Source organism: Streptomyces sp. NPDC006476, from assembly GCF_040612015.1.
Lineage (GTDB): Bacteria > Actinomycetota > Actinomycetes > Streptomycetales > Streptomycetaceae > Streptomyces > Streptomyces griseorubiginosus_B.
In genome coordinates this window covers 1-48,916 of record NZ_JBEXPK010000058.1, presented here as the reverse complement: position 1 = coordinate 48,916, position 48,916 = coordinate 1, and the positions used below count along the sequence as shown (strand labels likewise).

The 48,916-nt window shown below is 67.2% G+C and carries 49 protein-coding genes, 3 tRNA genes and 1 pseudogene; 15 read left to right on the top strand and 38 right to left on the bottom strand.

Going from position 1 to position 48,916, the window contains the following annotated elements; all coding sequences use genetic code 11:
* From rplW to rpsJ, 4 genes are all read right to left on the bottom strand, one after another.
* Positions 1-242: 50S ribosomal protein L23 (gene rplW, locus ABZZ74_RS40455; protein WP_356949142.1), on the bottom strand; the 242-nt coding region annotated here is incomplete at its 3' end.
* Positions 242-898 (bottom strand): 50S ribosomal protein L4, encoded by a 657-nt coding sequence (gene rplD, locus ABZZ74_RS40450; RefSeq protein WP_356949141.1) that lies wholly within the window; start codon positions 896-898, stop codon positions 242-244. The genes rplD and rplW, both read right to left, overlap by 1 nt.
* A gap of 8 nt (positions 899-906) precedes the next feature.
* Positions 907-1,551: a 50S ribosomal protein L3 gene (gene rplC / locus ABZZ74_RS40445; protein ID WP_208777383.1), complete on the bottom strand. Its 645-nt coding sequence runs from the start codon at positions 1,549-1,551 to the stop codon at positions 907-909.
* Between the two features lie 17 nt (positions 1,552-1,568).
* Positions 1,569-1,877 carry a 30S ribosomal protein S10 gene (gene rpsJ / locus ABZZ74_RS40440; RefSeq protein ID WP_003948644.1) on the bottom strand — a complete coding sequence of 103 codons (309 nt, stop codon included), beginning with the start codon at positions 1,875-1,877 and terminating at the stop codon, positions 1,569-1,571.
* A 360-nt stretch (positions 1,878-2,237) separates the two neighbouring features.
* Between rpsJ and ABZZ74_RS40435 the strand changes: the two genes are divergently transcribed.
* Positions 2,238-3,623 carry a S41 family peptidase gene (locus ABZZ74_RS40435; protein WP_356949140.1) on the top strand — a complete coding sequence of 462 codons (1,386 nt, stop codon included), beginning with the start codon at positions 2,238-2,240 and terminating at the stop codon, positions 3,621-3,623.
* Here ABZZ74_RS40435 and ABZZ74_RS40430 read toward each other — a convergent pair.
* The 6 genes from ABZZ74_RS40430 to ABZZ74_RS40405 all read right to left on the bottom strand — a co-directional run bounded on the left by ABZZ74_RS40430 (position 3,620) and on the right by ABZZ74_RS40405 (position 10,251).
* Positions 3,620-4,762: an acyltransferase gene (locus tag ABZZ74_RS40430; protein ID WP_356949139.1), complete on the bottom strand. Its 1,143-nt coding sequence runs from the start codon at positions 4,760-4,762 to the stop codon at positions 3,620-3,622. The two genes, ABZZ74_RS40435 and ABZZ74_RS40430, sit on opposite strands and share 4 nt — an antisense overlap.
* A 244-nt stretch (positions 4,763-5,006) precedes the next feature.
* Positions 5,007-6,200 carry an elongation factor Tu gene (gene tuf / locus ABZZ74_RS40425; RefSeq protein ID WP_133043296.1) on the bottom strand — a complete coding sequence of 398 codons (1,194 nt, stop codon included), beginning with the start codon at positions 6,198-6,200 and terminating at the stop codon, positions 5,007-5,009.
* A 170-nt stretch (positions 6,201-6,370) separates the two neighbouring features.
* Positions 6,371-8,497 (bottom strand): elongation factor G, encoded by a 2,127-nt coding sequence (fusA, locus tag ABZZ74_RS40420; RefSeq protein WP_208777385.1) that lies wholly within the window; start codon positions 8,495-8,497, stop codon positions 6,371-6,373.
* A 39-nt stretch (positions 8,498-8,536) separates the two neighbouring features.
* Positions 8,537-9,007, bottom strand: a complete 471-nt coding sequence (rpsG, locus tag ABZZ74_RS40415) for a 30S ribosomal protein S7 (RefSeq protein WP_003998848.1) — start codon at positions 9,005-9,007, stop codon at positions 8,537-8,539.
* 2 nt (positions 9,008-9,009) lie between these two features.
* On the bottom strand, positions 9,010-9,381 hold the full coding sequence (gene rpsL, locus ABZZ74_RS40410) for a 30S ribosomal protein S12 (protein WP_003948652.1): 372 nt from the start codon (positions 9,379-9,381) through the stop codon (positions 9,010-9,012).
* Between the two features lie 315 nt (positions 9,382-9,696).
* Positions 9,697-10,251, bottom strand: a complete 555-nt coding sequence (locus tag ABZZ74_RS40405; protein WP_356949138.1) for a DUF1707 and DUF4190 domain-containing protein — start codon at positions 10,249-10,251, stop codon at positions 9,697-9,699.
* A 265-nt stretch (positions 10,252-10,516) separates the two neighbouring features.
* Between ABZZ74_RS40405 and ABZZ74_RS40400 the strand changes: the two genes are divergently transcribed.
* The gene (locus ABZZ74_RS40400; protein WP_356949137.1) at positions 10,517-11,581 is read left to right on the top strand and encodes a hypothetical protein; all 1,065 of its coding nucleotides are present in this window, start codon (positions 10,517-10,519) and stop codon (positions 11,579-11,581) included.
* 25 nt (positions 11,582-11,606) lie between these two features.
* On the opposite strand, the gene ABZZ74_RS40395 is transcribed toward ABZZ74_RS40400, so the two are convergent.
* From ABZZ74_RS40395 to ABZZ74_RS40345, 11 genes are all read right to left on the bottom strand, one after another.
* The gene (locus ABZZ74_RS40395; RefSeq protein WP_356949136.1) at positions 11,607-15,506 is read right to left on the bottom strand and encodes a DNA-directed RNA polymerase subunit beta'; all 3,900 of its coding nucleotides are present in this window, start codon (positions 15,504-15,506) and stop codon (positions 11,607-11,609) included.
* Between the two features lie 100 nt (positions 15,507-15,606).
* On the bottom strand, positions 15,607-19,092 hold the full coding sequence (rpoB, locus tag ABZZ74_RS40390) for a DNA-directed RNA polymerase subunit beta (RefSeq protein ID WP_133043300.1): 3,486 nt from the start codon (positions 19,090-19,092) through the stop codon (positions 15,607-15,609).
* 576 nt (positions 19,093-19,668) lie between these two features.
* On the bottom strand, positions 19,669-20,052 hold the full coding sequence (gene rplL / locus ABZZ74_RS40385; protein WP_240863603.1) for a 50S ribosomal protein L7/L12: 384 nt from the start codon (positions 20,050-20,052) through the stop codon (positions 19,669-19,671).
* Positions 20,053-20,174: 122 nt separating this feature from the next.
* A complete protein-coding gene (gene rplJ / locus ABZZ74_RS40380; protein WP_133043302.1) occupies positions 20,175-20,705 on the bottom strand; it encodes a 50S ribosomal protein L10 in 531 nt (176 codons plus the stop codon).
* Between the two features lie 280 nt (positions 20,706-20,985).
* Positions 20,986-21,837: a DUF1396 domain-containing protein gene (locus ABZZ74_RS40375; protein WP_356949135.1), complete on the bottom strand. Its 852-nt coding sequence runs from the start codon at positions 21,835-21,837 to the stop codon at positions 20,986-20,988.
* 104 nt (positions 21,838-21,941) lie between these two features.
* Complete coding sequence (locus tag ABZZ74_RS40370; protein ID WP_356949134.1) at positions 21,942-22,808, bottom strand: hypothetical protein; 867 nt, start codon at positions 22,806-22,808, stop codon at positions 21,942-21,944.
* 131 nt (positions 22,809-22,939) lie between these two features.
* Complete coding sequence (gene rplA, locus ABZZ74_RS40365) at positions 22,940-23,665, bottom strand: 50S ribosomal protein L1 (RefSeq protein ID WP_133043305.1); 726 nt, start codon at positions 23,663-23,665, stop codon at positions 22,940-22,942.
* 79 nt (positions 23,666-23,744) lie between these two features.
* A complete protein-coding gene (gene rplK, locus ABZZ74_RS40360; RefSeq protein WP_037858373.1) occupies positions 23,745-24,179 on the bottom strand; it encodes a 50S ribosomal protein L11 in 435 nt (144 codons plus the stop codon).
* Positions 24,180-24,346: 167 nt separating this feature from the next.
* Positions 24,347-25,186 carry a transcription termination/antitermination protein NusG gene (gene nusG, locus ABZZ74_RS40355; RefSeq protein ID WP_356949133.1) on the bottom strand — a complete coding sequence of 280 codons (840 nt, stop codon included), beginning with the start codon at positions 25,184-25,186 and terminating at the stop codon, positions 24,347-24,349.
* Between the two features lie 80 nt (positions 25,187-25,266).
* Positions 25,267-25,551 carry a preprotein translocase subunit SecE gene (gene secE / locus ABZZ74_RS40350; RefSeq protein WP_133043307.1) on the bottom strand — a complete coding sequence of 95 codons (285 nt, stop codon included), beginning with the start codon at positions 25,549-25,551 and terminating at the stop codon, positions 25,267-25,269.
* Between the two features lie 105 nt (positions 25,552-25,656).
* A tRNA-Trp gene (locus ABZZ74_RS40345) sits at positions 25,657-25,729 on the bottom strand.
* Between the two features lie 282 nt (positions 25,730-26,011).
* Between ABZZ74_RS40345 and ABZZ74_RS40340 the strand changes: the two genes are divergently transcribed.
* On the top strand, positions 26,012-27,238 hold the full coding sequence (locus tag ABZZ74_RS40340; protein WP_356949132.1) for a pyridoxal phosphate-dependent aminotransferase: 1,227 nt from the start codon (positions 26,012-26,014) through the stop codon (positions 27,236-27,238).
* Positions 27,239-27,356: 118 nt separating this feature from the next.
* Positions 27,357-28,397, top strand: coding sequence for an adenosine deaminase (locus tag ABZZ74_RS40335; protein WP_356949131.1), 1,041 nt, complete (start codon positions 27,357-27,359; stop codon positions 28,395-28,397).
* Here the strand turns inward: ABZZ74_RS40335 and ABZZ74_RS40330 are convergent.
* Positions 28,378-29,049, bottom strand: a complete 672-nt coding sequence (locus ABZZ74_RS40330) for a hypothetical protein (RefSeq protein WP_356949130.1) — start codon at positions 29,047-29,049, stop codon at positions 28,378-28,380. The two genes, ABZZ74_RS40335 and ABZZ74_RS40330, sit on opposite strands and share 20 nt — an antisense overlap.
* On the bottom strand, positions 29,040-29,642 hold the full coding sequence (locus ABZZ74_RS40325; protein WP_356949129.1) for a helix-turn-helix domain-containing protein: 603 nt from the start codon (positions 29,640-29,642) through the stop codon (positions 29,040-29,042). Before ABZZ74_RS40325 ends, ABZZ74_RS40330 begins: the two co-directional genes overlap by 10 nt.
* Positions 29,643-29,764: 122 nt before the next feature.
* Here ABZZ74_RS40325 and ABZZ74_RS40320 point away from each other — a divergent pair, with 122 nt between their 5' ends.
* Positions 29,765-30,397 carry an NAD(P)H-binding protein gene (locus tag ABZZ74_RS40320; RefSeq protein ID WP_356949128.1) on the top strand — a complete coding sequence of 211 codons (633 nt, stop codon included), beginning with the start codon at positions 29,765-29,767 and terminating at the stop codon, positions 30,395-30,397.
* Positions 30,398-30,449: 52 nt separating this feature from the next.
* Here the strand turns inward: ABZZ74_RS40320 and ABZZ74_RS40315 are convergent, their stop codons facing one another.
* The 8 genes from ABZZ74_RS40315 to ABZZ74_RS40280 all read right to left on the bottom strand — a co-directional run bounded on the left by ABZZ74_RS40315 (position 30,450) and on the right by ABZZ74_RS40280 (position 35,689).
* On the bottom strand, positions 30,450-31,505 hold the full coding sequence (locus ABZZ74_RS40315) for a UDP-N-acetylmuramate dehydrogenase (protein WP_356949127.1): 1,056 nt from the start codon (positions 31,503-31,505) through the stop codon (positions 30,450-30,452).
* Between the two features lie 286 nt (positions 31,506-31,791).
* On the bottom strand, positions 31,792-33,237 hold the full coding sequence (locus ABZZ74_RS40310) for a DHA2 family efflux MFS transporter permease subunit (protein ID WP_356949126.1): 1,446 nt from the start codon (positions 33,235-33,237) through the stop codon (positions 31,792-31,794).
* A 104-nt stretch (positions 33,238-33,341) separates the two neighbouring features.
* Positions 33,342-33,911: a TetR/AcrR family transcriptional regulator gene (locus ABZZ74_RS40305; protein ID WP_356949125.1), complete on the bottom strand. Its 570-nt coding sequence runs from the start codon at positions 33,909-33,911 to the stop codon at positions 33,342-33,344.
* 216 nt (positions 33,912-34,127) lie between these two features.
* Entirely contained in the window at positions 34,128-34,556 is a 429-nt protein-coding gene (locus tag ABZZ74_RS40300; protein ID WP_356949124.1) for a MaoC family dehydratase, read from the bottom strand.
* A 7-nt stretch (positions 34,557-34,563) separates the two neighbouring features.
* Positions 34,564-35,016, bottom strand: coding sequence for a MaoC family dehydratase N-terminal domain-containing protein (locus ABZZ74_RS40295; RefSeq protein ID WP_356949123.1), 453 nt, complete (start codon positions 35,014-35,016; stop codon positions 34,564-34,566).
* Between the two features lie 226 nt (positions 35,017-35,242).
* Positions 35,243-35,407 (bottom strand): 50S ribosomal protein L33, encoded by a 165-nt coding sequence (gene rpmG, locus ABZZ74_RS40290; protein WP_003948671.1) that lies wholly within the window; start codon positions 35,405-35,407, stop codon positions 35,243-35,245.
* 90 nt (positions 35,408-35,497) lie between these two features.
* A tRNA-Met gene (locus tag ABZZ74_RS40285) sits at positions 35,498-35,570 on the bottom strand.
* Positions 35,571-35,616: 46 nt separating this feature from the next.
* Positions 35,617-35,689 (bottom strand) — tRNA-Thr (locus tag ABZZ74_RS40280).
* A gap of 267 nt (positions 35,690-35,956) precedes the next feature.
* On the opposite strand from ABZZ74_RS40280, the gene ABZZ74_RS40275 reads away from it, so the two are divergent.
* Both ABZZ74_RS40275 and ABZZ74_RS40270 read left to right on the top strand, forming a co-directional pair.
* Positions 35,957-37,285, top strand: a complete 1,329-nt coding sequence (locus ABZZ74_RS40275; protein WP_356949122.1) for an amidohydrolase family protein — start codon at positions 35,957-35,959, stop codon at positions 37,283-37,285.
* A gap of 706 nt (positions 37,286-37,991) precedes the next feature.
* Complete coding sequence (locus tag ABZZ74_RS40270; protein WP_356949121.1) at positions 37,992-38,648, top strand: SDR family oxidoreductase; 657 nt, start codon at positions 37,992-37,994, stop codon at positions 38,646-38,648.
* 82 nt (positions 38,649-38,730) lie between these two features.
* Here the strand turns inward: ABZZ74_RS40270 and ABZZ74_RS40265 are convergent, their stop codons facing one another.
* Both ABZZ74_RS40265 and ABZZ74_RS40260 read right to left on the bottom strand, forming a co-directional pair.
* Positions 38,731-38,943, bottom strand: a complete 213-nt coding sequence (locus ABZZ74_RS40265) for a hypothetical protein (protein ID WP_356949120.1) — start codon at positions 38,941-38,943, stop codon at positions 38,731-38,733.
* Between the two features lie 36 nt (positions 38,944-38,979).
* Positions 38,980-39,453 (bottom strand): NUDIX domain-containing protein, encoded by a 474-nt coding sequence (locus ABZZ74_RS40260; protein ID WP_356949119.1) that lies wholly within the window; start codon positions 39,451-39,453, stop codon positions 38,980-38,982.
* A gap of 393 nt (positions 39,454-39,846) precedes the next feature.
* On the opposite strand from ABZZ74_RS40260, the pseudogene ABZZ74_RS40255 reads away from it, so the two are divergent.
* Positions 39,847-40,353 (top strand): annotated as a pseudogene (locus ABZZ74_RS40255) (carboxypeptidase regulatory-like domain-containing protein); the annotation flags it as partial.
* Between the two features lie 300 nt (positions 40,354-40,653).
* Here ABZZ74_RS40255 and ABZZ74_RS40250 read toward each other — a convergent pair.
* Complete coding sequence (locus ABZZ74_RS40250) at positions 40,654-41,391, bottom strand: HNH endonuclease signature motif containing protein (protein ID WP_356949118.1); 738 nt, start codon at positions 41,389-41,391, stop codon at positions 40,654-40,656.
* A gap of 277 nt (positions 41,392-41,668) precedes the next feature.
* Here ABZZ74_RS40250 and ABZZ74_RS40245 point away from each other — a divergent pair, with 277 nt between their 5' ends.
* Complete coding sequence (locus ABZZ74_RS40245) at positions 41,669-42,244, top strand: hypothetical protein (protein WP_356949117.1); 576 nt, start codon at positions 41,669-41,671, stop codon at positions 42,242-42,244.
* A gap of 94 nt (positions 42,245-42,338) precedes the next feature.
* On the opposite strand, the gene ABZZ74_RS40240 is transcribed toward ABZZ74_RS40245, so the two are convergent.
* Positions 42,339-42,677, bottom strand: coding sequence for a DUF6233 domain-containing protein (locus tag ABZZ74_RS40240; protein ID WP_356949116.1), 339 nt, complete (start codon positions 42,675-42,677; stop codon positions 42,339-42,341).
* 67 nt (positions 42,678-42,744) lie between these two features.
* Here ABZZ74_RS40240 and ABZZ74_RS40235 point away from each other — a divergent pair, with 67 nt between their 5' ends.
* From ABZZ74_RS40235 to ABZZ74_RS40210, 6 genes are all read left to right on the top strand, one after another.
* Entirely contained in the window at positions 42,745-43,092 is a 348-nt protein-coding gene (locus ABZZ74_RS40235; RefSeq protein ID WP_356949115.1) for a hypothetical protein, read from the top strand.
* 4 nt (positions 43,093-43,096) lie between these two features.
* Entirely contained in the window at positions 43,097-43,264 is a 168-nt protein-coding gene (locus ABZZ74_RS40230; RefSeq protein ID WP_356949114.1) for a hypothetical protein, read from the top strand.
* A 153-nt stretch (positions 43,265-43,417) separates the two neighbouring features.
* On the top strand, positions 43,418-44,083 hold the full coding sequence (locus ABZZ74_RS40225) for a hypothetical protein (RefSeq protein WP_356949113.1): 666 nt from the start codon (positions 43,418-43,420) through the stop codon (positions 44,081-44,083).
* A complete protein-coding gene (locus tag ABZZ74_RS40220) occupies positions 44,080-44,553 on the top strand; it encodes a hypothetical protein (RefSeq protein ID WP_356949112.1) in 474 nt (157 codons plus the stop codon). Before ABZZ74_RS40225 ends, ABZZ74_RS40220 begins: the two co-directional genes overlap by 4 nt.
* A 27-nt stretch (positions 44,554-44,580) precedes the next feature.
* Positions 44,581-45,669: an MBL fold metallo-hydrolase gene (locus ABZZ74_RS40215; protein WP_356949143.1), complete on the top strand. Its 1,089-nt coding sequence runs from the start codon at positions 44,581-44,583 to the stop codon at positions 45,667-45,669.
* A gap of 211 nt (positions 45,670-45,880) precedes the next feature.
* Positions 45,881-46,456: a hypothetical protein gene (locus ABZZ74_RS40210; protein ID WP_356949111.1), complete on the top strand. Its 576-nt coding sequence runs from the start codon at positions 45,881-45,883 to the stop codon at positions 46,454-46,456.
* 73 nt (positions 46,457-46,529) lie between these two features.
* Here ABZZ74_RS40210 and ABZZ74_RS40205 read toward each other — a convergent pair whose 3' ends face one another.
* Genes ABZZ74_RS40205 through ABZZ74_RS40195 form a run of 3 tightly spaced genes read right to left on the bottom strand, consistent with a single transcriptional unit; the run spans position 46,530 to position 48,687 of the window.
* Entirely contained in the window at positions 46,530-47,315 is a 786-nt protein-coding gene (locus ABZZ74_RS40205) for an inositol monophosphatase family protein (RefSeq protein WP_356949110.1), read from the bottom strand.
* Complete coding sequence (locus tag ABZZ74_RS40200; protein ID WP_356949109.1) at positions 47,308-48,165, bottom strand: DUF5919 domain-containing protein; 858 nt, start codon at positions 48,163-48,165, stop codon at positions 47,308-47,310. The genes ABZZ74_RS40205 and ABZZ74_RS40200 overlap by 8 nt, the downstream gene beginning before the upstream one ends.
* A 21-nt stretch (positions 48,166-48,186) precedes the next feature.
* Entirely contained in the window at positions 48,187-48,687 is a 501-nt protein-coding gene (locus ABZZ74_RS40195) for a GntR family transcriptional regulator (RefSeq protein WP_356949108.1), read from the bottom strand.
* Positions 48,688-48,916: the final 229 nt, after the last annotated feature.

Sequence of the window (48,916 nt, the reverse complement as noted above, 5' to 3'; positions counted from 1 at the left end):
ATCTGGGTCTTGTTGGCGTTCGGGTCGACGATGAACGTGTACTTGTTCTCGTCCAGGAGCGCGTAGCTCTTCTCCGACACGACCGGCTTGAGCAGCACGTCACGGGGGTCCGTGTACGACTTGCTCAGCGGCGTCTCGACGGTGTTCTTGCCCTCGGCGGCGTGGCGACGCGCCTTGGCGACGCGAGCGGCCTTGGCCTTCTTCGCGGCCTTGGAGGCAATGGCGGGGTGACGGATGGCCATCAGACCTCGCTCCCTTCGGTGTCATTGGCCTTCGGGCCGGACACGAAGGACTCGAAGGCGGCCTGGGTGAAGACCACGTCGTCGGAGACGAGAACGTCGTACGTGTTCAGCTGGCCCGGCTCCAGGATGTGGACCTGGGGCAGGTTGCGGGCGGACAGCCACGCGGCCTCGTCGGCGCGCTCGACGACCAGGAGCAGGTTCTTGCGCTCCGAGATCTTGCCGAACAGCGTCCGGGCGGCCTTCGTCGAGGGGCTGTCGCCCTCGATGACGCCGGAGACGACGTGGATGCGGTTGTGGCGGGCCCGGTCGGTGAGGGCATGACGCAGGGCGGCAGCCTTCATCTTCTTCGGGGTCCGCTGCGAGTAGTCGCGCGGCTGCGGGCCGTGGACGACGCCACCGCCGGCGAACTGCGGCGCACGGGTCGAGCCCTGACGGGCGCGGCCGGTGCCCTTCTGGCGGTACGGCTTCTTGCCGCCACCGCGAACCTCGCCACGGGTCTTGGTCTTGTGCGTGCCCTGACGGGCAGCGGCCAGCTGCGCGACGACGACCTGGTGGATCAGCGGGATGCTGACCTTCTCAACGCCGAAGATCTCCGCGGGGAGCTCGACGGAACCGGCCTTGTCGCCCGCCGGCGAAAGGATGTCAACAGTGCTCATCGGTTACCTCAGGCCCCCTTGGCCGCGGTGCGGACCAGGACGAGGCCGCCGTTCGGACCGGGAACCGCGCCCTTGATGAGCAGCAGACCCTTCTCCGCGTCAACGGCGTGGACGGTCAGGTTCTGGGTGGTGACCCGCTCGTTGCCCATACGACCCGCCATGCGGAGGCCCTTGAACACACGGCCCGGGGTGGCGCAGCCACCGATGGAGCCGGGAGAGCGGTGCTTGCGCTGCGTGCCGTGACCGGCGCCGAGGCCACCGAAGTTGTGGCGCTTCATGACACCGGCGAAGCCCTTGCCCTTGCTCTTGCCGGTGACGTCGACCTTCACGCCGGCCTCGAACACCTCGGCGGTGATCTCCTGGCCGAGGGTGTACTCGGCGGCGTCCGCGGTGCGGATCTCGACGAGGTGGCGGCGCGGGGTGACGTCGGCCTTGGCGAAGTGGCCCTTGAGGGGCTTGTTCACCTTGCGCGGGTCGATCTCGCCGAAGGCGATCTGGACCGACTCGTAGCCGTCGCTGTCGTTCGTACGCACCTGGGTGACGACGTTGGGGCCGGCCTTGACGACGGTGACCGGAACAACACGGTTGTTCTCGTCCCACACCTGCGTCATGCCGAGCTTCTCGCCCAGGATGCCCTTGATCTGCTTGGTCATTCTCAGCTCACCGGCCCTCAGAGCTTGATCTCGATGTCGACACCGGCCGGGAGGTCGAGTCGCATCAGAGAGTCAACGGTCTTGGGCGTCGGGTCGAGGATGTCGATCAGGCGCTTGTGCGTGCGCATCTCGAAGTGCTCGCGCGAGTCCTTGTACTTGTGCGGCGACTTGATGACGCAGTACACGTTCTTCTCAGTGGGCAGCGGCACCGGGCCCGCGACCGACGCACCAGTACGGGTCACCGTCTCGACGATCTTCTTCGCCGAGGAGTCGATGACCTCGTGGTCGTAGGCCTTGAGCCGGATGCGGATCTTCTGTCCCGCCATGGCTACTCAGTAGTCCTGTCTCTCTACAGCTCTGGAACCCGGTGTTCCCTTGACTTCCTCCGACCCACGCGGTCGGGCGTGTCGCGCTTTCACTGACACAGATGTCCCTTGTTCGAACATCCCTTGCCTGGGAAAGAGGTTCACCGGGTGCCTGGCCAGTGCCGCACCACACTTCCCGGAAGATTCCCGTACGTCCGCCCCAGCGCTGCCATCAGGCAGTTAGGACGACGAGTACTGTGGGACTCGCTTCCGGTCCCCCCGGCGGGAGGCGCGCAGCATCAACACTCGACCGAGCAACTCCGACAGTCTGCCATATGGGGCAGGGGCCTGGCCAATCGAGCCGGAGACAATACCCCGAGAGTGACGCAGGTCAAACACGAGGACGAAACGACGTGGTCCTGGCCCGCGGCCACCGGGGGTTCTCCACACCCCAAACCCACCGCCGGAGCCGCACCCACCGCCCATGCCTCCCCGCCCGGCGTCGACGGCCTGTGGCGCATGGACGGTTACGGCACCGTGCTGGCCCTCGGTCACGGTGTCTACCAGGAGTACCAGACCACCTCGATCAGCTGCCTCAAGGGCGACACCGCGCGGCAGACGGGCCCGGGGACCTACACCTCGGACGGCGACGTGCTGACCGTACGGCTCGGGCGGGACCGCGACCACGCCACGGTGCACGCGGACAGCAGCGTGGGCCACCGCCGACTGCGCCGGATCGCGCAACTGCCGAGGGTGTGCGCCCGCCCCACGCCCGATGACCCGCGCACCACCTTCGACGTCTTCTGGCAGTCCTTCGAGGAGAACTACCCCTTCTTCGCCGCCAAGGGCGTCGACTGGCGGGCGGTCAGGGAGCGTTACCGGCCGCTCGTCCACGCCTCCACCACCCGGGACGAGTTGTTCGACATCTTCCGCCGCATGGTGCGGCCGCTCTACGACGCCCATGTGCTCGTGCAGGACGGCGACCGCCTGTTCGCGGAGGGCTGGCCCGGCACCGACATACCGTCCGCGGAACTCAACGACCGGATCAAGGAGTACGTCGTCGACCGGGACCTCAAGGGCGCGGCGGACCGGCAGGACTTCGCGAACGGACGGATCACGTACGCTGCCCTGCCCGACGGCGGCCCGGGCTATCTGCGCATCGCCACCTTCAGCGGCTACACCACCGGCGACGAGACCTACACCGCCGACCTGGCCGAGCTCGACCGCGCCCTGAACGCCGTGCTCACGCACCGTCCGCACGGCCTGATCATCGACCTGCGGATCAACGGCGGCGGTTCCGACGCCCTGGGCATCCACATCGCCGAGCGGCTGACGGACACCCCGTACACCGCCTACTCCAAGCGCGCCCGCAACGACCCCGCCGACGCCACCCGGCACACCCGCCCCGAGCCGATCCCGGTCGTCCCGGCCGCCGGGCCCCGCTACACCGGCCCGGTCGCCGTCCTGACCGGGGGCTCCACGGTGAGCGCCGGCGAGACGTTCACGCAGGCCCTCGTCGACCGGCCGGGCCGGCCGGTACGGATCGGGCAACCCACCCAGGGCGTCTTCTCGGACGTCATGGTCCGCAGGCTGCCCAACGGCATGGCCGTCTGGCTTCCCAACGAGGAGTACCTGACCCGCACCGGCCGCACCTTCGACGGCGTCGGCATCCCGCCCCACCTCACCGAACCGGTCTTCACGAAGGAGGAGTTCGCCCAGCACCGCGATTCGGCGTTCGACCGGGCGGTCGCGCTGCTGCGCCGCTAGGAAGCCGCGTTCCGCAGCCGGGCGAACGACGTCTCCAGGCCCCGTTTCAGCAGCCGGGCCACCGGTGCCTCCACGACGCGGTGGACCAGCCAGCTCAGGAGCAGGAAGCCGGTGATGACGGAGGCGACCAGGAGGCGGGCGTCCATCGTGTCCTTCAGGCGGTTGATCACCGTCGTACCGGCGGCGTAGTGCATCAGGTACAGGGGGTACGTCAGGCTGCCGGCCGTCACCAGCCACTTCCAGCGGATGCGGTCCGTCGCACCGAGCGCGATCGCCACCATGACGAGCAGGAACACGGTGTAGATGAGCAGCGCCCCGCGCCAGCTGGAGACGTGCTCGACGGTGTCGATCCGCTTGCCGAGCTCCCGCTGCCCCATCAGCCAGGACATCGCGAGGATGCCCCACAGCAGCAGGTCCTGGCCGAAGCGGTACATCAGGTACAGGGCGAGGCCGGCGATGAAGTACCAGGCGCCGTCGGGGTTCGCGACCAGGGTGAGGAGCTTGAAGTCCGCCACCGGCGTCAGCATCGCCGCCGCGCCCCAGGCGCAGCAGAAGACGACGACCTTGCGGTACGTCAGCCCGGTCGCGACCACAAGCAGGAAGAGCAGGTAGAAACGGAGCTCGGACCAGAGGGTCCAGTACACGCCGTCGACGTTGCCCACGTGCGAACCGGCCTGCAGCATCGTGAAGTTGAGCAGCACGTCCCGTGCCCGCAACCGGTCCCAGACGCCGGGCAGCAGCACCAGGACGGCGGTGGTGAAGGCTATGGCGAACCAGTACGCGGGGTAGAGCCGTATGACCCGGGAGACGAAGAACTGGCGCGGGCTGCGGCCCCAGCAGGACATGCAGATCACGAAGCCGCTGATGACGAAGAAGATCTCGACGCCGATCCAGCCGTAGGACGCGACACGGAACACCGTCGGCATGATGTCGGACACCGGACGGTCCCAGATGGCGTTGCCCGGCTGGTTCACCCGCCAGGTGCCGGCGTAGTGGTGCGCGGCGACCATCAGCGCGGCCGCCAGCCGGATGCCGTCGATGGCGTACAGCCGCGGGCGTTCCCGGCGCGGCGGGTCGGCAGGACGGGGCACCCGCACCACACGCAGCTGCTGCGTCGGCCGGTCGGCCATCACGGACATGCACGTCCCCCTGTCTGCCTGTTTCTGCCGGTCCACGCTAGGACGTCACAAGAACCCCACAGAGAACAGAGGCGAACAATCGGGGCACCGGCGGCCGGGAGTTGGTCCAACTCTCGACGACATGTCCCGCAAGGTTTGCCGAGACTTCACCGGCCGACCATCGCCCGGGCCGCGCGCCGGGCAAGCGAAAGGGCCCGTACGACCGAAGTCGTACGGGCCCTTCCAGAGGCCTAGCGGCTCAGAGTCACTTGGTGATCTTGGTGACCTGGCCGGCGCCGACCGTCCGGCCACCCTCACGGATGGCGAACTTCAGGCCCTCTTCCATGGCGATGGGCTGGATGAGCTCCACCTTCATCTCGGTGTTGTCACCCGGCATGACCATCTCGGTGCCCTCGGGGAGGGTCACCACGCCGGTCACGTCCGTCGTACGGAAGTAGAACTGCGGACGGTAGTTGTTGAAGAACGGCGTGTGGCGGCCACCCTCGTCCTTGGACAGGATGTAGGCCTGCGCCTCGAACTCGGTGTGCGGGGTGACCGAGCCCGGCTTGATGATGACCTGGCCGCGCTCGACGTCCTCGCGCTTGATGCCGCGGAGCAGCAGACCGACGTTCTCACCGGCCTGGCCCTCGTCGAGCAGCTTGCGGAACATCTCGATGCCGGTGACCGTGGTGGTGGTCTTCTCGTTCTTGATGCCGATGATGTCCACGGTCTCGTTGACCTTCAGGACACCACGCTCGATACGGCCGGTGACGACCGTACCGCGACCGGTGATCGTGAAGACGTCCTCGATCGGCATCAGGAACGGCTTGTCGACGTCGCGCTCCGGCTCCGGGATCGCGGTGTCGACGGCGGCCATCAGGTCCAGGACCGACTGGCCCCACTCCTTGTCGCCCTCGAGCGCCTTGAGCGCGGAGACCTTGACGACCGGAACGTCGTCGCCCGGGAACTCGTACTCGGAGAGCAGCTCACGGACCTCGAGCTCGACGAGCTCCAGGATCTCCTCGTCGTCCACCATGTCGGCCTTGTTCAGGGCGACGACGATGTACGGAACGCCGACCTGGCGGGCCAGGAGCACGTGCTCCTTGGTCTGCGGCATCGGGCCGTCCGTGGCGGCGACAACGAGGATGGCGCCGTCCATCTGCGCCGCACCCGTGATCATGTTCTTGATGTAGTCCGCGTGACCGGGGCAGTCGACGTGGGCGTAGTGACGGGTCTCCGTCTGGTACTCGACGTGCGCGATGGAGATGGTGATACCGCGCTGGCGCTCTTCGGGAGCCTTGTCGATCTGGTCGAACGCCGAGGCCTCGTTCAGGTCCGGGAACGCGTCGTGCAGCACCTTGGTAATGGCGGCCGTGAGGGTCGTCTTACCGTGGTCGATGTGACCGATGGTGCCGATGTTGACGTGCGGCTTAGTCCGCTCGAACTTCGCCTTCGCCACTGGGGTCCTCCTGTGGAGTGGTTCTGTACGCCTTACTTCATCGGCGCCAGGTGATCTTTGCTGTCAGTGCCCGGGCCCCGGGGCATTCCCCCACAATCGGGGAGGAATGCCCCGGCAGGCTCCGGAGTCAAGCCTACGGCGTATGAACGCGGTGCGTTAACGCGGTGCGTTTACTCGCCCTTGGCCTTCGCGATGATCTCCTCGGCGACGTTCCGCGGAACCTCGGCGTAGGAGTCGAACTGCATGGAGTAGCTGGCCCGGCCGGACGTCTTGCTGCGCAGGTCGCCGACGTAACCGAACATCTCCGAGAGGGGCACGAGGCCCTTCACGACGCGGGCACCGGCCCGCTCCTCCATGGCCTGGATCTGGCCACGGCGGGAGTTGATGTCGCCGATGACCTCACCCATGTAGTCCTCGGGCGTGGTGACCTCGACGGCCATCATCGGCTCGAGCAGCACGGGGCTGGCCTTGCGCGCGGCCTCCTTGAAGGCCTGCGAACCGGCGATCTTGAAGGCCAGCTCGGAGGAGTCGACCTCGTGGTAGGCACCGTCGTGCAGGATCACACGGACGCCGGTCATCTCGTAACCGGCGAGGATGCCGAACTGCATGGCCTCCTGCGCACCCGCGTCCACCGAGGGGATGTACTCCTTGGGGATGCGGCCACCGGTCACCTTGTTGATGAACTCGTACGAGGCGTCGCCGCCCTCGATCGGCTCGATGCCGATCTGGACCTTGGCGAACTGACCCGTACCACCGGTCTGCTTCTTGTGCGTGTAGTCGACGCGCTCGACGGCCTTGCGGATCGTCTCGCGGTAGGCCACCTGCGGCTTGCCGACGTTGGCCTCGACCTTGAACTCACGGCGCATACGGTCGACCAGCACCTCGAGGTGCAGCTCGCCCATACCACCGATGATGGTCTGGCCGGTCTCCTCGTCCGAGTGGACCTGGAAGGACGGGTCCTCCTCGGCCAGGCGCTGGATCGCGACGCCCAGCTTCTCCTGGTCGCCCTTCGACTTGGGCTCGATGGCGACCTGGATGACCGGCGCCGGGAAGTCCATGGACTCCAGGATCACCGGGGCCTTGTCGTCGCACAGCGTCTCACCGGTCGTGGTCTGCTTCAGACCCATGACGGCGATGATGTCGCCGGCGCCCACCGAGTCGATCTCCTCACGCTTGTTCGCGTGCATGCGGTAGATCTTGCCGATGCGCTCCTTCTTGCCCTTGACGGAGTTCAGCACCGAGGTGCCGGACTCCAGGCGGCCCGAGTAGACCCGGACGAAGGTGAGCTTGCCGAGGTGCGGGTCGCTCATGATCTTGAACGCCAGCGCCGACAGCGGCTCGTCCTCGGACGGCTTGCGCTTGACCACGACCTCCGGGTCCTTCACGTCGTGGCCCTCGATGGCCTCGACGTCCAGGGGGGAGGGGAGGTAGCGCACGACCGCGTCGAGCAGGGGCTGGACGCCCTTGTTCTTGAACGCGGTGCCGCAGAACACCGGGGTGACCGTGGTGTCCTTGGACTTGCCGGACGCGATGGTGATACGACGGATCGCGGCGTACAGCTGCTCCTCGGTGGGCTCGACGCCCTCGAGGTACAGCTCCATGATCTCCTCGTCGTTCTCGGCCACGGCCTCCAGCAGCTTGCCGCGGTACTCCTCGGCAGCCTCGGCGTGCGTGTCCGGGATGTCGACGACGTCGTACATCTCGCCCTTGGTGGCCTCGGCGGACCAGACGAGCGCCTTCATGCGGACCAGGTCCACGACGCCCTTGAAGTCGGCCTCGGCACCGATCGGGAGCTGCATGACGATCGGCTGAGCGCCCAGGCGGTCCGAGATCATGTCCACGCAGCGGTGGAACTCGGCGCCCGTGCGGTCGAGCTTGTTGACGAAGCAGATACGCGGAACGCCGTAGCGGTCCGCCTGACGCCACACCGTCTCGGACTGGGGCTCGACGCCGGCGACGCCGTCGAACACCGTCACGGCACCGTCGAGCACACGCAGCGAACGCTCCACCTCGACGGTGAAGTCGACGTGGCCCGGCGTGTCGATGATGTTGATGGTGTGGTCGACGTCTTCCAGCGGCCAGTGACAGGTGGTGGCAGCAGAGGTGATCGTGATGCCACGCTCCTGCTCCTGCTCCATCCAGTCCATGGTGGCAGCGCCGTCGTGGACCTCACCGATCTTGTAGGACACACCGGTGTAGAACAGGATCCGCTCGGTGGTGGTCGTCTTGCCCGCGTCGATGTGGGCCATGATCCCGATGTTGCGGACCTTGGCCAGGTCAAGTGAAGTGGTAGCCATAAGGCTTCAGTCTTCTCTCGGTCTCGATGTGGGTAGCGACTACCAGCGGTAGTGCGCGAAGGCCTTGTTGGACTCGGCCATCTTGTGCGTGTCCTCGCGCTTCTTGACGGCCGCACCGAGGCCGTTCGAAGCGTCGAGAAGCTCGTTGAGCAGACGCTCGGTCATGGTCTTCTCGCGACGGGCGCGGGAGTAACCGACCAGCCAGCGCAGCGCCAGGGTGTTGGCGCGGCCGGGCTTGACCTCGACCGGCACCTGGTAGGTGGCGCCACCGACACGGCGGGACTTGACCTCGAGGGTCGGCTTGATGTTCTCGAGAGCGCGCTTGAGGGTGATGACCGGGTCGTTGCCGGTCTTCTCGCGCAGGCCCTCCATGGCGCCGTAAACGATCCGCTCGGCAGTCGAGCGCTTGCCGTTCAGCAGCACCTTGTTGATCAGGGAGGTCACCAGAGGAGAACCGTAGACCGGGTCGATGATGACCGGGCGCTTCGGGGCGGGGCCCTTACGAGGCATTCTTACTTCTCCTTCTTGGCGCCGTAACGGCTGCGAGCCTGCTTGCGGTTCTTGACACCCTGGGTGTCGAGCGAACCGCGGATGATCTTGTAGCGAACACCCGGCAGGTCCTTCACACGGCCGCCGCGCACGAGCACGATGGAGTGCTCCTGCAGGTTGTGTCCCTCACCCGGAATGTAGGCCGTGACCTCGATCCCGCTGGTCAGACGCACACGCGCGACCTTACGCAGGGCCGAGTTCGGCTTCTTCGGGGTGGTCGTGAACACACGCGTGCAGACGCCGCGACGCTGAGGGGAACCCTCGAGTGCGGGCGTCTTGTTCTTCTCGACCTTGTCCTGCCGGCCCTTGCGGACCAGCTGCTGGATCGTAGGCACTACTTCTCCGGTTTCTGTGTGCCGATGGGTACAGCTAACCTGGAACGTCGCCGACCCACGCGGTCGGGTGTGTCGAATCCGGCAGACTCCCGCCGCAAGGCAAAAGGGCACAGATTACGGTGGCCAGTAACGGCTCGCTATGCGGTTGATGGCACGCACAAGAGCCAGGGCACACCCCAGGCACAAGGTCTGAGCGTACCTACCGCATTCGCTGCGGTCAAAACAAATGGGCCCCGCCCGCATCACCATGCGGAACATGTCAAGACCCTACGCCGTACGTGATCTTCGATTTCACGTCCCGGTCACGTGGAGACGCTAGCCGGAAGCGAGCGACACCGCGATGAGAAGGGTCAGCACCAGGGCCCATCCGGCGGTCGACAGCCAGCCCAGCACCAGCCCGGTCATGGCGAGCCCCTCCCCCGCCTCACCGGTCCGCTCGATCTCGGCGCGCGCGGTGTGGCCGAGGATCACCGCCGGGATTCCGGTGAGCCCCAGCGTCGGCACGCACAGCAGCCCGCACACGGCGGCACCGACGGCCTTCCCGTTCGTCTGCGGCCGCGCGGTGGGCAGGAACGTCCGCGGTACGGGCGGTACGGCCATCAGGGGCGCCGGCTGCGGCACGGGGCCCGTGGGCAGGTCGCCGACCAGCAGGGCCAGCTCCCCCACCGTCCGCGCCGCGTAGGCCCGCGCCACCCGCTTCTCGAACTCGGAGTGCTCCAGCCGCCCCTCCCCGTACCCGGCTCTGAGCACGTCGACGGCCCGCTCGCGGTCGGCGTGCGAGGCGAGCATGGAGGAGGTGGTGTGGGACTGCCACGGCTGCGGGACACCTTGCCCCGACTGCCACGGCTGCCATGGAGTCGGTTGAGACACGGGCGCCTCCCCCCAAAAGCGAATGAACGCCTCCATCATCCTCCAACGCCCCGCTTTCGCCACGGGTTCCCACACAGCGGACCGACTTCCGGCCACCACCTGACCCACCGAGCACCACTGACCGGACGGGGGTGTTGCGGGGCCAGGGGCGGGGCGTTGCCGGGGTTCGGCAGTGAGGGGTGGCTCAACGCGGCGTGTTTCCTCCCTGACGGTGGGATGGGTCCGCGTCGGACACTGGGCCGGAGGAGTGAACGGGGGTGGGTCGATGACTGGTGGGGGAGCCTCGTGGGGGAGGTTTCTGGGTCATGGGCTGATCAGTGGGACCGTCGTCTTCGGGCTGATGGTCCTCGTGTTCGGCCTGGTGCCGGTCGGCGACGGCACGGCCACGCTGCTGATCTATCTGGCCCTGGTGGTGCCACCGGCGCTGACCGCCCGCCGGTTCGCCCGGAAGGGCGGCGCGGGCGGAGAGGTCCGGTCACGCCGCACCGCGAAGCCCGCCGTGGCCCGGGCGCCCCGGCGCACCCGACCCACGGCCACCGAGGCGGCAGAGCTGGCCGTCACGTCGTACGGCGAAACGCTGCGCCTGCACCCCTACCGGCCCGGCCCCTCGGCCGACCCCGACGACCTCGCCGACTACCGCACCGCCCTGGAGGCCTACGACGCGGCGAAGACCAGCACACCGCGCCGGGTCCCGGAGCTTCTCGACCGCGGCCGGGAGGCGCTGGAACGGCTGGACGCCGCCCGCCTCGCCGGCACCGACATCGCCTGGATCCACGGCACCGGCGACACCAGGGTGCGCGTGCCCGCGCCGGACGACGGCCCCGTTCTGCTCGTCTTCGAGTCCAGCGACCGGCACGGCGGCTTCTCGGTGTCCGAGGGCGGCGGCCTGAATCCCCGTCCGCGGGAGCTGTTCCGGGTCGCCCACGAGGACTGGCGCCCGGTGTCCGGCCGCGTCCGCGTCCTGCTGCCCGCTCAGCGCGGCACGGAGCGGCTGCTGGACGTCTGGGCCCTGGGCCCGTGGCGGCTGGCGCTGCGCCCGCCCGGCGAGGCCCGGCGACTGGAGACGGATCTGCCGCTCACGGGACAGGGCATCGAGACGGTCCTGAAGGACGACGGATGCCGGGTGGCCGAGTTCGAGCACGACGGCACGGGAGCGTTCACGCTGCACGAGGTCACCCGCACCCACCGCACCGGCCGCCTCCTCGCGAACGGCCACGGCCCGGCCCGCCTGTCCGTCGCCGTGCCGGAATCCCGCCGCGTCCTGCGCGTCGAGTCCACCGGCCGCTGGACCCTGCGCACGCCGAAGGGCGGCCACCCCTCCACGAGGTGACCGCCCTTCAACTCAAGCTGCTCGCTTACTGGTTGTACGGACCGTAGTCGTAGTCCTCCAGCGGAACGGCCTGGCCGGAGCCCGTGCCGAACGGCGAGTAGTCGATGTCGTCGTAGCCGACGGCCGAGTACATCGCGGCCTTGGCCTCCTCGGTCGGCTCGACCCGGATGTTGCGGTAGCGGGACAGACCCGTACCGGCCGGGATGAGCTTACCGATGATGACGTTCTCCTTGAGGCCGATGAGCGAGTCGGACTTGGCGTTGATCGCCGCGTCCGTGAGGACTCGCGTCGTCTCCTGGAAGGACGCCGCCGACAGCCAGGACTCCGTGGCCAGCGAGGCCTTGGTGATACCCATGAGCTGCGGACGACCGGAGGCCGGGTGACCGCCCTCCTGCACCACACGACGGTTCTCGTGCTCGAACTTCGAGCGCTCGACCAGCTCACCGGGCAGCAGCTCGGCGTCGCCGGACTCGATGATCGTCACGCGGCGCAGCATCTGCCGGATGATGATCTCGATGTGCTTGTCGTGGATCGACACACCCTGCGAGTTGTAGACCTTCTGGACCTCGCCGACCAGGTGGACCTGGACGGCACGCTGGCCCAGGATGCGCAGCACGTCGTGCGGGTTGGTGGCACCCACGGTGAGCTTCTGGCCCACCTCGACGTGCTCGCCCTCGCTGACCAGGAGCCGGGCACGCTTCGAGATCGGGTACGCCGTCTCGTCGCTGCCGTCGTCCGGGGTGATGACGATCTTCTTGGTCTTCTCGGTCTCCTCGATCCGGACGCGGCCGGAGGCCTCGGAGATCGGGGCGACACCCTTCGGGGTACGGGCCTCGAAGAGCTCGACGACACGCGGCAGACCCTGGGTGATGTCGTCACCGGCCACACCACCGGTGTGGAAGGTACGCATCGTCAGCTGGGTACCGGGCTCACCGATGGACTGGGCGGCGATGATGCCGACCGCCTCACCGATGTCGACCAGCTTGCCGGTGGCCAGCGAACGGCCGTAGCACATCGCGCAGGTGCCGACGGCGGACTCGCAGGTCAGGACCGAGCGGGTCTTGACCTCGGAGACACCGTGCTTGACCAGCTCGTCGATGAGCACGTCGCCCAGGTCGGTACCGGCCGGAGCCAGCACCCTGCCGTCGACCACGATGTCCTCGGCGAGGCAGCGCGCGTACACGGACGTCTCGACGTTGTCCGCCTTGCGCAGCACGCCGTCCGCGCCGACCTCCGCGATGTGGAGCTTGAGGCCACGGTCGGTGCCGCAGTCCTCCTCGCGGATGATGACGTCCTGGGAGACGTCGACCAGACGACGGGTCAGGTAACCCGAGTCGGCCGTACGCAGAGCGGTGTCCGCCAGACCCTTACGGGCACCGTGCGTGGAGATGAAGTACTCCAGCACGGACAGACCCTCACGGAAGGACGCCTTGATCGGACGCGGGATCGTCTCGTTCTTCGCGTTCGACACCAGACCACGCATACCGGCGATCTGACGCATCTGCATCATGTTGCCTCGTGCACCCGAGTTCACCATCATGAAGATCGGGTTGGTCTTCGGGAAGTTGTCGTTCATCGCCTCGGCGACCTCGTTGGTCGCCTTGGTCCAGATCGCGATGAGCTCCTGCGTGCGCTCGTCCTTGGTGATCAGACCGCGCTCGTACTGCTTCTGGACCTTCTCGTCCTGCGCCTCGTAGCCCTTGACGATCTCCTTCTTCGCCTCGGGAACGACGACGTCGGAGATGGCCACGGTGACACCGGAACGGGTCGCCCAGTAGAAGCCGGCCGCCTTCAGGTTGTCGAGCGTCGCCGCCACGATGACCTTGGGGTAGCGCTCCGCGAGGTCGTTGACGATCTCGGAGAGCTGCTTCTTGCCGACCTCGTAGTCGACGAACGGGTAGTCCTCGGGCAGCAGCTCGTTGAAGAGCGCCCGGCCCAGCGTGGTGTTCAGCCGGAAGCTGTCACCCTGCTGCCACTCCGGCTCGCCCTCCTCCCGCGCCGGCGGGGTCCAGCCGCGCGGCGGGATGGTGCCCACCGGGAAGCGGATGTCCACGCGCGACTGCAGCGAGAGCTCGCCCGCGTCGAACGCCATGATCGCCTCGGCCGCGGAGCCGAAGGAACGGCCCTCGCCCTTGACGTTGCGCATCTCGCCGTCGGTGGTGAGGAAGAACAGACCGAGGACCATGTCCTGGGTCGGCATCGTCACCGGACGGCCGTCGGCGGGCTTGAGGATGTTGTTCGAGGACAGCATCAGGATGCGGGCCTCGGCCTGCGCCTCAGCGGACAGCGGCAGGTGCACGGCCATCTGGTCACCGTCGAAGTCCGCGTTGAACGCGGTGCAGACGAGCGGGTGGATCTGGATGGCCTTGCCCTCGACCAGCTGCGGCTCGAAGGCCTGGATGCCGAGGCGGTGCAGGGTGGGGGCACGGTTGAGCAGCACCGGGTGCTCGGCGATGACCTCTTCGAGGACGTCGTACACGACGGTGCGGCCGCGCTCCACCATGCGCTTGGCGGACTTGATGTTCTGCGCGTGGTTCAGGTCGACCAGGCGCTTCATCACGAACGGCTTGAACAGCTCCAGCGCCATCGCCTTCGGCAGACCGCACTGGTGCAGCTTCAGCTGCGGACCGACGACGATCACGGAACGCGCGGAGTAGTCCACACGCTTGCCGAGCAGGTTCTGACGGAAACGGCCCTGCTTACCCTTCAGCATGTCGCTGAGGGACTTCAGCGGGCGGTTGCCGGGGCCGGTCACCGGACGGCCGCGACGACCGTTGTCGAAGAGGGCGTCAACGGCCTCCTGAAGCATGCGCTTCTCGTTGTTGACGATGATCTCGGGCGCGCCGAGGTCGAGGAGCCTCTTCAGACGGTTGTTGCGGTTGATCACACGGCGGTACAGGTCGTTCAGGTCGGAGGTCGCGAAGCGGCCACCGTCCAGCTGCACCATCGGGCGAAGGTCCGGCGGGATGACCGGGACGCAGTCGAGGACCATGCCCTTGGGGCTGTTGGAGGTCTGCAGGAACGCGGACACGACCTTCAGCCGCTTCAGGGCACGGGTCTTCTTCTGGCCCTTGCCGGTGCGGATGATCTCGCGGAGCCTCTCGGCCTCCTCGTCGAGGTCGAAGGACTCCAGGCGCTTCTGCAGCGCCGCGGCACCCATCGAACCGTCGAAGTACGTGCCGAAGCGGTCCCGCAGCTCGCGGTAGAGCAGCTCGTCGCCCTCGAGGTCCTGGACCTTGAGGTTCTTGAACCGGGTCCACACCTCGTCGAGACGGTCGATCTCGCGCTGCGCACGGTCGCGCAGCTGCTTCATCTCACGCTCGGCGCCCTCGCGCACCTTGCGGCGCACGTCGGCCTTGGCGCCCTCGGCCTCCAGCTCGGCCAGGTCGGACTCGAGCTTCTTGGCGCGGGCCTCCAGGTCGGCGTCCCGGCGGTTCTCGATCTGCTGCCGCTCGACCGAGACGTGCGCCTCCAGGGAGGGCAGGTCGCGGGTACGGCGCTCCTCGTCGACGTACGTGATCATGTACGCCGCGAAGTAGATGACCTTCTCGAGGTCCTTGGGCGCCAGGTCCAGCAGGTAGCCGAGGCGCGATGGGACACCCTTGAAGTACCAGATGTGCGTGACGGGGGCGGCCAGCTCGATGTGGCCCATCCGCTCACGGCGCACCTTGGCGCGAGTGACCTCGACGCCGCAGCGCTCACAGATGATGCCCTTGAAGCGGACACGCTTGTACTTGCCGCAGTAGCACTCCCAGTCCCGGGTCGGACCGAAGATCTTCTCGCAGAAGAGTCCGTCCTTTTCGGGCTTGAGGGTGCGGTAGTTGATGGTCTCGGGCTTCTTGACCTCGCCGTGGCTCCACTGACGGATGTCGTCAGCGGTGGCCAGGCCGATCCGGAGCTCGTCGAAGAAGTTGACGTCGAGCACTATGCGTCAATCCCTCTCAGGGTTGTAAGTCTTGGGGTCTGAAACGGGGGTCCCGGAGCCGGCCGGAGGTTCCTCACCAGGTCCTCCGGCCGGACTCCCGTCAGACCTCTTCGACGCTGCTCGGCTCACGCCGGGACAGGTCGATGCCGAGCTCCTCCGCAGCGCGGAAGACGTCCTCGTCGGTGTCACGCATCTCGATGGACATACCGTCGCTGGACAGCACCTCCACGTTCAGGCAGAGCGACTGCATCTCCTTGATGAGGACCTTGAAGGACTCGGGGATGCCGGGCTCGGGAATGTTCTCGCCCTTGACGATGGCCTCGTAGACCTTCACGCGGCCGGTGACGTCGTCGGACTTGATGGTCAGCAGCTCCTGGAGGGCGTACGCGGCGCCGTAAGCCTCCAGCGCCCACACCTCCATCTCGCCGAACCGCTGGCCACCGAACTGCGCCTTACCACCCAGCGGCTGCTGGGTGATCATCGAGTACGGACCGGTCGAGCGGGCGTGCAGCTTGTCGTCGACCAGGTGGTGCAGCTTCAGGATGTACATGTAGCCGACCGAGATCGGGTCCGGGAACGGCTCACCGCTACGGCCGTCGAACAGCCGCGCCTTACCGGTCGGGAGCACCATGCGCTCGCCGTCCCGGTTGGGGATGGTGTGCTGCAGCAGACCCGCGAGCTCGTCCTCGCGCGCACCGTCGAAGACGGGGGTCGCGACGTTCGTGCCCGGGTCGACCTGGTCGGCGCCGATCGCCTGGAGGCGCTGCGCCCACTCCTCCGCGAGGCCGGAGACGTCCCAGCCGCGGCTGGCGAGCCAGCCGAGGTGGATCTCCAGGACCTGTCCCGGGTTCATTCGGGACGGGACACCCAGCGGGTTGAGGATGATGTCGACCGGGGTGCCGTCCTCCAGGAACGGCATGTCCTCGATCGGCAGGATCTTGGAGATGACACCCTTGTTGCCGTGCCGGCCGGCGAGCTTGTCACCGTCGGTGATCTTGCGCTTCTGCGCGACGTAGACGCGCACCAGCTGGTTCACACCGGGGGGAAGCTCGTCGCCCTCCTCGCGGTCGAAGACGCGCACGCCGATGACCTTGCCGGTCTCGCCGTGCGGCACCTTCAGCGAGGTGTCACGGACCTCACGGGCCTTCTCACCGAAGATCGCGCGCAGCAGGCGCTCCTCCGGCGTCAGCTCGGTCTCACCCTTGGGGGTCACCTTGCCGACGAGGATGTCACCGGCGATGACCTCGGCGCCGATGCGGATGATGCCGCGCTCGTCGAGGTCGGCGAGGACCTCCTCGGAGACGTTCGGGATGTCCCGGGTGATCTCCTCGGGGCCGAGCTTGGTGTCACGGGCGTCGACCTCGTGCTCCTCGATGTGGATCGAGGAGAGGACGTCGTCCTGTACGAGGCGCTGCGACAGGATGATCGCGTCCTCGTAGTTGTGACCCTCCCACGGCATGAACGCCACGAGCAGGTTCTTGCCGAGCGCCATCTCGCCGTTCTGGGTGGCCGGACCGTCGGCCAGGACCTGGCCCTCGATGATCCGGTCGCCCTCGTTGACGATGACCTTCTGGTTGACCGAGGTGCCCTGGTTGGAGCGGGCGAACTTGGCCAGCCGGTAGGTGATGTACGTGCCGTCGTCGTTGGCGGTGGTGATGTAGTCCGCGGAGACCTCCTGGACCACACCGGCCTTCTCGGCCTTGACCACGTCGCCGGCGTCGACCGCGGAGCGGTACTCCATGCCGGTGCCGACGAGCGGGGCTTCGCTCTTGATCAGCGGCACGGCCTGGCGCATCATGTTCGCGCCCATGAGGGCACGGTTGGCGTCGTCGTGCTCGAGGAACGGGATCATGGCGGTCGCGACCGACACCATCTGGCGCGGCGAGACGTCCATGTAGTGCACGTCGTCACCGGCGACGTAGTCGACCTCGCCGCCACGGCGGCGGACGAGCACCCGGGCCTCGGCGAACCGCATGTCGTCGTTGAGCGTGGCGTTGGCCTGCGCGATGACGAAGCGGTCCTCCTCGTCGGCGGTCAGGTAGTCCACCTCGTCGGTGACCTGGCCGTCGACGACCTTGCGGTACGGGGTCTCGACGAAACCGAACGCGTTGACGCGGCCGTAGGAGGCGAGCGAGCCGATCAGACCGATGTTCGGGCCTTCAGGGGTCTCGATCGGGCACATGCGGCCGTAGTGCGAGGGGTGCACGTCACGGACCTCGAAGCCGGCCCGCTCACGGGAGAGACCACCCGGACCAAGGGCCGACAGACGGCGCTTGTGGGTGAGACCCGACAGCGGGTTGTTCTGGTCCATGAACTGCGACAGCTGGCTGGTGCCGAAGAACTCCTTGATGGAGGCGACGACGGGCCGGATGTTGATCAGGGTCTGCGGCGTGATCGCCTCGACGTCCTGGGTCGTCATGCGCTCGCGCACGACGCGCTCCATACGGGCCAGACCCGTGCGGACCTGGTTCTGGATGAGCTCGCCGACGCTGCGCAGACGACGGTTGCCGAAGTGGTCGATGTCGTCGGTCTCGACGACGATCGTGTCGCCGTTGTCCCCGGCGGTCTCGGTCTCGCCGGCGTGCAGCTTCACCAGGTACTTGATCGTCGAGATGATGTCCTCGACGGTCAGGATGCCCGCGTCGAGCGGGGCGTCCGCACCCAGCTTCTTGTTGACCTTGTAGCGGCCGACCTTGGCGAGGTCGTAGCGCTTGGGGTTGAAGTACAGGTTCTCCAGCAGCGTCTGCGCGGCCTCACGCGTGGGGGGCTCGCCCGGACGCAGCTTGCGGTAGATGTCGAGCAGCGCGTCGTCCTGGCCCTGGGTGTGGTCCTTCTCCAGGGTGGCGCGCATCGACTCGTACTCGCCGAACTCCTCGAGGATCTGCTCGGTCGTCCAGCCGAGAGCCTTCAGGAGCACGGTGACGGACTGCTTGCGCTTGCGGTCGATACGGACACCGACCATGTCGCGCTTGTCGATCTCCATCTCCAGCCAGGCACCCCGGGAGGGGATGATCTTGGCGGAGAAGATGTCCTTGTCGGACGTCTTGTCGATGGTGGAGTCGAAGTAGACGCCGGGCGAGCGGACCAGCTGCGACACCACGACACGCTCGGTGCCGTTGATGACGAAGGTGCCCTTGTTGGTCATGAGCGGGAAGTCGCCCATGAAGACCGTCTGGGACTTGATCTCGCCGGTCTCGTTGTTGGTGAACTCGGCCGTGACGAAGAGCGGGGCCGCGTACGTGAAGTCGCGCTCCTTGCACTCGTCGATGCTGTTCTTCGGCGGCTCGAAACGGTGGTCGCGGAACGTCAGCGACATCGACCCGGAGAAGTCCTCGATCGGGGAGATCTCCTCGAAGATCTCCTCCAGACCGGACTTGGTGGGGACGTCCTGACCGGACTCCAGAGCCTCCTCGACCCGACTCTGCCAAGCGGTGTTGCCGAGCAGCCAGTCAAAGCTCTCGGTCTGCAGCGCGAGCAGGTTGGGAACCTCGAGAGGCTCCTTGATCTTTGCAAAAGAGATGCGCAGCGGGGCGGTGCTGGCGCCGTTGTTCGTATTCGCGGTCGAGGCAGTGCGCGAGGCGGCCAAGAGGGGGTCCTTCCGAGGGCTCGGACTCACTACGCGCTCCCCGGCCCCTTGCCACCGCACCACGACAGGCTCTTCCAGATCTGGCAAAAGGCCAGGTCAGGGATGATCCGGTCGACAATGCTGAGGCGAGGGGAGACCCCTGGTGACGGGCAGGGGACAGCTAACAGGCAGCGCAAAGGGTCAGTGTAGCCACTTGGCGCACTGATGTCCAGCCCCGATTTTCTGAGACCCTCGTTGTCCTCAACGCCCTCGGCATGCCTGCCCTCAACGCACGTTGATACTGCCCTCTTCGTCGCCGATCCATGCCTCGGATTCGGACCGTTCTGGCGACGCGTCCTGAGAATTGCGCGCTGCGTGCGGTTCGTCAAGGCCCCCTTGCCCGAACCGGAGTTCCGGGAGACACGACGAAGATCACCATACCCCTCGCATGCGAGCCCGCAAGGTGACCGTGGCCGCGCCCCCACGAACGCCGAGGAGCGACCACCCGGATGGATGATCGCTCCTCGGTGCTTGAGCGTTACAGCCCTCTGTTACGACGGCTGCGGCGCACGTGGATCCTGGCGGACCCGGGAGGTCTTACTTGACCTCGACGGAGGCACCGGCGCCCTCGAGGGACTCCTTGGCCTTGTCGGCGGCCTCCTTGTTGACCTTCTCCAGAACCGGCTTCGGCGCACCGTCGACCAGGTCCTTGGCCTCCTTCAGGCCCAGGGAGGTCAGCTCACGCACGACCTTGATGACCTGGATCTTCTTGTCGCCGGCGCCGGTGAGGATGACGTCGAACTCGTCCTTCTCCTCAGCGGCCTCGACCGGGGCGGCCGGACCGGCAGGGCCGGCGACGACGGCCGCGGCGGCGGCGGTGACGTCGAACTTCTCCTCGAACGCCTTCACGAACTCGGAGAGCTGGATGAGGGTCATGCCCTCGAACTCGGCGAGCAGTTCGTCCTGGGTGAGAGCCACGATGGCTTTCCTTCCACTAATTTCGGCTGGTGCCGGATGTACATGTAAGGCGGGCGTACGTTCGGCCCGCTACGACCACTGCCTGCGGCGGGCTGCCTCAGGCGGCGGTCATGATGCGAGCCGAGTTACTCGGCACCGCCCTGCTCGTCCTGCTTGGCGCGAAGGGCGTCCACGGTGCGGACGAGCTTCGTCGGAAGCGCCTGGAAGAGCTGTGCAGCCTGCGTCTGCTTGCCCTTCAGGGCGCCCGCCAGCTTGGCGAGCAGAACCTCGCGGGACTCGAGGTCCGCAAGCTTCTTGATCTCGTCGGCGGACAGAGCCTTGCCGTCAAGGACACCGCCCTTGATGACGAGGTTCGGGTTGTCCTTGGCGAAGTCACGAAGACCCTTCGCCGACTCCACCGGGTCACCGGTGACGAAGGCGACCGCCGTCGGACCGTTGAACAGGTCGTCGAGCGTCGTGATCCCGGCCTCGTTGGCCGCAATCTTGGTCAGCGTGTTCTTCACCACGGCGTACTGGGCGTTCTCACCGAGCGAGCGGCGCAGCGTCTTGAGCTGCGCCACGGTGAGACCCCGGTACTCGGTCAGCACGGCGGCGCTCGAGCTGCGGAACTGCTCCGTCAGCTCGGCTACCGCGGCAGCCTTGTCGGGCCTTGCCATAGAGCGTCGGCCTCCTTCCGGGTGATGACGACCGCTCGGAAGGGGCTGGGGAAAACGAAACGCCCCGGCGCAGGCGCACGGGGCGTAGCTCGACCAGGCTGCCCCATGGTCAGGGGCGTTCCGGGAGCACTTCCACAGTCACCTGCGCGGGTCGTCCGCGGTTCAGCGGATCCTTCGGCCACCGGGCCCTCTTCCGAGCGCACGGCAACGACCAGCGGTCTTTGGCTTCTGTAGGAGAGTACGGGACCGGATCGCCGTGAGGCAAATCCGGTCGTACGGTTCAGCCCTGGGCGTCCTTCATCATCTCGGCGAGGTCGGCGACGTCCTTGGCCGGCGGGGCGGTGACGGCGACCGGCTTGTTGTAGTCGACGAAGGTGATGGTCATGTCGAGCGGGCCCTTGTCGGCCTGGCCCTTCATCCGGAACTGCTTGGTGCGGTCCTGGCCGTCGACCCACATGTCCATCGTCATCGTGTCGACGCCGAGCTTCTCGTACTGCTGAAGGCTCTTCTCGCGCTGCTCGCGGACGTCCTTGCTCTCCTTCTTCAGGGAGGCCTTGAGCTCGTCGAGGGTCAGGGTGCCCCGGTAGTGGGTCGTCTCCACACCGTCGACGGTCTCGGTGCCCACCTTCTTCAGGTCCTTGGCGCCGGTGAGGAAGCCGGACTCGGCCGCCGGGTTCTGCTCGGCCTGGCCGGCTCCCGGCGCGCCCGCGCCGAGCTGCTTGTCGCCGAGGGCGGACAGATCGAACTTCAGCCAGGTCTTGCCGTCCATCTCCTTGGCCATCGCGGGGTTGCCGCCGATGTACATGGCCTTGTCGACGAGCCGGATCTCCGCGGCGCCCTCGGCGCCCTGGGAGGGCACGTTCATCTTCATGCTCATCGCGACGGTGGGCTTGAGCCGCATGGAGGCCTCGGCCGTCATCTTGCCCTGCCCGGGGTACGTGCCCTTCATGCGGTAGTGCAGGGACGTGATGTTCTGCGTCTTCTTCGCGGCCTTGGCCACGGCCGCGACAGGCGACATCTCCGGCGACTTGTCGCCCTTCCCGCAGGCGACCGCTCCCCCGGCGAGCAGCAGGGCGGCGAGCCCGGCCCCCGTCGCCCGACGGCGCACAGAACCACGTACAGCAGACCTCATTGATTCCCCCCAAAGGAACACACGGAACACATGGAACACATGGTCGATACACAGGCGTGCCGTGAGCCTATCCCCAAGGGAGTGCAAAGTGCTCCCGAATATCATCACGCTTCAGGAGCGAGCCCCTGTTTCTTCAGCAACTGCCTGAAGTCCTGGGTGTCCTCCGCCGGCGGCCGGGCCGCCGAGACCCGCACGCCGTAGTCGCTGTAGTACGCGGTCTGGGTGTAGGCGCCGCTCGCCGTCCGGCCCCGTTCGACCTTCTTGACCAGCAGGTCCCGGTCGTTGACCCAGATGTCGACGCTCTCGCGGTCCACGCCGGCCTCGGTGAGCTGCTTCCTGAGCTCCCCGGCGGCGAGGTCGGCGACCCGCACGGTGCCGGCGTAGTGCCTGGTGTGCTCGCCGCGCACCTTCTCCTCGCCGGCCTCGCGCACATCGCCGGAGGCCAGCAGGAGCTTCACGGACTGGTTGGGCGTGGTGGACCGCATCTGGTTCTTCAACTCGGCACCGGATCCGCCCCCGAGGCCGGCGAGATCGTCGTAGCCGTACCGGATCCAGTGCCTGCCGCCGGCCTGCCGGGCGAACTTCTCGCCCATGCGCGCGTAGTAGGCGTCCGGCAGGTAACGGGCCTCCATGGAGGTCGTGCCGAGACGGCGCATGAGGTCGGCGGTCGTGCCGCTGGTGTAGGTGATGGTGACCGTGCCGGTCGTGCCGTCGCTCCAGGCGAGGACGCCGTCCGCCGTCATGGACAACTCGGAGCCCAGGGTCGTGGTGGAGCGGACCCGGGCCGACTCGGCCCGGTCGGTGGAGCGTTCGGCGCCGCGCAGGGCGGTGGTGACGGCGGCGGGGACCGTGGCCTTATGGGACGGCTCGTCCTGCCCGGAAGGCCCGGAGGAGGTGCACGCGGCCGTCGCGGAGAGCGCGAGCACCGCCGCGGCCGTGAGGGCCGTGTGGCGCACGGTCGTGCTCTTCATACGTCCCACCCCTGTGCGATCGCCCTGCTCGCACGCTAACCCAGGGCACGCGCGCGTGTACCGCAAAAGGGGACGGGCCCCGCACCTGGGCAGGTGCGGGGCCCGTCGTCCGACTGGGGTGAGCCTCAGGCTCAGACCGCGGCCGGGTCCTCCTCGACGAGGAGGTTGCGGGTGCGGTTCGGGTCGACCGGGATGCCGGGGCCCATGGTGGTGGAGACCGCGGCCTTCTTGATGTAGCGACCCTTGGCGGCGGACGGCTTCAGACGGAGGATCTCCTCCAGCGCGGCGCCGTAGTTCTCCACCAGCTTGTCGTCGTCGAAGGACGTCTTGCCGATGATGAAGTGCAGGTTCGAGTGCTTGTCGACGCGGAACTCGATCTTGCCGCCCTTGATGTCGTTGACGGCCTTCGCCACGTCCGGGGTCACGGTGCCGGTCTTGGGGTTCGGCATGAGACCACGGGGACCGAGCACACGGCCGAGGCGGCCGACCTTGCCCATGAGGTCCGGGGTGGCGACGACGGCGTCGAAGTCCAGGCGGCCCTTCGAGACCTCGTCGATCAGCTCGTCGGCACCGACGATGTCGGCGCCCGCGGCACGCGCGGCCTCGGCACGGTCACCGGTCGCGAAGACCAGGACCCGGGCGGTCTTACCGGTGCCGTGCGGGAGGTTCACGGTGCCACGGACCATCTGGTCGGCCTTGCGCGGGTCGACACCCAGACGGAAGGCGACCTCGACGGTGCCGTCGAACTTGGTCGTGGAGGTCTCCTTGGCGAGACGGACGGCCTCGAGCGGGGCGTAGAGCTTCTCCCGGTCGACCTTGGCGTCCGCAGCGCGGAGAGACTTGCTGCGCTTGCTCACTACTGCTCCTGTGTGTTCTTGAGGAGTCGTGGTGCGGGCCGAGCAGGCCCTGCCACTTCTACTGCTGGGGGGTTGGGGCTCAGCCCTCGACCGTGATGCCCATGGAACGGGCGGTGCCGGCGATGATCTTCGACGCGGCGTCCAGGTCGTTGGCGTTGAGGTCGGGAAGCTTGGTCTGGGCGATCTCGCGGACCTGCGCCTCGGTGATCTTGGCGACCTTGGTCTTGTGCGGCTCGCCGGAGCCCTTCTCGACACCCGCGGCCTTGAGGATCATCTTCGCGGCCGGCGGCGTCTTGGTCACGAAGGTGAAGGAACGGTCCTCGTAGACCGTGATCTCCACCGGGATGACCCAGCCACGCTGCGACTCGGTCGCGGCGTTGTACGCCTTGCAGAACTCCATGATGTTGACGCCGTGCTGACCGAGCGCGGGGCCGACCGGCGGGGCGGGGTTCGCCGCACCGGCGTTGATCTGGAGCTTGATGAGCCCCGTGACCTTCTTCTTCTTGGGAGGCATTACTCTCCGGGTCCTTTCGGTTCGGGTCCTGCCTGCCTACGGGGAGCACCCGAACGCAGGCATACCGCACAACGATAACGGGTATAGATGCGCGGCCAAAAACCGAGCAGGTCAGGCGATCGTGCGAGCGATCGCCTGACCTGGTCGGAAGCTCTGTGCGGCGGAGCCTAGTTCTTCTGGATCTGGTCGAAGGACAGCTCGACCGGCGTCTCGCGGCCGAAGATCTCGACGAGACCCTTGACCTTCTTCGAGTCCGGGTTGATCTCGTTGATGGTCGCCTGCAGCGTGGCGAACGGGCCGTCGGTGACGGTGACCGAGTCGCCCACCTCGAAGTCCAGCACCTGAACCTCGACCTTGCGCTGCGGAGCCGGCTTGCCCTCGGCCTCGGCGGCCTCGCGGGCGGCCTTCTCCTCGGCCTCCGGGGCGAGCATCTTGACGATCTCGTCCAGCGTCAGCGGGTACGGGTCGTAGGCGTTGCCGACGAAGCCGGTGACACCGGGGGTGTTGCGGACGACGCCCCAGGACTCGTTCGTCAGGTCCATGCGGACCAGGACGTAACCCGGCAGCTTGTTCTGCTTGATCGTCTTGCGGTCGCCGTTCTTGATCTGGACGACCTCTTCCTGCGGCACCTCGGCCTGGAAGATGTAGTCCTCGACGTTCAGCGAGACGGCGCGCTGCTCCAGGTTGGTCTTCACGCGGTTCTCGTAGCCGGCGTAGGTGTGGATGACGTACCACTCGCCGGGCAGCGTGCGCAGCTCCTCGCGGAGGGCCTCGACGGGGTCGACCGGCTCGGTCTCCTCCTCGACAGCGGCTTCCTCGACGTGCTCGTCGGCCTCGGAGTCCTCGTCCTCGTCCACGACGTGGACGGCGTCCTCCTCGGCGGCCTCCCCCAGCTCTGCCTCGGCAGCCTCGAACTCGTCCTGCTCGTCCGCGCCCTCGACGATGTCGAGCTCGTCGTCGACAGACTCGTCGGGCTCGATGGCATCGTTCAGGTTCTGCTCAGACACGGTGGCTGCTTCTTCCTGGATACATAGGGGTGGAACACGCGAAAGGGGCGCCGGTAACCACGGCGCCCTTCGCAGTCGGCTCAGCCGAAGACGTACTTGGCGGCGTGGCTGAGTCCATAGTCAATCACGGTCACCAGGGCGATCATGATGGCGACGAAGAAGATCACCACGGTGGTGTACGACGTCAGCTGGTTACGCGTCGGCCAGACGACCTTGCGAAGCTCGGCGACGACCTGCCGGTAGAAAAGGGCAAGCCTCTTGAGCGGACCCTTCTTGGCCCGCTTGCCACCCTTGCGGGCCTTCTTCGTCTCCTGTGCCTCGTCCTGGGCATCAGGCGTGTCGATGGAGCCCACGGCGTCCGCCATTCGTCCTCACCTGTTCCCGGGTCGTGGCCGTGCCGCGCCCGGTCTGAGCCGCACGGCGGTGCGTTGCTGTACGTACATGCGCACACCTGGTGAAGGTGTGTGTAGCAGGGCCGGAGGGACTTGAACCCCCAACCGCCGGTTTTGGAGACCGGTGCTCTACCAATTGAGCTACGACCCTTTGTGTGTCCCCCAACGTACCGCATCCGACCGAGTGCTCGGTGTGCACCGCTCGCGGCGCGGCAGCTGATGGCCAACGAGGTGAGAGTGTACGTGGTCCGGAGCGCCCCGTCGAACAGAAAGTGCCCGTGGGGGCGTTGGCGCCGGAAGATCGCCGTTGAACCCGCGGAAGATCACCCAGGCCACCGCATGATTCCGGACGGGTGTTCAGTGACCGACCCCTGGATGTTCAGTCTGTGAAACCCGCGTGCCCGCCATGTTTCGGGTCTGGAACGATGGGCCCATGAGCGCTGCAACCCCTCCCACCGAGCGCCGGGTCTCCGCCCGAGTCGGCGCGATCTCCGAGTCCGCCACCCTCGCCGTGGACGCCAAGGCCAAGGCCCTCAAGGCCGCCGGGCGTCCGGTGATCGGCTTCGGCGCCGGTGAGCCCGACTTCCCGACCCCGGACTACATCGTCGAGGCGGCCGTCGAGGCCTGCAAGAACCCGAAGTACCACCGGTACACGCCGGCCGGCGGTCTGCCCGAGCTGAAGGCCGCGATCGCCGCGAAGACGCTGCGCGACTCCGGCTGGGAGCCCGACGTCTCGCAGATCCTGGTCACCAACGGCGGCAAGCAGGCCATCTACGAGGCCTTCGCCGCGATCCTCGACCCGGGCGACGAGGTCATCGTCCCCGCGCCGTACTGGACGACGTACCCCGAGTCGATCCGGCTGGCCGGCGGTGTCCCGGTGGAGGTCGTCGCCGACGAGACGACCGGCTACCGGGTCTCCGTCGAGCAGCTGGAGGCGGCCCGCACGGAGAAGACCAAGGTCGTCCTCTTCGTCTCCCCCTCCAACCCGACCGGCGCGGTGTACACCGAGGCCGAGACCGAGGCGATCGGCCGCTGGGCCGTCGAGCACGGCCTGTGGGTGCTGACCGACGAGATCTACGAGCACCTGGTGTACGGCGACGCGAGCGCCGTCTCCCTGCCCGCGCTGCTGCCCGAGCTGCGCGACAAGTGCGTCGTGGTCAACGGTGTGGCGAAGACGTACGCCATGACCGGCTGGCGCGTGGGCTGGGTCATCGGCCCGAAGGACGTGGTCAAGGCCGCGACCAACCTGCAGTCGCACGCCACCTCGAACGTGTCGAACGTCGCACAGGTCGCCGCCCTCGCCGCCGTCTCCGGCGACCTGGAGGCCGTGGCCACGATGCGCGAGGCCTTCGACCGGCGCCGCAAGACGATCGTGCGGATGCTCAACGAGATCGACGGCGTGCTGTGCCCCGAGCCGGAGGGCGCCTTCTACGCCTACCCCTCGGTGAAGGCGCTGCTCGGCAAGGAGATCCGCGGCAAGCGGCCGCAGGACACGGTCGAGCTGGCCGCGTTGATCCTGGAGGAGGCCGAGGTCGCGGTCGTCCCGGGTGAGGCGTTCGGCACGCCCGGGTATCTGCGGCTGTCGTACGCGCTGGGTGACGAGGATCTCGTCGAGGGCGTCAGCCGGATCCAGAAGCTGCTGGCGGAGGCGCAGGACTGACGCGTCGCCGCTGTGCACGGGCCCCTTCGGCTTGAGGGGGCCCGTTGCTTTGTGCGAGCAAGACCACGTTCGGGGATTCCGCTACCAGTACGGCGACGACGTACGGCAGGATCCTGGGATGGAGCGTGTACGTGATCTCTCTGAGCTGCCCAAGGCCCATCTGCATCTGCACTTCACCGGGTCGATGCGGCCGGGGACCGTCCTGGAACTGGCCGACAAGTACGGCGTGCGACTGCCCGAGACGTTGAGCGAGGCACTGACCAGCGGGGAGCCGCCGAAGCTGCGGGCCACGGACGAGCGGGGCTGGTTCCGTTTCCAGCGCCTGTACGACGCCGCGCGGTCGTGTCTCAGAGAGCCCGAGGACATCCGGCGGCTGGTCCAGGAGGCTGCGGAGGAGGACGTCCGGGACGGGGCCGGGTGGCTGGAGATCCAGGTCGATCCGACGTCGTACGCGCCGCGGCTGGGCGGGCTGATTCCGGCGCTCGAGATCATCCTGGACGCGGTGGAGACGACCTCGCGGGAGACGGGCCTGGGCATGCGCGTGCTCGTCGCCGCCAACCGGATGAAGCATCCGCTGGACGCGCGCACGCTGGCCCGGCTCGCGGTGCGGTACGCCGAGCGGGGCGTCGTCGGGTTCGGGCTGTCGAACGACGAACGGCGGGGCATGGCCCGGGACTTCGACCGTGCCTTCCACATCGCGCGGGAGGGCGGTCTGCTGTCGGCTCCGCACGGGGGCGAGCTGACCGGGCCCGCGTCGGTGCGGGACTGTCTGGACGACCTGCACGCCGACCGGATCGGGCACGGGGTGCGGGCGGCGGAGGATCCGCGGCTGCTGAAGCGGCTCGCGGAGCGCGGGGTCACGTGCGAGGTGTGCCCGGCCTCGAACGTGGCTCTGGGGGTGTACGAGAAGCCCGAGGACGTGCCGCTGCGGACGTTCTTCGAGGCCGGTGTGCCGATGGCGCTGGGCGCCGACGACCCGCTGCTGTTCGGTTCCCGGCTGGCCGCGCAGTACGAGATCGCGCGGCACCATCACGGCTTCACGGACGAGGAGTTGGCGGAACTGGCCCGGCAGTCGGTACGCGCTTCGGCGGCGCCGGAGCCGGTGAAGGCGCGGTTGCTGACGGGGATCGACGACTGGCTCAGCGGCCCGGGCGCTTGAAGTGGCCGTACGGCGGATAGGGCTTGAAGCAGATCAGGACGTCCTGGGAGTGGCCGCCGCCGGGTGACTGGACCAGTGCCGGCAGATCCGCCATCAGCGCCGAACGCCCTTCGACCACGTTCTTGTGGCGCGGGCCCCAGCCCGCCGCGTGAGCGAAGGAGGTGGCGCTCTGGGCGAAGACGTCCCTGCTGCCGAACAGGAAGAACGTGTCGGCGTGCGTGGCGTGCCGCAACTCCTCGCGGAAGTCCGCCCGTTCCCGGCGTTCGCGCCACCGTGCGGCGTCCCGGTCCGTACGCGCCTCGTCCGTGCGGGCGGTCAGCGGGGTGCCGTGGCGCAGCCTCCGGCGCAGTTCGGGCCATCGACCGGGGCGCAGGCCGAGGGTGTGGTGGGCGAGGACGAGGTCGACCGGGCGGCCCCAGCCCTCGTCCGGCGGGACCCCCTCGCGCAGGGGCACGTGGACGATCGTGTGGCGGGAGTAGGCGGCGAAGGAGAACAGGCCCGCGAGCCGATTCAGGCCGTCGTGGTCGCCCAGCAGCAGACCGATCGGCTCCGGCGGGCTCAGAAAGGTGTGGCGCAGAGGCAGCCAGGGCTGGACGATCCGGTGCTCGTAGGGACCGGTCCTCGGCCGGAACTCGCGCAACCTCAGTCGCATGCGGCGATTCCGCTCAGCACCGTGCGGGCCATGCGCCGGGCGAAGTCGTCCACGGGGGGCGGCTGCCCGTCGCTCGTGGCGGCGTAGGCGAAGGCGCGCTGTGCACAGGCGCCCAGGAGGAGGGACGCGGCCGCGAAGGTGTCCGCGTCGGGGTGGACGCGGCCGGCCGCCTGTTCGGCGCGGAGGTAGGCGTCGAGGCCCTCGATGGGCTTGTGCGCGCCGGATCCCATCTGCCGCATCGCGTCGTCGTGGCGCTTCTTGAGCTGGGTCTCGGCGTAGAGGGAGGCCGCGATCGGGAAGCTCTGCTCGTAGAACAGGGCCGCCTGCCGGGCGATCTCGGTGAGGTTCTCCTCCAGGGTGTGCCGGCCCGGCTCGGCGGTGAGGGCGCGCAGCAGTGGGCCCAGTCCTGGAAGCCGTTCGCGCAGGACCTCGATGAACAGCTCCTCCTTGCTGCTGAAGTGCTTGTAGAGCGCGGCCTCGGAGCAGTCGGCCGCCCTGGCGATCTCCTTGGTGGTGGCGCGGGCCAGCCCGACGGTGAGCATGAGCTCGTGGGCGGCGTCGAGGATGCGGGCGCGGGCCGGTTTCTGCTGCATGGCGCCCAAGGATCGCATGCCTTGTCCAACGGTTCTTGACGAGTGGGTGAGTACTTACTCACTCTAGGAGGTAATGGGGTGAGTGAGTACTCACCCACCGATGAAGGAATGGGAGTGGATCAATGAACCTCACCGTTTTCGGCGCCACCGGAGGAATCGGGCAGGAGGTCGTCCGGCAGGCGCTCGCCGCGGGCCACCGGGTCACGGCCGTGGTGCGGGATCCGGCCCGGCTCGAGGTGACCGGTACCGGCCTGGAGGTCTTCCGCGCCGACCTCACCGACCCGGAGGCCGTACGCCCCGCGGTCGCCGGCCGGGACGCGGTCCTCTCCGGTCTGGGTGCCCGCAGCCGCAAGGACGCCGGGGTCGCGGCCCGGCTGACCCGTACGGTCCTGCGGGCCATGGAGGTCGAGGGCGTGCGCCGGGTGGTCGTGGTCAGCGCGGCCCCGGTGGGGCCCGAGGCTGAGGGCGACGGACTCCTCGACCGCGGGATGCGCGGGATCGTCTCGGCGCTGCTCAAGGACGTCTACGCCGACCTGCGCGAGATGGAGGACGAGTTGGCTCGCAGCGGCACGGACTGGACGTCCGTACGGCCACCGCGGCTGCAGGACAAGCCCCTCACCGGCTCGTACCGGGTCGTCGTCGGCGGCTTCCCGCGCCGGGGGCGGTTCATCGCGCGGGCGGACGTCGCTCACGCGATGCTGGGCATGATCGATGATCCGGGGACGGTGAAGGAGGGGGTTGGGGTGGCGTACTAGGGGTCGGGGGGTGTGCTGGGCGCTGGGTGGGGCGTGGGTGGGGCGGGGTGGGTTACAAGCTGACGTTCACCGTCACGGGCTCGTTGACCAGCGTGATGCCGAAGGCCTCTCGGACGCCGGTGACGACTTCGCGGGCGAGGGACAGCAGGTCCTCGGTGGTGGCGTCGCCGCGGTTGGTGAGGGCGAGGGTGTGCTTGGTGGAGATGCGGGCCGGGCCGGTGCCGTAGCCCTTGGTGAAGCCCGCCTTGTCGATCAGCCAGGCCGCGGAGGTCTTGGTGTGGCCCTCTCCCGCCGGGTAGGCGGGCGGTTCGGTGCCCTCGCCCAAGTGGGCCCGCACGCGCGCGTGGAACTCGGCGAACTGGTCGTCGGTGAGGATCGGGTTGGTGAAGAAGGAGCCGGCCGACCAGGTGTCGTGGTCCTCGGGGTCCAGGACCATCCCCTTGCCCGCCCGCAGCTTCAGTACGGTGTCGCGGGCCTCCGCCAGGGGGACGCGGTCGCCGGGCTCCACGCCCAGGGCGCGGGCGGTCTCGGCGTACTTGATCGGTGCCGAGAGGCCGTCGGCGTCTTCGAGCTGGAAGCGGACGCGCAGGACGACGTAGCGCTCGGGGTCGGCCTTGAAGCGGCTGTGGCGGTAGGAGAAGGCGCAGTCCTCGTTGGTGAGGGTCACCGTTTCGGCGGTGCGGCGGTCGTAGGCGATGACCTCCGTGATGGTGGAGGAGACCTCCTGGCCGTAGGCGCCGACGTTCTGGATGGGGGTCGCGCCGGCGGAGCCCGGGATGCCGGCCAGGCACTCGACGCCGGCCAGGCCGGCGTCGACGGTGCGGGCGACGGCGTCGGTCCATACTTCGCCGGCGGCGAGTTCGAGGGTCGTGCCCTGCAGTTCGTAGCCGGTGGTGGCGATGCGGAGGGCGGTGCCGTCGAAGCCCTTGTCGGCGATGACCAGGTTGGAGCCGCCGCCGATCAGCAGGAGGGGTGTCCGGGCGGCGTCGGCCTCGCGGACCGCTGAGATCACTTCGGCGTCGGTGGTGGCGGTGATCAGGCGCTTGGCCGGGCCTCCGAGGCGGAAGGTGGTGAGCGGGGCGAGGGGGGCGTCGTGTCGTTCCTGCACGGGCCCAAGGGTATGCCTGCGGCGGCCCGCGCGGGTTCGGTGGGGGCTTGCGTCGCGCACTGCTCGCCGTGGGGGGTCGGTGCCGCGGCGGGGGGTGTCCGTCCTCGGTCGGGCGGTTCTGTTGCTACGGCAGTACTGTCCGCGGACGCCCGACGCTGCGGGCGGACACCCCCCGCCGCGTCCCCTTCTCGCCGTTGCGCCGGTGCGGGCTCGCTGGCCCGCAGGCAGGCATGGGCCCAGTCCTGGAGGACGGGGCCCATGCCTCTCTTGGGTTGCCTCTCTTGGATCAGACGGTTTCCAACTCCGGGGCTGCTTCCGCCGACGGGGTCCGGGTCTTGGTGTGTGCCGTGGTCCTCCTCGGGATCAGCAGGGTCGCCACGGCGGCTGCGGCGACGACTGCCGAGCCGGTGACCAGGGCTGGCTGCAAGCCGTCGACGAAGGTCTGGGCGGTGGCGTAGCCGCCCTGCGACGAGAAGATCGAGGACATGATGGCGATGCCCAGCGCCCCGCCCACCTCGCGCAGTGCGTTGTTCGCGCCGGAGGCTATGCCCTGTTCCTTGGGACGGACGCTGGACATGACCAGGTTGGAGGCGGGGGCGAAGAAGAGGCCCATGCCGATGCCGCTGACGATCAGGGCGGGCAGCTGCGTGGCGTAGGAGACGCCCGGCGTCACGACGGTCGCCATCCAGCCGAGGCCGAGAGCCTGGAGGAAGAGGCCCGTCGCCACTACGGGGCGGCCGCCGATGCGGTCCGAGAGGATGCCGGCGACGGGCGCCACCAGCATCGGCATGCCGGTCCAGGGCAGCATCCGCAGTCCCGCCTCGGTGGGCGAGTAGCCGAGCACACCCTGCATGAACTGGCTGAGCAGGAAGATCGAGCCGAACATGCCGAGGAACATCAGGAGGCTCGCTGCGTTGATGCCGGAGAAGGCCCGGGAGCGGAACAGGCGCATCGGGAGCATGGGGTTCTTGGCGCGCAGGCTGTAGAGGATGAAGGCGGTCAGGAGCGCGGTGCCCGCGAAGAGGCCGGTGAGGACGAGGGCGCTGGTCCACCCGTCCGCCGGGCCGCGGACCAGGCCGTAGACGATGCCGAAGAGGCCGCCGCTGGCGAGGAGGGTGCCGGTGATGTCGAGGGGGGCACCGGTGCCGTACGACTCGTTCAGACGGAGGCGGGCCAGGGGCAGGACCGCGATGCCCAGCGGGACGTTCAGCCAGAAGATCCAGTGCCAGGAGACGTGCTCGGTGAGGCTGCCGCCGATGAGGGGGCCGGAGGCCACGGCGAGGCCGTTGACGGCACCCCAGATGCCGTAGGCCATGCCGCGCCTGGCAGCCGGGACGGCGGCGGTGAGCAGGGTGAGGGTGAGCGGCATCATGATCGCCGCGCCGACGCCCTGGACGGCGCGGGCCGCGATCAGGGAGTCGATGCCGGTGGCCATGGCGGCCGCGGCGGAGGCGCCAGTGAAGACGGTGAGGCCGACGAGGAACATACGGCGCCTGCCGAAGCGGTCACCCAGGGCCGCGCCGAACATGAGGAGGACGGCGAAGGTGAGGGTGTACGCGCTGACCGTCCACTCCAGGTCGCCCAGGGCTCCGCCGAGGTCCTTGCGGATCGAGGGGAGGGCGGTGGTGACTACCAGGTTGTCGAGGGCCGCCATGAATCCGGCGACGCTGGTGATGACGAGGGCCCAGACAGTTCCCCCGCGACGATGTGGTGCGGTCTGCTGCTCTGACATCGCTCCCCCAGAGGGTTGTTTTGGTTGGTCTCGCTGACCTTATTAGTTATTGATCACTAAGTTTTGCGGGCAAAAAGAGGTGGCTTGGGTATCTTCCGCTTGGGCTACTTCTCCAGGCGGCCCTTGAGCTGCGCCTCCGGATAGAGGCCCTCCCACACCCTGTGCTCGGGCGGGAACCCCATGGCCACCAGGCAGTTGATGAGCATGCCGTACGCGAGGAACGTCGTCGTCTCGCCGACGTCCGCGCCCAACGGCACGTGAAGCGCGTCCCACAGGCGCATCCAGCCTGCCCGTACTTCCTCGCCGAGCTCGTGGTCGCCGGCCTGCTCGGCGGCGGCCACGGTGACGTACATCTGCATCTGCATCAGCAGTTGCTCAGGCTGTTCGGCGATGACCTTCGTGTACGCGTTGGCCATGGCCCGGACGGCTTCCTCGCCCTCCAGTCCCTTGGCGGCCTCCTCGAACATGCGGATGGTGTCCTCCACGCACCGCTGGGCGGCGGCGAGGAAGATCGCCTTCTTGCCCGGGAAGAGCCGGAAGAGGTACGGCTGCGAGACACCCACCCGCTTGGCGATCACCTCGGTCGAGGTGCCGTAGTAGCCCCCGCGGGCGAACTCGGCGGTCGCCGCGCGGATGACGCTCTCACGTCGCTCTTCTGCGCTCATCCTGACCATGAGAGAAAGTTAGTACTCAATCACTAACTTCGTCAAGGGGTGGGGGTCGGGGGATGCGCGGACTTGTTCAGAAGGCTTTTCGAGTATCGGAAGGCTTTCGGGTAAGGGGCGTCCTCCATGGAGGTGCGCCCCTTACTCACGGCAGGCGCGTGTGTGGCATTGGCGCAGGCGGCACGCGCGTGTGTGGCATTGGCGCAGGCGGCACGCGCGTGTGCCTCATGCCAGGCGTACGACCGCCCGCGACATGCCCAGCACCTTCTGGCCGGCGCTCGTCGCGGTGAGGTCCACCCGGACCGTGTTGTCGTCGAGCTTGGCGGCCACCTTGGCGCTGACCTCGATCAGGGCGCCCTGGTCGTCGTTGGGGACGACGACGGGCTTGGTGAAGCGGACGCCGTATTCGACGACCGCGCCCGGGTCGCCGGTCCAGTCGGTGACCACCCGGATCGCCTCGGCCATCGTGAACATGCCGTGCGCGATGACGTCCGGCAGGCCCACCTCCTTGGCGAACTTCTCGTTCCAGTGGATGGGGTTGAAGTCACCGGAGGCGCCCGCGTACTGGACGAGCGCGGCGCGGGTTACGGGGAAGGACTGGGCCGGCAGTTCGGTGCCGATCTCGACGTCGTCGTATGCGATCTTCGCCGTCATCGGGTTCTCACGCCTCCTCTGCCGCGCGCGCGACCAGCTTCGTCCAGGCGGTCACCACGTGCTCGCCCGCCTCGTCGTGGACCTCGCCCCGGATGTCGAGGATGTCGTTGCCGGCCAGGGACTTGATCGCCTCGATGGTGGAGGTGACGGTGAGCCGGTCGTCGGCCCGCACCGGGCGGACGTAGGAGAACTTCTGGTCGCCGTGCACCACGCGGCTGTAGTCCAGGCCGAGTTGCGGGTCCTGGACGACCTGTCCGGCCGCCTTGAAGGTGATGGAGAACACGAAGGTCGGCGGGGCGATGACGTCGGGGTGACCAAGCGCCTTGGCCGCCTCCGGGTCCGTGTACGCGGGGTTGGTGTCCCCCACCGCCTCGGCGAACTCGCGGATCTTCTCCCGGCCCACCTCATAGGGGTCGGTGGGCGGGTAGCTCCGCCCCACGAAGGACTGGTCGAGCGCCATGGCTCGCTACCTCCTGCTGGTGTCTGCGGGGTGTGTGCGGGGTGGCTGGTGGCTGGTGGCTGGCGGTTAGCGGCCGGTGGTCTGTCGCCGTGGCCTGTCGCCGGTGGCCTGTCGCCGATGGGCTGTGGCTTGTGGCGTGTGGCCAGTCGGAACCGGTCGGTAACCGAGGCTCAAACGACGCGAGGCCGCCCCCGACTATGGGGGCGGCCTCGCGAACGAGCCTGATTTATCGCGTCTCGCGGTGCGCGGTGTGCGCGTTGCAACGCGGGCAGTGCTTCTTCATCTCAAGACGGTCCGGGTTGTTGCGCCGGTTCTTCTTGGTGATGTAGTTCCGCTCCTTGCACTCCACGCAGGCCAGCGTGATCTTCGGGCGGACGTCGGTGGCAGCCACGTGAGTGCTCCTTGACGAACGGATGGGACGGGTTTAACGCATAGAAGAGTAGCCGATCGAAGGACCGACCCCGCAATCGGCTACTGTCAGTAGCGGTGACCGGACTTGAACCGGTGACACAGCGATTATGAGCCGCTTGCTCTACCGACTGAGCTACACCGCTGCGATGCGATCCGTTCCCGCCTCGCGACGGGAACCTCACACACCAGAGCCCCAATACGGAATCGAACCGTAGACCTTCTCCTTACCATGGAGACGCTCTGCCGACTGAGCTATTGGGGCGAGCGATGAAGACATTACACGGTCCGCCGCCGTTCACCCAAATCCGTTTCGCGGCCCCCGTACCGGCCTGTCCGGTCGGTGGGGGCGGGGTGCGCCGCGGCCCGTCCGACCGCCCTCCCACCAGCCTCTCCAGGCCCCTTTCGTCTGGCGGACCACACCGGTACGACTATTGCGCTCCTCCCTGTGATGGGCGGATCGCCACCCTAGGCTCGACTCACTCTGCGTGATCTTGCGTCCCCCTGCGCAGTCCCGAGCCCCTGGAGCGCGATGCCCGACAGCCAGCCGCAGCCGCCCCACTCGTCGTCATCGGCGTCGTCTTCGTCCGGCGCACCAGGCCCCGTGGGTTCCTCAGGTTCCTCTGGTTCCTCGGGTTCCTCGGGATCTTTGGGCCGGAGTGATTCGGGGGCGCTCCTGCTGTGCGGGGCCCGGCTGACGGATGGGCGCACCGTGGACGTACGGCTCGGCGGCGGGCGGATCGAGGCGGTCGGTACGGCGGGGAGCCTGGCGGTGGGCGGTACGCGCGCGTGCGGTGCGCGTGTGGATCTCAGCGGCTATCTGCTCCTGCCGGCCCCTGCCGAACCGCACATCCACGGCGACACCGCCCTCTCGGCCGACGGGGACGGCCCCGCCTCCCACGACCCGCAGGATGTCCAACGACGAGCCACCGAGGCCGCGTTGCTGCAGCTGGGGCACGGGGCGACCGCAGCGCGGGCACACGTGCGTGTGGGCGACGTCCAGGGTCTCGGTGCGCTGGCCGCCGTACTGCAGGCCCGGCGTTCGCTGCGCGGGCTGACGGAACTGACCGCCGTGGCGGTGCCGCGGCTGCTGACCGGGGTCGCCGGGGCCGACGGGCTGGCCGTGCTGCGGGACGCGCTGAAGATGGGTGCGTCCGTGGTGGGCGGCTGCCCGGATCTGGACCCCGATCCGACCGGGTATGTGGAGGCGGTCCTCGAGGTCGCCTCCGAGCACGGCTGTCCTGTGGACCTGCACACCGACGCCGACGACCCGGCCCGCCTGGCCCGTCTTGCCGCGATGGCCGGGGGCCTGCGGCCGGGCGTGACCCTCGGTCCGTGCGGCGCCCTGGCCCGTCTCCCCACCGAGACGGCCACCCGCACCGCCGACCAGCTCGCCGCCGCCGGGGTGGCGGTGGTGTGTCTCCCCCAGGGCGGCTGCGGCGCCACCGACCACCGCGGCACGGCTCCGGCACGGCTGCTGCGCGCTGCCGGGGTGCGCGTCGCGGCGGGCAGCGGCGCGTTGCGGGACGTGTCGAATCCGGTCGGCCGCGGTGATCCCCTGGAGGCCGCGTACCTGCTGTCCTCCCGCTACGGCCTGCGCCCCGAGGACGCGTACGACGCGATCAGCTCCTCGGCACGTGCGGTTCTAGGCCTGCCCGAGGTCCGAGTGGAGGCGGGGTTCCCGGCCGAACTGCTGGCCGTGAGGGGGGACCGGCTGCCCGGTGCTCTGTCCCTCGCGTACAGCCGAATCGTGGTGCACCGGGGGCGCGTGGTGGCCCGGACGAGCGCGGTACGGGAGTACTGCAGCTCCGCCGCCGCCGTCGAGTTGGGGTTGCCTCGGCAGGGGCGCGGATTGGCGTGAGGGGGAGGGCGGGCGCGCTGGAATGGGCGGGCCGTATGAGGCTGCCCTAGGTCGTCGGGTTGTGTGGCACTGGTTTTGCGCTGAGGGGCGTACGCCGGAGCGTGCGTGTGCATTGGGGGCGCACGAAGTGGAGGCGCGCTCCGGGCGTGCAGGGCGGGGCAGGGGCGTGTGAAGTGGGTGCGCGCGCTGTGGCGCACGCCCCGGGGTGGGTGTCGGCGCTTTGAGCGGTGCGCGGCTTGAGCGTTCGCGCCGGGCTTGCGCGCGAGACTTCCGTTGGAAGCTGGCGTGGGACCGCGCCCGTGCGCCGAGAGGGCGGCGCTCCCGTCCGGCCGGCGCCGACGGGGCGCGCAGCCACAGCGCATGCGCTCCGAGCGCGCACCATACACGTACGCGCCAGGCGCACACGACGCGAGCTCGGGCGCCCGGCGCACACCCGGGTAGGCCATGGCGCTCGGCGCACACGCGTCAGAACCATGTGCCGAGCGCGCGCAACCCGAGCCGGTGCACGCGGCGCATACGCATCAGCTCGCGCGCCGAGCGTGCACAACACCAGCTCGTAGGCTCCGCGCGTGCGCCCCAGCATGCGCCTGTACGGCCCGCCTGTACGCCCAGTCCCTTCGCCCCGCGCCTGCGCTGCGGGCGTGCGCCCTGGGGCGTGGCTCAAGTCGTGCGGCGGATGCGGCCGTCCGGGCGTACGGTCGGAGACATGCGCATTGTCATCGCTGGAGGTCATGGTCAGATCGCACTGCGGCTGGAGCGGCTGCTCGCCGCGCGCGGAGACGAGGTAGCCGGGATCATCCGTCACGCCGAGCAGGGCGACGACCTGCGGGAGGCCGGTGCCGAACCGGTGCTGCTGGATCTGGAGTCGGCCTCGGTCGAGGAGGTCGCCGAGTCCCTGCGCGGCGCCGACGCGGCGGTCTTCGCGGCGGGCGCGGGCCCCGGCAGCGGAGTGGCCCGTAAGGACACCGTCGACAAGGGGGCGGCGGTGCTGTTCGCGGACGCGGCGGTTCGGGCGGGCGTACGACGGCACGTGATCGTTTCGTCGATGGGAGCCGACCCCGCACACCAGGGGGACGGCGTGTTCGACGTCTATCTGCGGGCGAAGGGCGAGGCGGACGCGTACATCCGGAATCTGGACGCGCTCGACTGGACGATTTTGCGCCCCGGTTCACTGACGAACGACGCCGGCACCGGCCTCGTACGGCTGGAGGCGCACACGGGCCGCGGTGCTGTCCCGCGCGACGATGTGGCCGCCGTACTGGCGGAGTTGGTGGACACTCCCGCGACGGCGGGGCTGACCCTGGAGCTGGTCGGCGGGGCGACGCCGGTCTCGGTGGCCGTGAAGTCGATCGCCGGCAATTGAGGAGGACGGACGACGCCTGCAATTGAGGACGGCGGACGCGGGAGGCCCTGCCGAGCAGGCGGTCGTAAGCGATCCGACGCGGTCAGAACAGGGGCAGTTGGCCGGGCATCTCGGGGATGACGTAGCCGTCCAACGACGGTTGCGCGGCGTCCGGTTGGGCCGGTCGGCGTGAGCCGGGGCAGGACACCAGTCCGCCGGTCTCGCGGGCGCCGGGCGGGTCGTGCCGGGCGAACCGGCCGGCGACGACGGCGATCTCGCGTCGGCATTCGGGGCAGTGTCTGCGACGAGTGGACATGGGGTCAGTGTGCCCCGGGGCCCGCCGAGTTGATCGTCAGCCGATATAGGGGGACATACGCGTCCGGTCCGCCGCGTGGGTGATGCGCAGGCGCATGGTCGGGTGGATGTCGAGTTCGGAGAGGGCGGCCGGGTCGACCCAGCGGACCTGGGTGGTCTCGCCGCTGGTGCGCAGTTCGCCGCCGGTGGGGCGCGCCCGGAAGCAGAGGCTGAACTGCTGGCGGACCTCCCCGTCGTCGTACCGCATGACGTGTCCGGGGTCGGTGTAGATGCCGGACAGGTCGACGACCTCGACCTGGATCCCGGTCTCCTCCCACACCTCGCGTACGACCGTCTCGCTGATGGACTCGCCGAGGTCGTGGCCGCCTCCGGGCAGCGCCCAGCGGCCGTTGTCGGAGCGCTGGACCAGGAGGATGCGCCCGCCGTCGTCACGCACGAAGGCGACGACGGCGGGTACGACGGAGGTGGCCGGAGGGGCGTCCGGGTCGTGGAAGTAATCGGTGCGGCCCATGGGCCTTACCTACCCGCATTCCGACCCCGCGCGCGGGCGGACATCCCCCGGTGCTCCACTGAGCTCACCTCTTCGGTTTTCCGCCGCCCCTCCCTCCTCGGTTCTTCCTCTTCGGCCCTCCACCGGGCTCTCACGAGATCCGACGCCGTAGCCACCCAGCCCCTTCTTGCTTAAGTCAATCAACTGACTTGGCTTCGTCGGATCGTGCATGCCCGATGCCCAACGCCGCCTACGGAGGCCCGACCATGCCCCACACACTCCCCCGACCCGCCGACGACGGGGTGGTGTCCGCAGCGCCGCGGGCCAATGCCGTCGTAGCGGTCCTGGCCTTCGGCGGGATCGTGGTCTCGCTGATGCAGACCCTGGTGATCCCGATCGTCCCGGAGCTGCCGAAGCGGGCTCGCCGGTCTGGTGCGGTCCGCGGACAGCGGGGCTCCGGTCGCCGACGCGATGGTCATCGTGACCGATGTGCGCGGGGAAGTGCTGGCGACCGGACAGACGGACGTACTGGGCGAGTTCACGGTCACCGACCTGGTGCCGGGGACGGTGACCCTGGCCGTCAACTCCCCCAAGCACCGCCCGCTGGCCCTGCCCGTCGAGATCGGCGCCACGGGCACCACGCGGGTCGAGGTGGAACTCCGGCCGGGCGCCCACGTCCGGGGCACGGTCCGCGGAGGCGGCGCCCCATTGAGCGACGCCCGCGTGACCCTCGTCGACGCGGCGGGCAACGTGATCGCCACGACCCGCACCGACGTCGACGGCGCCTACGCCTTCTCCGACCTGGACAGTGGCGCGTACACAGTCATCGCGACGGGCTACCCGCCGCGAGCGGCGACGGTGACGGTCTCGGGGAGCGACGCCGACGAACACGACATCGAACTCGCGCACAGCGCGGAGTAGTTCGGCGCGGGCGGGAGTGAGTGGGCGAGAGGGGGGTGGCCGGGGACTGTCCGGCCACCCACCGAGCGGGGCGACCGACACGACCCACGCAGCCCACACGCAAAGACCCCCTCCGCTCTGCGTCTCCGCAGAATAGAGGGGGTCCCTTTCTCAGCGTGGCGGCGCCAGGATTCGAACCTGGGAAGGCTGAGCCGGCAGATTTACAGCGGGCCGATCACCAGCCATCTGACCTGGCGATATGGCTAGTCGGCGCCCCCTCGGGGGACATCTGGGGGAATCGGCCCGCGAATGGACCGCACACTAGTAACCGCCCTCCAACCTATTAGCCGCGCGCTCCGCTTTGTCCGCCGCCACTTGGATCAGCCGAGCGCGATCCGGAAGGTTCTCAAGACTGCTTGACAACGTGCTGACTGCTCGGCCCGCTCTCACAGCTGCCTGTTGCAGCATCTTGGCGTCATCGGAAAGCCCCGATAGGTCCTGCGCAGCGTCAGCAAGCGTCTGGGCGCTGTCCTGCAAGTGCGACAGCGTTCGGGCCGCCTCAGCCAAGATGAACGCCGTGTCTTGGAGATGGGCGAGGTTACTGGCAGACCGACTGAGCGAGCTGATCTCGTCCCCTGAAAGACCAAATCCATGGACGCGCGGGTCTGCTAGTTCCTTGAGCGTGACCTTGAGCAAGGACGCGAGCTCTGGTGCCGACTTCGCGAACTCGTCCAGCGCAGGCTCGATACGATCGACAAGAGCTGTTTGAGCCTCACTGATCATTTCGCCAAGACGCTGCTCGGTCAGATCGCCTAAGCCCGCCAGAGCGCTCACGCCGTCGCTTTCACGTTCGCGCTTCCAGCGTTCCAGTAGCCCTACGGGGTACTGATCGCTGTTTGGACCGTCGATCTCGGTGTGATGTGGGTGGCACAGAAGGATGAGGTTGGCGAAGCTGTTCCGCTCGCTGACTGTCATGGCTGAGTGGGCGCGCTTCCCTCCATCCTCGAACGCCCGGATGTGGGCGATCTCTAGGTTCAGGCGAGGTGCGTCGTTGACCATCCGGACGGTTGGCACTCCGCAGTCTGGCCAATAGCACCCGCCTCTGGCCAGGGTCATGAGTCCAGCGATCGTTGCATTGCTGTAGGTGCGTCGCGGCTTCTTCGCCACTGAACCCCCTCGTGGTTGATGACCGAACTGGACCGTGCCACGCGCAAGCACTCCGCGCAGGGCGAGTTCCGGCCAGTCAGCGCAAAGGACCGAGTGCGCCTCCTAACCAGTGGCCCGCCCTTCGAACCACTGGTGTTCTTCGGGGCCCTCGAAGCGACAGAATCTGACCATGGATTCGGGTATAGCAGCGGTCCTTGGGGCTGCGGTCGGAGCCGCAGGCACGGTGGCTGCGGGTTTGGTGTCAGGGTGGGCAAGCCGGTCAACAACCCGCCTTCAGCTTCGAGCAGAGCATGTTCGGTTGTTGAGGGAGCCAAGACGCTCTGCCTACCTCAGATACGCCGAGCGCTATCACGCAATCTACGGGCAACTTTCTGACGCTGAGGTGCACCTACGTGACGCACTAGATCTTGACAACGATGAACGACACGACGATCTCGAAGACGCTCGCCGTCTGATCCGCGAGGCCGACACGCTGCTGGACAACGGCACGGAAGAGCTGGCGGTTGCAGTCCAAGTTGAAGGCCCGTCTGCTGTCCGAGAGGCCGTGATTGCGGCCAACTCGCGGCTCCACAGCCACAGAGTTGTCACCAAGAGGATGCTGCACGCTCTGATGGCGGGCGAAGCCACACAGGAGCAGATGGAGCAGTTGAGAGAGATTGAGAGTGCCAGCTGGGACGCCTACGACACATTTGTTGATGCTGTCTCGGTAACGCTTCAGGCCGACGGCATCTCGACCACGCTGTAGCGCAGCTTATGCACCCGGACGCATAGCAGCATGGATCAAGAAGACCACGAGGAAGGCCCAGCTCGAAGAAGGCGGCACGGCGGCCGCGCAGCGCCTAGTCCAGCATCCCCAGGGCTGTGTCTGGCTGGCACTGCGGGCACGCCTTGACCCCGTCGACGAGCGCGCGCCGTGCGTGGTCGCGGGTGATGCCCTGGCTGCGCTTGCCGGCGTTCCAGCAGTCCCCCACGTGCACGTACACCGGTGCGGCGTGCCGGTTTAGTCCGACCTCGATGAGCCACTCTGGCGCCGGCGGGCGGGCCTGGACGCCATGCTGCCGCTCGGCCTCGCGGCGTTCCTCTTCGAGAATCCAGCGGCGGGTACGGGCGAGGTCTCGTTCCTGCACCCGCTCGAGGAAGCGGAGCAGTGCGAGTCTCGACGACACCGGATCGTTCACATGTTCGATTCTAGGAGCTAAGGTCACGGGCGCACCTTCGGGGGCACGGGAGGCCATTGTGGAGCGCATGCACGCCGAGGAACTGCGGCAGCACGGCATCGACCAGGCATCCCTCCCGTCTGCGCCCGGGACGGAGCCGACGCGTCAGGAATTCCCCACCCGGTTGAATACCTTGCCGCCCGCACCCTGCGCGAGGTGTAGCGAGGCTGGGATCACCACAAACGTCACAGACGCTGGCGACGGCCCACGCTGGCTCGACCTGTGCTGGCCGCATGCCCGCGAGCTGGCGCATCCCTATCACCGGCCGACGACTATCGAGGAGATCCTCGACGCGATCCTCGAGGTGGCGAAGGAGGTCGCGGCCGAGATGGGGCTGAGCGTCCCGCTGCGCATCTGGACGGACGAGGAGGGTTGACACGATGAGCACGCCGGCCGACCCGGAACGCTTTCACCTCACCCTGTCCGCCGCCGGAGGTCCGACCATGCACGGCTGGTGGGGGCGCGAGGTGACGGCACGCAGCAAGTTTTCGCCCTGGGTGGGCAGTTGGGGCCGACCTGGCACGCGCATCATCCTCGTCGACGAGTAGGAGGGCGCGGCGCTGACGATTTGGTCGGACCAAGGCCGATCTGCCGCCGCGCTCAGGACCATGACTCACTGGGATCAAGCTGCCCGCATCAAGACAGGCAGACACTCCTCGTTGTACCGTGACAGCGGCGTTGGAGTCGGCTCAGGAGGAAGCGTGCAGGAGTCACGCCCACCAGATCACGAGCAGATCAGCATCGTGTTTGTCGGCTCGTTCAATCCTAAGATTTTTCAGCCAGCATGGTTTGCGGCACAAGAGCTAATTCGCCCGGAAGAAGCGAATGAGGCTGACGTACAAGTAATCAGTAACGACGTCTCAATTTTTGAAACAAGCTGGTTTCGCCTGGAGGCCCTCAACGACAGGTGGATGCTTCTTAGCCGCGCTACGCCTGCCCTTGAGACAATTCGCGACCTATCAGAGTCAACCTTTCGAATCTTGAGACATGCACCGATTCAGAAGGTTGGGCTCAACGCGCACGCACATTTTGCGATGCCCAGTCGTGAAGCGCTAGATGCCTTTGGACACGCTCTAGCACCCAAAGAGGATTATTGGCGTCCAGTCATGCGGGATCCACGTCTACAATCATTGACAATTGTCGACGAACGCACGGACGACCATAGTGGCGTCGTGCGCGCAAAGGTTGAACCATCAGCAAGGGTTCCAGGCGGCCTCTTCGTCGACATCAACGATGAATATCACGACACAGATTCGCTATCGGCGGACTGGGCGGTAGAGCTCTTGAATGAAGAATGGGATAACCACCGAGATAGAGTTATTTCAATTCGGGAGAACATCGTCACCAAAGCTTGGGAGATGAGATGACAGTCACCGCCGCAGAATCGTCGCCCGGCGATAGCTTCACTGACGTTACTGTCAACGAAGTAACAAGGATCCCTGAGCCCACGGTTCTTCCTTCGTCAACTTTGGCTAAACTGAATGAGGAAACTCCTACGACCGATAGGCCGCAGGAGTCGACTAAGCGAGTCAGGAACAATTCATTCCGCAGGATCGAACGCCGCCGCGACAGCAAGCAATTCATTCCCCTTGCTCGATGGGAAGGGACAGTCATCGAACGCTATGAGACATACTTCGTAGCGGAAGTCATTGATCTCAACACTGACGAGTCTGCCACCGCTGAGTTCGAGATCGGTGAGGTTACGCCCGGCGATCTGCACCTCTGCGAGCCGGGCGCATTGTTCTACTGGACTATCGGCTACGACGTAAAAGAGGGCGGCCAGCGTAGCCGCACTTCCGTCCTCCATTTTCGACGTCTAGGCCGCATCGCGGATTGAGTAACCAGCTTGACCATCGGCGCATCCATGCAAGGGGTTGTTTTCACTCCACCGGATACCGGCCAAGTCGAGATTAGCGTTTTTGGCCCCGGAGTAGGAGAATGCATTGTCGTTCACCTAGGTGATTCGGAATGGATGGTTGTCGACTCCTGCGTTCGGCCAGGGTCGAGGACGCCTATCGCAGTAGAATACTTGCAGCAACTAGGCGTGAACGTGGCGGACTGCGTCAAGACTGTCGTTGCCACACACTGGCACGATGACCACGTTAAGGGGATTTCCCATCTCCTAGGCGAAGCTGTAAATGCTCGCTTTTACGCCGCGAACGTTTTCCGGCATGACGAGTTTCTAGCTATCGCCCGCCGCAGACACTTAGCGTCCAGATTCACCTCTGGCGTTGACGAACTAGCAAAGGTTCGAGAGATCGTCGCCCAGCGGAAAAATACAGGGGGCGGATCGATGGAACTCGTTAGTGCTGTCAATAGGATATCCTCCACCCCGAACAGGGCTGTACGAGAGATCTGGGCCCTTAGCCCGTCTGCCGAGGACGCTGAGCGCGGAATCGAGCACGTCGCATCACTTGTAGAAACACTTGCTGGAAAAGCCGCCAGACTCCCGAGTCTCCCGCCGAACGATGTGAGTGTCGTCCTCCATCTCGAAACCGTGGTCGGTAGCATACTTCTTGGGGGGGATCTGGAACATCACCCCGGAACAAGAACGCGTGGTTGGCATGCAATCCTTGATCATCCAGGGCGTCCGGACACCAAAGCAGCGTTCTACAAGATTCCCCATCACGGCTCGGAAAACGCTGATTGCCCGGAGATTTGGGAGCACCTACTGGCGCGGCAGCCCGTATGTGTCCTGACCCCCTTCGAAAGGGGAAAGACTCCCCTTCCTCGCCAGTCAGACATTGCCCGCATCCGTTCAAATGTGGACAGAGTATTTGTAACCAGCGCACGCAGATATGCCAGCGTGCGAAGAGAGAAGGGTGTAGAAAAGGTCATCCGAGAGGCCACTCGCGCATACGCCCCTAATACGCTAAGAATGGGACATATTCAAGCGAGGCTCGTGAACGGTGAATGGGAATTGAGAGGGAACGAAGCTGCCGTCATCCTGTGAAACAGCGCTGCGTCTGGCAGCGGATGACACTCGCGCAAACCCTTCATTCAATGGCGACACGCTGGAGCAGGTCATCGAGGCGAAGTGACCGCCGACGCGGTCCATTTTCAGACGTTGTCAGCACACCCCAGTGGAACACTGCCGCGCTGGGCAGACTGGCAGGCGAAGAGAAACCGCCTCGTGCGCCGTCTGGCGCTGAACTGGGGGACTTGTGATCGTCCGGCACTTCCTCGACGAAGATGATGAACTGACCCAGTACCTCGACCAGCAGCTCAACACTCCGTTGGACTGGCCAGAGAATGGGGAGCTGAACACCACGCACGTCACAAAGATTGCTGCCGCGACAGCCTGCGACGTCTCGTACAACCAAGCGGCCAACGGCCACCTGGTCGACCTCTTCGCTGCGCTTCCTCTGCCAGGCACGCCCGAAGGGCGTCAGTTCTGGCGTTCGCTGAAGGATGCGGGGGGCCATGCCGCCGCGTATGTTGATCCCGCCAACGCCGGTGGTCCTTTCTTCAGCTACCTGATCAAAGGGAACGAAGCAAGCATTGCTGCCCGCGTGCTGGACTTTCTGGGAAGGCTCGACGACCAGCAGCGCGATGCCGTGACCGAAGTCATCGGCGGCGCGCTGGACCGCGGCACGTTCGTAGCAAACGGGCGATACCTAGGGTCGTTGTGGATGCGTGACGCCGAGATCACTGCATGGCATGTCCTGCTTGCCAGTCGCCGGACTCAGCAGGCCGAGGACGACCGGAAGCGTTTCCTCGACGCGTGGAGCAACGCCTAAGCGCTACCGATCAATCACGCCAGAGCACTACGAGGGGTCCTGGTCGTTTTCAGGGCCCCTCGTACAACCGGGCCTACAGGCTGTCGAGGAACTTCAGCATGGAGCTACGCAGCCCCGGCGCTACAGCGATGGTGGCAGTCGACCGCAAACTGTGCGGCGCGCCGTCCAGATCCATCACGGCTGCGCCGGCCTCCCTGGCGATTGCGACTCCAGCAGCCATGTCCCAAGGATGGTTGCTCAATGCGATGCTGGCGTCGAGCTTACCGGCAGCAACCCAGGCCAGGTCGATTGCGGCAGAGCCCAACATTCGTACTCGCAAAGCCCGTTCAGCAAGCATGCGCGTCAGAGCAAGGCGACGGATGTTTCGCTCGTTGGCTCCAACACCCACGGCGTAGTCGCCGATCGCAACGATGGCCTCATGCATCGCCGTCGTTCGGCTTGGCCCGATCGGTTCGTCGTCCACGTAGGCGCCGTGGCCTTCAGCAGCTCGGAAACGGTGCCGCATAAATGGCAGATCGATTGCGCCGAGGACCGAGCGGTTGTCCTCAACGAGACCCAGGGACACCGCGCACAACGGTAGGCCATTGACAAGATTTGCCGTTCCGTCGACGGGATCGAGAGCCCAGGTGAGTGGTCCGTTAATCCCCGCACCACCGCTCTCCTCTCCGAGAAAACCGATCTCTGGGGTCTCCTTCCGCAAGAAGTCGCGCACTCGCTCCTCAACCGCCAGGTCGATCTCAGAGACCATGTCCCGATCACCCTTGGAGCGGACCGCACCCACAGCCATCTCGGTGACCAGTGAGGACGCCTGGTCAAGGGCCGCGTCGGCGATCTGCAACAGGGGTGCCAAGTCAGCCATTCAGTTCCCGCCTTTCCCACAAGGTATCGAATATCTGCCCGAAAGTCGGATAGAGGCCGCCTGCCAGCCGACGCTTGCGGATCAGAAACGTAGGCGAGTCGACGCCGCGAGTCTGAGGCAGATAGGGCTGGGCAACGCACAGTTGCCCGTCGATCAGGGTGATGTTGAACCGTATGGGTTCGTCGTAGACCCCGACCTTGACTCGCTCGGCTGCCTCGGGACCGAGTCGGCCAGCCACCCGCTCTTGCAGGATGGTCATGTTGAGCGCCGTAAGCGCTGATAGGCGCCCCTCGGGATAGCCTTCTTCTTGCTCGCGTTCCTTGACGAAATGGCCATACGGCTTTAGGAACAGAGCGGTGAGCGTCGTACCGTTCTCGACGAGTTGCCTGAGCTTGGCTTCCGAGTAGGACTGGCAAAGGAGGTTCAGGGAAAGGCCCGCGATGCGGATGTCCTTGGCCTCATCGAAGAGATCCGACGCAGACACCTTTGCCTGAAACTCTGAACGGCTCGCGTAGACGCCGGCCAGGTCCGCGAACTGGTCACCGACTATCTGCGTCAGAGCATCGCGGGGCTCGCCATCGACCAGGCCGGGAGCGGCCCGTCTGACCATCAATTCCGCAGCGACCAGGACATCGCCTGGCGGGGTGGCTGTCGTTTCCCATGACTCAAGCGCCTCTGCGCTCACACTCCAGTCGAGCATGCTCGACAACAGCTCTGCGAACTCAGCCTGGCTGAGACCCTGAGCCCGGCGGGCGGCAGCCAGCTGGTTGCGCGCTAACTCTCCAAGATCCGGGCGATATGACGCCCTGTCATGCAATGACACGACCTTGCCCGCACTGCCCTTGTTCACTACGTCCCCCTCAACCATGGTCTAGTCACTGGCCGCCTTACGAAGGCGCCCCGATCCGTCTTCGCTCTTCAACGGCGCCTTGTCGCGCGGGTACGGCTGGCCTACCCGCCCATACAGTTCGATCAACTGTGCCTGAAGAACGGCAACCGATCGACGGAGGTCTGCGATCTCCGCTCGCAGATCTTCCACAGCATCGCGATCACTGCCCGGCTCCAAACCCTCGAGGTGCTCCTGGATTCGTTGGAACCCCTCCGTCAGCTCATCAAGAGTCAGTCGCTCAGTGGTGGACTCCTCAGGCGTGGCACGGACAAAGACGGCCTTACCAGGCTGCCCATACACGAGCCCTTCTTCTCTGAGGATCCTGATGGCGTCTCGAACGACGGTGGTGGAGACGCCATGGGCCTTGACTAGCTGCGACGCAGAGGGCAGTGCCGTTCCGACCGCTAGCGTCCCGCCCGCGATCTGCGAACGCAGGTCGTCTGCAAGCCGCTTGTAAGCCGGCCCCTCTTGCAAATCCGCCATACCGGCACCTTTCTGCTCGTACCTCCTGCACTAACTACAGCTAGTGCAGCACACCTGAAGCCAGGGAGCCAGGAGCCGTTGACAACCTCATGTACTAGGTGCAACCTAGTGCATGAGGTTGAGGCCCGGTGAGACATAGCTCCGGACGAGACCCGCGGTTGTTTGAGAACTGAAGAGTGATCGTGCGGGGCTGACGCGAGAGCGGCGGTCACGGCAGGTGCCTAGGGCG

What these genes read in the sequence shown, in the direction of transcription:
- rplD (WP_356949141.1), bottom strand. Translation starts at nt 898, where the DNA reads ATGAGCACTGTTGACATCCTTTCGCCGGCGGGCGACAAGGCCGGTTCC.
- rplC (WP_208777383.1), bottom strand. Translation starts at nt 1,551, where the DNA reads ATGACCAAGCAGATCAAGGGCATCCTGGGCGAGAAGCTCGGCATGACG.
- rpsJ (WP_003948644.1), bottom strand. Translation starts at nt 1,877, where the DNA reads ATGGCGGGACAGAAGATCCGCATCCGGCTCAAGGCCTACGACCACGAG.
- ABZZ74_RS40430 (WP_356949139.1), bottom strand. Translation starts at nt 4,762, where the DNA reads ATGTCCGTGATGGCCGACCGGCCGACGCAGCAGCTGCGTGTGGTGCGG.
- fusA (WP_208777385.1), bottom strand. Translation starts at nt 8,497, where the DNA reads ATGGCTACCACTTCACTTGACCTGGCCAAGGTCCGCAACATCGGGATC.
- rpsG (WP_003998848.1), bottom strand. Translation starts at nt 9,007, where the DNA reads ATGCCTCGTAAGGGCCCCGCCCCGAAGCGCCCGGTCATCATCGACCCG.
- ABZZ74_RS40400 (WP_356949137.1), top strand. Translation starts at nt 10,517, where the DNA reads ATGACTGGTGGGGGAGCCTCGTGGGGGAGGTTTCTGGGTCATGGGCTG.
- rplJ (WP_133043302.1), bottom strand. Translation starts at nt 20,705, where the DNA reads ATGGCAAGGCCCGACAAGGCTGCCGCGGTAGCCGAGCTGACGGAGCAG.
- ABZZ74_RS40375 (WP_356949135.1), bottom strand. Translation starts at nt 21,837, where the DNA reads ATGAGGTCTGCTGTACGTGGTTCTGTGCGCCGTCGGGCGACGGGGGCC.
- ABZZ74_RS40370 (WP_356949134.1), bottom strand. Translation starts at nt 22,808, where the DNA reads ATGAAGAGCACGACCGTGCGCCACACGGCCCTCACGGCCGCGGCGGTG.
- rplK (WP_037858373.1), bottom strand. Translation starts at nt 24,179, where the DNA reads ATGCCTCCCAAGAAGAAGAAGGTCACGGGGCTCATCAAGCTCCAGATC.
- secE (WP_133043307.1), bottom strand. Translation starts at nt 25,551, where the DNA reads ATGGCGGACGCCGTGGGCTCCATCGACACGCCTGATGCCCAGGACGAG.
- ABZZ74_RS40340 (WP_356949132.1), top strand. Translation starts at nt 26,012, where the DNA reads ATGAGCGCTGCAACCCCTCCCACCGAGCGCCGGGTCTCCGCCCGAGTC.
- ABZZ74_RS40335 (WP_356949131.1), top strand. Translation starts at nt 27,357, where the DNA reads ATGGAGCGTGTACGTGATCTCTCTGAGCTGCCCAAGGCCCATCTGCAT.
- ABZZ74_RS40330 (WP_356949130.1), bottom strand. Translation starts at nt 29,049, where the DNA reads ATGCGACTGAGGTTGCGCGAGTTCCGGCCGAGGACCGGTCCCTACGAG.
- ABZZ74_RS40325 (WP_356949129.1), bottom strand. Translation starts at nt 29,642, where the DNA reads ATGCAGCAGAAACCGGCCCGCGCCCGCATCCTCGACGCCGCCCACGAG.
- ABZZ74_RS40320 (WP_356949128.1), top strand. Translation starts at nt 29,765, where the DNA reads ATGAACCTCACCGTTTTCGGCGCCACCGGAGGAATCGGGCAGGAGGTC.
- ABZZ74_RS40310 (WP_356949126.1), bottom strand. Translation starts at nt 33,237, where the DNA reads ATGTCAGAGCAGCAGACCGCACCACATCGTCGCGGGGGAACTGTCTGG.
- ABZZ74_RS40305 (WP_356949125.1), bottom strand. Translation starts at nt 33,911, where the DNA reads ATGGTCAGGATGAGCGCAGAAGAGCGACGTGAGAGCGTCATCCGCGCG.
- ABZZ74_RS40300 (WP_356949124.1), bottom strand. Translation starts at nt 34,556, where the DNA reads ATGACGGCGAAGATCGCATACGACGACGTCGAGATCGGCACCGAACTG.
- ABZZ74_RS40295 (WP_356949123.1), bottom strand. Translation starts at nt 35,016, where the DNA reads ATGGCGCTCGACCAGTCCTTCGTGGGGCGGAGCTACCCGCCCACCGAC.
- ABZZ74_RS40275 (WP_356949122.1), top strand. Translation starts at nt 35,957, where the DNA reads ATGCCCGACAGCCAGCCGCAGCCGCCCCACTCGTCGTCATCGGCGTCG.
- ABZZ74_RS40270 (WP_356949121.1), top strand. Translation starts at nt 37,992, where the DNA reads ATGCGCATTGTCATCGCTGGAGGTCATGGTCAGATCGCACTGCGGCTG.
- ABZZ74_RS40265 (WP_356949120.1), bottom strand. Translation starts at nt 38,943, where the DNA reads ATGTCCACTCGTCGCAGACACTGCCCCGAATGCCGACGCGAGATCGCC.
- ABZZ74_RS40260 (WP_356949119.1), bottom strand. Translation starts at nt 39,453, where the DNA reads ATGGGCCGCACCGATTACTTCCACGACCCGGACGCCCCTCCGGCCACC.
- ABZZ74_RS40250 (WP_356949118.1), bottom strand. Translation starts at nt 41,391, where the DNA reads ATGGTCAACGACGCACCTCGCCTGAACCTAGAGATCGCCCACATCCGG.
- ABZZ74_RS40245 (WP_356949117.1), top strand. Translation starts at nt 41,669, where the DNA reads ATGGATTCGGGTATAGCAGCGGTCCTTGGGGCTGCGGTCGGAGCCGCA.
- ABZZ74_RS40235 (WP_356949115.1), top strand. Translation starts at nt 42,745, where the DNA reads ATGCACGCCGAGGAACTGCGGCAGCACGGCATCGACCAGGCATCCCTC.
- ABZZ74_RS40230 (WP_356949114.1), top strand. Translation starts at nt 43,097, where the DNA reads ATGAGCACGCCGGCCGACCCGGAACGCTTTCACCTCACCCTGTCCGCC.
- ABZZ74_RS40220 (WP_356949112.1), top strand. Translation starts at nt 44,080, where the DNA reads ATGACAGTCACCGCCGCAGAATCGTCGCCCGGCGATAGCTTCACTGAC.
- ABZZ74_RS40215 (WP_356949143.1), top strand. Translation starts at nt 44,581, where the DNA reads ATGCAAGGGGTTGTTTTCACTCCACCGGATACCGGCCAAGTCGAGATT.
- ABZZ74_RS40205 (WP_356949110.1), bottom strand. Translation starts at nt 47,315, where the DNA reads ATGGCTGACTTGGCACCCCTGTTGCAGATCGCCGACGCGGCCCTTGAC.
- ABZZ74_RS40195 (WP_356949108.1), bottom strand. Translation starts at nt 48,687, where the DNA reads ATGGCGGATTTGCAAGAGGGGCCGGCTTACAAGCGGCTTGCAGACGAC.